Genomic DNA, 55512 nt, shown 5'->3' with positions numbered 1-55512 from the left:
GGGGCGGGGGCGTTCCGTTCGGCCACCACGGCGATCTTGGCCTGCCAGTCGAACGTCGGCGGGCCCGGCGGCGGCTCGGGGACCTCCTGCGGCGGGTCGGCCGGGACCGGCGGGGCGGGCTCCTCCAGGATCAGGCGGGAGACCAGGTCCGGGCGGTGGGCGGCCAGCAGGAGGGCGGCGGTGGCTCCCGCGGAGTGGCCGATGAGGGTGGCGGGGCCGAGGCCGAGCGTCTCGACGAAGCCGATCGCGTCGTCCCGCCAGCGCTCGAAGCCGTACTCCCCCGGCCAGTCGCTGCGGCCGTGTCCGCGCTGGTCGAGGGCGAGGACCCGGTGCGTGGTGGCCAGTCGCCCGACCACGCCGCGCCAGTCCTCGCCGTCCTCCCCGAGGCAGTGCAGCAGGACCGCCGGCGGCGCGTCCGCCGCGCCCCACCCGCGGTATGCCAGCCGGACGTCGCCCACCTGCACCTTCCGTATGTCACCCATGCGCCCGACGCTACCCGTGGGCCTTCCTCGGCACGCCCCTTGACGTGTTCGCCGCGCGCTGATTACTTGGACCCGCACGCAGCTACCGAATGATCGGTAGGGAGACGAGGCGGTGAGATCCATGCCGGAGACGGCGACGGACAGCGGGGCGAACCTCGGGACCTGCGGGACCGACTGGTGCGACGACGCGGAGCGGCTCTCGACGGACGCCCTGCACACGCTCCAAGTCACCCGGCTACAGACCACGTTGCGGCACGCCTACGAACACGTCCCCTTCTACCGCGAGGCGTTCGACCGGGCGGGGGTGCGGCCCGAGGACTGCCGCTCGACGGCGGACCTGGCCCGCTTCCCGTTCACCGTCAAGGACGATCTGCGGGCGCACTACCCGTTCGGGATGTTCGCCGTCCCCAAGGAGCGGGTGCGGCGGCTGCACGCCTCCAGCGGCACCACCGGGCGGCCGACGGTCGTGGGCTACACCGAGCGGGACCTCTCGGACTGGGCGGACCTGGTGGCCCGTTCGATCCGCGCGGCGGGCGGCCGACCGGGGCACACCGTCCACATCGCCTACGGCTACGGGCTGTTCACCGGCGGACTCGGGGCGCACTACGGCGCGGAGCGGCTCGGCTGCACGGTCGTACCGGCGTCCGGCGGGATGACCAGCCGTCAGGTGCGGCTCATCCAGGACTTCCGCCCCGAGATCATCATGGTCACGCCGTCCTACATGCTCACCCTGCTCGACGAGTTCGAGCGGCAGGGCGTGGACCCCCGTTCGACCTCGCTGAAGGTCGGCATCTTCGGTGCCGAGCCCTGGACCCAGGAGATGCGCCGGGAGATCGAGGAGCGGTTCGCCATCGACGCCGTCGACATCTACGGCCTGTCGGAGGTGATGGGCCCCGGCGTGGCACAGGAGTGCGTGGAGACCAAGGACGGACCGCACATCTGGGAGGACCACTTCTATCCCGAGGTGGTCGATCCGATCACCGGGGAGGTGCTGCCGGACGGCGAGCACGGCGAACTGGTCCTCACCTCCCTGACCAGGGAGGCGATGCCGGTCATCCGCTACCGCACCCGGGATCTGACCCGACTGCTGCCCGGCACCGCCCGCCCGGCCTTCCGCCGCATGGAGAAGGTCACCGGGCGCAGCGACGACATGATCATCCTGCGCGGGGTCAATCTCTTCCCGGCGCAGATCGAGGAGATCGTGCTGCGCACCCCGGGGGTCGCCCCGCACTTCCAGCTCCGGCTGACCCGCGAGGGCCGGCTGGACGAGCTGACCGTCCGCGCCGAGGCCCGGCCGGGCGCCACGGCGGACGACCGGACGGCCGCCGCCGACCGGATCGCCCGCGGCGTGAAGGACGGCATCGGCGTCACGGTCGCCGTCGAGATCGTCGATCCGGAGACGCTGGAGCGCTCGGTCGGGAAGTTCAAGCGCATCGTGGACGCGCGCCGGAGCGGGTGACGTCAGGTCATCGACGGGTCCCCCTTGATCAGCGCGAAGGGGGCGCCCGCCGGATCCATCAGCATCGCCAGCCGGCCGACGCCGGGCACGTCCATCGGGGCGATGAGCGGCGTGCCGCCGTGCTGGACGGCGGCGTTGAAGGTGGCGTCGCAGTCGGTCACGCCGAAGTACGGGTGCCACTCGGGCGTCGAGCCGGCGTCCAGATTCTCCTGCGGGAGCTGCATGATGCCGCCGTGCGCGGTGTCCTCGCCCTGTCCGGCGCCGGGGGCGGAGGCGATGCTGTAGACGGGGCCGCCGCCCATCGGCATGTCCTGGTAGGTCCATGAGAACACCGAGCCGTAGAACTCCTTGGCCGCGGCGGCGTCGGTGGTGTAGAGCTCCGTCCAACACAGGGTGTCGGGCTCCATCACCGCCTCCAGGCCCTTGACCTCGCCGGGCTGCCAGACGGCGAAGTCGGCGCCGGTCGGATCGGTGAGCATGGCCAGCCGGCCGGCGGTGAAGACGTCCATCGGCGCGACCCGGACCCGGCCGCCGGCCTGCTCCACCGCCTTGCAGGTGGCGTCCGCGTCCGCGGTGTGGAAGTACGGCGTCCAGGACGGGCTCGCGCCCTCCTCCGTCAGCGGACCGACCGCGCCGACCGTTCTGCCGTCGAGCTGGAAGAAGCCGTAGCCGCCGCTCTCCGGGCCGGCCGACTGGAAGGTCCAGCCGAACACCGCGGAGTAGAAGGCCGCGGCGGCGTCGACGTCGGGCGCGCCGAGGTCGAGCCAGTTCGGCGAGCCCGGGACGAAGTGGGTCGTCAGCATCAGAGGAACTCCCATCACGCGCTGGTCAGTACCGATTCCCAGCATGGCAGCGGGCACTGACAGCCGCCCTCAGCGCGCCGCCCGGCGGGTGTCGAACCGCTCGCGCAGCGCACGCTTGAGGACCTTGCCGGAGGCGTTGCGCGGCAGCGCGTCCACGAACTCCACCCGCTTGGGCACCTTGAACGGCGCCAGCCGGGCCCGCGCCGCCGCGATCAGCTCCGCCTCCCCGACCACGCCGTTCTCCTCCGTGCCGTCGGTCCGCCGGACCACCACCGCGGTCACCGCCTCGATCCACCGCTCGTCCGGCAGCCCGATGACCGCGACCTCGGCGACCTGCGGATGTGCGTAGAGCACGTCCTCCACCTGGCGCGAGGCGACCAGGACGCCACCGGAGTTGATGACGTCCTTGACCCGGTCCACCACCGTGAAATAGCCCGCCGCGTCCCGGACGGCCAGGTCCCCCGAGTGGAACCAGCCGTCCCGGAACGCCTCCGCGGTCTCGCCCGGCTTGTCCCAGTAGCCGGTGCACAGCTGCGGCGAGCGGTAGACGATCTCGCCGCGGGTGCCGTCCGGCACCTCCCGGCCGTCCTCGTCGACCACCCGGGCCTCGACGAACAGCACCGGACGGCCGCAGGACTCCATCCGGCCCTCGTGCTCGTCCGGGCCCAGGACGGTGGCCAGCGGGCCGATCTCGCTCTGGCCGAAGCAGTTGTAGAAGGCGAGGTGCGGCAGCCGGGCGCGCAGCCGTTCCAGTACGGGCACCGGCATGATCGAGGCGCCGTAGTACGCCTTGCGCAGCCCGCCGAGGTCCCGGGTGTCGAAACCGGTGTGGTGGGCCAACGCGATCCACACCGTGGGCGGGGCGAACAGGCTGTCCGCCTCGCCCGCTTCCACCAGCGCGAAGATCCGCTCCGGATCGGGCCCGTCCAGGAGGATGTTCTCCGCCCCCACCGCCAGATAGGGCAGCAGGAAGACGTGCATCTGCGCGGAGTGGTAGAGCGGCAGCGAGTGGACGGGGCGGTCGCTCTCCTTGAGGTCGAGGGCGACGATGGCGCTGGTGTACTCGTGCACCAGCGCCCGGTGGGTCATCATCGCGCCCTTGGGGAGCGCGGTGGTGCCCGAGGTGTAGAGCAGCTGGACCAGGGTGTCCTCGGACGCCTCGGGCAGCGCACCGGCGCCGGCCGCCCCGTCCTCCGCCGGCCGCTCCGCCAGCCGCTCCAGCAGCCCGTCGGGCGCGCCGTGCAGGGGGACGGCCCGGGTCCCGGCCGGCAACCGGGACGCCAGCGCGACGTCCGTGAGCACCAGGGCGCTGCCGGACTGGTCCAGGAGGTACGCCAGTTCCTCGCCGGTGAGGCCGTGGTTGACCGGTACGTGCACCAGCCCGGCGCGGGCGCAGGCCAGGAAGCCGATCAGATAGGCGTCGGAGTTGTGCCCGTAGGACGCCACCCGGTCGCCGGGGCGCAGTCCCTCGGAGCGCAACACCCGCGCGGCGGCGGTCACCGCGTCGTCCAGTGCGCGGTAGCTCCAGCTCCGCCCCGCGTACCTGATCGCGGTCCGCTCCGGCACCCGGCGCGCGCTGCGCCGCAGGACCCCGTCGACCGTGTTGCCGCGCGCTCCGGGCGCGTCCGTCGCATCCGTCATGCGGCGATCCTGCGGTGCGCCCGGGGGCCGGTCAAGGTACGGGACGGGGGCGGGTCACGGCACGTCGTCGGCGGGTGCCGCGCCGTGCCGCAGGACGGCGAGCCGGTCCGTCAGGGCCCGGGTGGTGGCGTCGTCCGCCCCCAGGACCCGCACGCAGTCCGCGAGGGCGTGCGCGTACACCTCCCGGGTGCGGTGCGCGTCCTGCCCGGCGGACTCCTCCCACACGGCGAGGGAGGAGGCGACGTTCTTCTTCACCCGGGCCTCGCCGGACGCGTCGCCGAGGGTCCGGAACTCGGCCAGGGCCTGCCAGGACGCCGCCAGCGCCCGCTCGATCCGGCCGTCCTGGGCCAGCGCCCCGGCGAGGTTGGTGAGCGTGCGGGCCCGGCCGTGCCGGTTGCCCGCCGCCGCGAACCGTTCGACCGCCTGCTCGTACGCGCGCACGGCGTCCGCGGACAGCCCCGCCGCCAGCAGGGAACTGCCGAGGTTGGAGAGCACCGCGCCCTGCCGCGGGTGGTCCGCGGGCAGGTCCGCGCTGGCCTGCCGGCCCAGGTCGATGGCCTCCGTCAGGTCGCCTTCGTAGCCGGCGCGCTCGTAGCGGATGCGCAGGGCGCTGCTGAGGCTGGCGAGGGCGGCGGAGCGCTGGGGCAGACCGGGCGGGATGCGGACCGCCGCCTCGCGCCCCAGGACGATCGCCTCGTCGAGGTCGTCCCAGTTGCCGGTGTACTCGGCCCGGGCGTGCAGGGCGCCGATCAGGTTGGGGATGGTGGCGGTCAGCTCGGGGTGGCTGCCCTCGGGCAGTTGGGCGGTGTGTGCCGTCTGCGCCTCCCGGAAGCAGTGGATGGCGGCGTCCAGATCGGCTACGGAGGAGGTGAGTTGGAAGCGGACCATCCGGATCAGGCCCAGGTTGGACAGGATGGTGATGCGCAGCGGTCCCGGAGGGGTGGCGGTGAGCACCTTGTCCAGGGTGGCGATGGCGTCGTCCGTCTCCTCCAGCCCCCGGTGCAGCCGGCGCGGGGATTCCAGGATCTCCGCGGCCCGCAGTGCCGTCGCCGGATCGACCCCGTGGTCAGTGCTCATCGTTGCGCTTCCCGTCTTCGGCATGCCGCTGGTCGAGTACCGCGGTGATCCAGATGCGCGCCAGCCCCTCGTCGTAGAACTCGATGGTCTCGGTGCCCCGTTGTACCCGGATGACGACCCGGGGGTCCCGTTGCGACGGTACGCCGGGGGGCTGCGACGGGGGCGGCGCGCCGCCCGGGTCGGCCGGCGGATGGACGTGCACACCGCCGTTGATGGCCCCGGCCTGCACCGTGGGGCCGAGGAGGCGGGCGTGTCCCTCGACGAGGTTGCCGCCCCCCGTCCCCGTGGCCGGGGCGTCCGCCGGTGGCCGCTTGGTGCGGTACCACAGCAGCTCCCACCACTGGGCGGAGCGCGGCAGATGGGCACCGTCGCTGGCCTGTCGGGCGAAGCCGTCCAGCAGTTCGACGAAGGCCAGCAGGACGGCGCACGAGGCGGGCACCGCGCCGGCGTGGAACCAGCCGTGGACGGCCGACGGGGTCGGCCACTGGCTGACCGGCAGCTGCCCCTGGGACAGCTCGACGAGCTTGTCCACGGCCGGACTTCCGGCCGCGCGGTACAGCTGCCGCAGCTCGTCCCCGAGGTCTTCCGCCGGTTGTTCCACCTGTTCGACTTCCCCCTGAGGACCGTGTGCGCACTCCGATGAGTTTCCTCGGCACGAGCCGTGTCAGGGGTCCAGGTTAGGGCCTGTCCGATGGGTCAGGGTCGGCGGACCCGGCCATGACCCATCGGACAGGCCCTAGCCGTTGCGGCCGGAGCGGCTCGCGTCGCCTCGGGGGTGGGGCGTGCGGTGCGGCCGTCGGTTCACACGGCGCGCTCCCGGCCCTCCCAGTACGGGTCGCGCAGCCGTCGCTTGTAGAGCTTGCCGTTGGGGTCGCGGGGCAGGGCGGCGGTGAAGTCGACGGAGCGGGGGCGCTTGTAGCCGGCCAGTCGGCGGGCGCAGTGGTCGAGGATCTCGGCGGCCAACTCCGGGCCGGGCAGGTGGCCTTCGGCGGGCTCGACGACCGCCTTGACCTCCTCGCCCCAGTCGTCGTGCGGGATGCCGAAGGCGGCGGCGTCGGCGACGGCCGGATGGGCCAGGAGCGCCGACTCGATCTCGGCGGGGTAGATGTTCACCCCGCCGGAGATGATCATGTCGATCTTGCGGTCGCGGAGGAAGAGGTAGCCGTCCTCGTCGAGGTAGCCCAGGTCGCCGACGGTGAAGAAGTCGCCGATGCGGTTCTTCCGCGTCTTGCCCTCGTCCTTGTGGTACGTGAAGCCGCCGGTGGTCATCTTCATGTAGACGGTGCCGAGTTGACCGGCCGGCAGCCGGTTGCCGTCGTCGTCGAAGACCGCGAGCTCGCTGATCGGCCAGGCCCGGCCGACCGTGCCGGGCTTCTTCAGCCAGTCCTCTGCGGTGGCGAAGGCGCCGCCGCCCTCACTGGCCGCGTAGTACTCCTCGACGCAGCCGCCCCACCAGTCGATCATGGCGCGTTTGACGTGGTCGGGGCAGGGCGCGGCGCCGTGGATGGCATGCCGCATCGACGAGACGTCGTAGCCGCGGCGGACCTCCTCGGGGAGCGCGAGGAGACGGTGGAACTGGGTGGGGACCATATGGGTGTGGGTGCAGCGGTGCCGGGCCATCAGGCGCAGCATCTCCTTCGGCGTCCACTTGTCCATGAGGACGACGCGGTGCCCGATGTGCAGGGAGGCGCCGGCGAATTGCAGGACGGCGGTGTGGTAGAGCGGCGAGCAGACCAGGTGGACGTTGTCGTCGAACGGCCGGATGCCGAAGATGCCGAGGAAGCCGCCGAGGAAGGTTTCCTCGGGGGGCTTGCCGGGCAGCGGGCGGCGGATGCCGCGGGGGCGACCGGTGGTGCCGGAGGTGTAGTTCATCACCCAGCCCAGGGTCCGGTCGGCGGGCGCGGACTCGGGCTCGCCGTCCAGGAGTCGGGCGTACGGGCGGAAGCCGGGGACGGCGCCGACGGCGTAGCGCCGCCCGGCCGCCAGGCCCGCCTCGTCGGCCGCCTGCCGGGCCGCGTCGCCGAACCGCTCGTGGGCGATCAGCACCTTGGCGCCGGAGTCGGCCACGATCCAGGCGATCTCCGGGCCGACCAGGTGGTGGTTGACCGGGACGAGGTAGAAGCCGGCCTGGGAGGCGGCGAGGTAGGCGGTGAAGAACTCCACGCCGTTGGGGAGGACCACGGCGAAGGCGTCGCCGCGCTCCAGGCCGGCCGCGCGCAGCCCGTGGACCAGCCGGTTGGCGGCGGCGTGCAGGCGGCCGGCGGTCCACTCCTCGCCGTCCGGCGCGATCAGGACCGTCCGGCCGGGGTCGGCGGTGGCCTGCGCCCAGAAGCCGTTGGGGGTGTCGGTCATGGTCGGGTCCTCCTCGGGCAGTGACGAATCGGCGGATCGGTGGATCGTCGGATCGCCTGACGGCGGATCGGTGGATCAGGCGCGTCCGGCGATGCGGTTGATGCGGTCGATGGCCCGCTCGAAGCCGCGGGTGAGGTCGTCGAACACCGCCTGGACGCTGCGCTCGCTGGTCATCCGGCCGACGATCTGGCCGACCGGGGTGCCCAGCAGCGGCTCGACCTCATGGCGCTGGATGCGGGAGTTGGCCTCGGCGACCAGCAGCCCCTGGAGCGGCATCGGGAGGGCGCCGGGGCCGTCCGGGTCGTCCCAGGCGTCGGTCCAGGCGGTGCGCAGCTGGCGGGCGGGCTTGCCGGTCAGGGCGCGGGAGCGGACGGTGTCGCCGGGGCCGGCGGCGAGCAGCTTCGCGGTCAGTCGCCGGGAGTGCAGATCGGCCTCCTCGGTGGTGAGCCAGATCGAGCCGAGCCAGACGCCCTGGGCGCCCAGGGCGAGTCCGGCGGCGATCTGCTCGCCGGTGCCGATCCCGCCGGCGGCGAGCACCGGCAGCGGATCGACGGCGGCCACCACTTCCGGGGTGAGCACCATGGTGGCGATCTCCCCGGTGTGGCCGCCGGCCTCGTAGCCCTGGGCCACGACGACGTCGATCCCGGCGGCCTTGTGGTGCAGCGCGTGGCGCGGGCTGCCGGCCAGGGCGGCGACCCGGACGCCGTGCCGGTGGGCGCGCTCGACGACGTCGGCGGGCGGGGAGCCGAGGGCGTTGGCGAGCAGTTTGACGGGGTAGTCGAAGGCGACGTCGAGCTGGGTGCGGGCGACCTGCTCCATCCAGCCGGTGATCCGCCAGCCGGACGCCTCGCCGGGGGCGAGCGGCGGCACGTCGTACGTGTCCAGGAGCGCCGCGACGTACGCGCGGTGCTCCTGCGGGATCATCGCCTCGACGTCGTCCTCGCTCAGTGTCTGGCCGTTCGGGGCCTCGACCTTCTTGGCGGGCATCACCACGTCGAGGCCGTACGGCAGTCCGTCGGTGTGCTCCTGCATCCAGTCCAGGTCGCGGGCCAGTTCACCGGGTGCGGTGTAGCGGACCGCGCCGAGCACCCCGAACCCGCCGGCCCGGGTGATCGCGGCGGCCACCGCGGGGAACGGCGTGAACCCGAAGACGGCGTGCTCGACTCCCAGCGCGTTGCTCAGCTCCGTCTGCATGGGCGCAGGATGCCGCAGCGGGCCGCACGAGGGAAGAGAGTTTCTGATGCTACGTCAGAAACTGGTCGCCCTCACCGCACCCCCGGCTCCTCCAGCACCGCCATCGCCGCGTTGTGGCCGGGGATGCCGCTCACCCCGCCGCCGCGGAGCGCGCCCGCGCCGCACAGCAGGACGTTGGCGTGGCCGGTGGCGACGCCCCAGCGGGCGGCGGCGGTACCGAGGTCGTCCGCGTCGTCGGCGTAGGGGAAGGCCAGCTCGCGGTGGAAGATGTTGCCGCCGGGCAGGCCCAGTTCGCGGTCGAGGTCGAGGGGACTGCGCGCCTCGACGCACGGGCGGCCGTCGGCGTCCTCGGCCAGGCAGTCGGCGAGCGGTTCGGCCAGCTGCGCGTCGAGTTGGGCGAGGGTGGCGGCCAGCAGCTTGTCGCGGGTGGCCGGTTCCTCGGCCGTGTCGGCGGCGAACAGTCGGGCCGGGGTGTGCAGTCCGAACAGGGTGAGGGTGTGGTGGCCCCGACGGATCAGGTCGGCGCCCAGGATGGAGGGGTCGGTCAGGGAGTGGCAGTAGATCTCCGAAGGCGGCGTGCTGGGCAGCCGGCCGGCCGCGGCCTCCCCGTGGGCGGTCTCCAACTGGTCGTACCCCTCGGCGATGTGGAAGGTGCCGGAGAACGCCTCGCGCGGGTCGGTGCGCGAGTCGCGGAGCCGGGGCAGCCGGGTGAGCAGCATGTTCACCTTGAGCTGGGCGCCCTCGACGGGCGGCGGCGCGGGCTCGCCGAGCAGCCGGGCCAGCTCCCGGGGCGCGGCGTTGACCAGGACGTGGCGGGCGCCGATCGTGCCGCACCCCTCACCGGTGACCTCCGCGGTGCGGCCGTCGGTGGCGAGGGCGGTGACCGGGCAGCCGGTGACGATCTCGGCGCCGGCCCGGCGGGCGGCGTCGGCGAGCGCGTCGGTGAGGGCGCCCATCCCGCCGAGGGGGACGTCCCAGTCGCCGGTGCCGCCGCCGACGACGTGGTAGAGGAAGCAGCGGTTCTGACGGAGCGTCGGGTCGTGGGCGGTGGCGAAGGTGCCGATCAGCCCGTCGGTGAGGACCACGCCGCGCACCAGGTCGTCGCGGAAGGTCTTCTCGATCAGCTCGCCCAGGGGCCGCTCGAAGAGGGCGTGCCAGGTGGCGTCGTCGTCGATCCGGGCACGGAGCCCGGCGCGGGTGGGCAGCGGTTCGGTGAGCGTGGGGAAGACCCGCTCGGCGAGCCGGCGGGTGGTGGCATAGAAGTCCTGCCAGGCGTCGAACTCCCGGTCGGAACCGGTGAGTTCGGCGAACGAGGCCCGGGTGCGCGCGGCCCCTCCGCCGACCAGCAGGCCGGTGGGTCGACCGGCGCGCACGACCGGGGTGTACGAGGAGACGGTGCGCTTGCGGACCGCGAAGCGGAGCCCGAGGTCCCGCACGATCTTCGGCGGCAGCAGGCTGACGAGGTAGGAGTAGCGGGACAGTCGGGCGTCGATCCCGGTGAAGGCCCGGGTGGAGACGGCGGCGCCGCCGGTGTGGTCCAGCCGCTCCAGCACCAGCACGCTCCGCCCGGCGCGGGCGAGATAGGCGGCGGCCACCAGTCCGTTGTGCCCGCCGCCGACGATGACGACGTCGTACGAAGTCCGTTCCGGCATGCCTCTTGGTAGCACGGAGGTCCGGCAACCACCAGGGAGGAAACGCGCGGCGCCGGCCGAATGAATCGTTTGTTCCGGGCGGTGCGGCTTCTTGACCGCTCGTCGGTCCGCTTCTAGCGTCCGGCCGTGCGCGCCCTGGAACCGCCCCCGTCGGCCGTTCTCACCGGCCGGCCCACCCGCCACGTGAGGTGACCTGTGTCCCATCCGTCGGTATCCCGCATCGGCCGCACCCTCCTCGGACTCACCACCGTCGCCGCCTGTTCGGCGGGGCTGCTGGCGACCACCGCGCCGGCCTCCGCCGCCCGCGCCCCCGGCACCGCCCACGCGTCCGACTACCCCAACCTCGCCCCCACGCCCCCGATGGGCTGGAACAACTGGTCGTACTACCAGTGCGGCGGCCTCAACGAGCAGGTGGTCCTGGACAACGCGCGGGCGCTGGTCCGCAGCGGGCTGGCGCACAAGGGCTACCGCACCGTCACCGTCGACGACTGCTGGATGGCCAAGGAGCGCGGCCCCCAGGGCGAGCTGGTCGTCGACACGGCGAAGTTCCCGCACGGCATGGCGTACGTCGGGCAGCAACTCCACCGGATGGGGCTGAAGTTCGGCATCTACGAGGACGTCGGCAAGCTGACCTGCGGGAAGTACCCGGGCAGCCTCGGGCACTTCGAGCAGGACGCCAAGCTCTTCGCGAGCTGGGGCGTGGACTACCTCAAGGCCGACGGCTGCAACGTCCCGGTGCCCTCGGGACAGAGCAAGGAGAAGGTGTTCCACGAGCTGTACACGCAGCAGAGCCGGGCGCTGCGGGCCACCGGGCGGCCCATCACCTTCTCGATCTCCGCGCCCGCCTACTTCCAGTTCGCCGGGGACGCGGTCTGGCACCGGGTCATCACGTGGTCCGGGCAGCTGGGCAACCTGTGGCGGGGCGGCGCGGACATCGCGCTGCGGCAGAGCACCCCGGCCGCGAAGTGGGCGTCCATCAGCGGCAACTTCCGCTACAACGCCAACCTCGCCGACCTCCAGCGCCCCGGGCGCTGGAACGACCCCGACTTCCTGCTGGTCGGCGACTCCGGTCTGAGCCGCGACGAGATGCAGAGCCAGATGTCACTGTGGGCGATGATGGCCGCGCCGCTGATCTCCAGCACCGACCTGGGCAAGCTCTCCCCGGCGGCGCTGGCGGTCCTCGGTAACCGCGAGGTGATCGCGGTGGACCAGGACCCGCTGGGCGTCCAGGGCCACATCGTCCAGCAGGACGGTGACGCGGCGGTGCTGTCCAAGCCGCTGCGGAACGGCGACCGGGCGATCGCGCTGTTCAACGGCGGCAGCACCGCCCGCACGCTGTCGATCACGGCGGGCGCGGCCGGGCTGCCGGCGGCGCAGTCCTACCGGCTGCGCGATCTGGTCACCGGGCGCAGCGTGCGGACCGCCCGGACGATCATCGCCCGAAAGGTTCCGCCGCACGCCACCGTGCTCTACCGGGTCCGACCGGAGCACTGATCCTGCGGCCCCTGCGAGCCCCTGTGTCGTCCGCAAGGGCCCGCAGGGGCGTCCGCTACCGCCGGTGTCCGGCGCGCTCCCGGCGCAGTGCCGCGACCCGGCGGTGCAGCGCGTCCGCCTCGTCCGTCCGCCCCAGCCGCGCCAGGCACTGGGCCTGCTCGCCGCGGCTGGCCAGCGCGTCGAGGTGGGCCGGGCCCAGGGTCCGGGCACGGGCGTCGGCGACCTGGCGGTAGACGTCCAGCGCCTCGGCCCAGCGCGCGAGCCGGCCCAGCGCCACGGCGACCTCCCGGCGGCTGGCCAGGGTGTCGGGATGGTCGGCGCCGAGCACCCGGGAGCGGGCCGCGGCGACCTCGCGGGCCTCGGCCAGCGCCTCGTGCCAGCGGTCCTGGCGGCCGTAGTTGACGCCCAGGCCGTGCCGGGCGCGGAGGGTCTCCGGGTCGTCGGGGCCCTGGGCGCGGGTACGGGCCGCCACCAGGTCGCGGTAGTGGGCCAGCGCCTCCGCGCTGCGGCCCAGCCGGCCCAGGGCGACACCGGTCTCGTAGCGGGCGGCGAGGGTGTCCGGGTGGTCCGGGCCGAGCGCCGCCGCGCGCCCCGCGGCCACCCCGTGATAGGCCGCGAGCGCCTCCGGCCAGCGCCCCAACTGCCCTGACACGAAGGCATGTTGCCAGCGCGAGGCGAGGGTGTCGGGGTGGTGGGCGCCGAGCACCCGGGCGCGCGCCTCGGCGATCTCCCGGGCGGCGGTCCGGCACTCCTCCAGGCGGCCCAGCCGGCCGAGGCCGACCGCGAGGTGGTGACGGCAGCCCAGGGTGTCGGGGTGGTCCGGGCCGAGCAGCCGCTCGCGCCCGGCCAGCACCTCGGTGAAGAGCTCCTGCGCCTCGAAGTGCCGGCTGGCCCGGGCCAGGGTGTGGGCGTGCGCCAGCCGGCCGGCCAGGGTGGCGAGGAGGGCGTGGTGGTCGCCGGGCGGGCTCGACCGGTCGGGGCCGAGGGCCGGGGACGCCTCGCCGCGCTGCGGGTCGCGGGCCGAGGTCCAGACGTCGGTGAGGACCGCGACCGCCGGGTCCGTCCAGGGGCGGTGCGGCCCCCGGGTGCCGACGGCCGGGGCACCGGCGGTGATCCCGCGGGTCCAGGAGGGCAGCCGCGGGGTGGGCAGCGTCAGGTCGTCCGGCGCGGGGCCGGCGCCGCGCGGGGGGCGCCGGTGGCGGGCGTCCGCCAGCCGCTTGGCGAGCTCGTCGGCGTCCCGCGGGCGCTCGTCCGGGTCCTTGGCGAGCAGGTCGAGGACGATCCGCTCGTACGCCTCGGGCAGATCGGGGCGGACCGCGCGCGGCGGTTCCGGGGGCGTGTCGCGGTGGCCGACCAGCACCGCCCAGGCGTCGCCCTGGGCGAACGGCGGGGCGCCGGTGGCGATCTCGTACAGCACGCACCCGAGGGAGTACAGGTCGCTGCGGTGGTCGACGGTGCCGCCGCCGATCTGCTCGGGCGACATGTAGTGCGGGCTGCCCATGGCGACGCCGGTGCCGGTGAGCCGGGCGGTGAAGCCGATGTCGTGGCCGAGCCGGGCGATGCCGAAGTCGCAGATCTTGACCGTGCCGTCGGTGGTCCGGACGATGTTGGCCGGTTTCAGGTCGCGGTGCACCACGGCCTGTTCGTGGGTGTAGGCGAGGGCGGCGGCGATCTGCTCGGCGACCTCGATGACGTCCGGGACGGGCAGCGGCTGGCGCCGGTTGTCGTCCAACAGCTGACTGAGGTTACGGCCGTTCAGCAGCTCCATGACGATGAAGAGGATGCCGTCGTCCTCGCCGAAGTCGTGCACGACGGTGATCCCGCGGTGCTGCAGTGCGGCCGCGACCCGGGCCTCGCGCCGGAAGCGCTCCCGCAACACCCGTAGGAATCCGGGCTCCTGGCGCTGCCCCATCGGCTTGAGGCACTTGACGGCGACCAGCCGGCCCAGCGCCTCGTCGCGGGCCCGCCACACCTCCCCCATGCCGCCGCGCCCGATGGTGTCGAGCAGCCGGTACCGCCCCTGGATCAGCCTGTGCTCCGCCATCCCTGTCGCCGCCCCCGCTCCCGCGTTCAGCCGCGTGGATCCCCCTGTGTGTCGTGCCCGTCCAGTATGGCGGCGGAGTCCAGGAGCTTGAAGGGACCCGGCCGCGCGCCGGGGCCGAGCCGGGCCACCGCCCGCAGGACGTGCCGCGGCGGCAGCTGCCAGCGGACCGTGGCCGGTACCGCGCGCAGCAGCCGGCCGGTGGTGCGCAGCCGGCGGGTGGCGACGGCGGGCGGGGGTGCCGGCCGACCGTAGAGCCGCTGCGCGTGGCCCGGCAGCGCCGCGTACGCGAGCTCGGCCACCGGCCGCCAGAGCAGCTCGCGGGCCGGGACGAGTGCGGGCGGCACCGGCGGGCGCCGCAGGAAGGCGTCGACCTGGCGGGCTTCGGGGGTGAGCGCGAGCTCGGGGCGGGTCCGGGCGAAGTAGGCGGCGAGCGCGGCCCGGTCGCCGGGGACGGTGTCCGGGTCCAGGCCGACGAGCCGGGCGCCGGTGCGCTGTTCGGCGAGGTAGCGGTCGGCCTGCCGGTCGGTGAGCGGGTGACCGGAGCGGCGCAGCACCTGGAGGTAGGAGTCCACCTCGGCGCAGTGCACCCACCGCAGCAGTTCCGGTTCGTCGATCCGGTAGCGCTCGCCGGTGGCCGGGTCGGTGGCGGTCAGTCGGCGGTGCAGACCGCGGACCGCGGCACCGGCCCGTTCGGCGGCGTCGGTGGTGCCGTAGGTGAGGGTGCCGACGAAGTCGGCGGTGCGCATCAGTCGGCCCCAGGCATCGCGCCGGCCCCGGTCGTCCATCCGGAAGGCCGCCGAGTTCTGCCGCACACCGCGCACCGCGCGCGGGTGCAGCGCCTGGAGGTAGAGGGCCCGGACGCCGGCGATCCACATCATCGGGTCGGCATGCAGCTGCCAGGTCACCGAGCGGGGCCCGAAGAGCCCGGGGTCGCCGGCCGTCACCGCGCCGCCCGCCGGCCGGTCAGCGCCGCACCCGGGGCATGCCGAGGCCGATCCACGAGATGATCTCGCGCTGGATCTCGTTGTTGCCGCCGCCGAACGTGAAGATGACCGCGGAGCGGTAGCCGCGTTCCAGTTCGCCGTGGAGCACCGCGCCCGCCGAGCCCTCGGTCAGCGCTCCGGCCGCGCCGGCCACCTCCATCAGCCAGGCGTAGGCGTCCCGGCGGGCCTCGGAGCCGTAGACCTTGACCGCGGAGGCGTCCTGGGGGGTCAGCGTGCCCTGCTGGAGCGCGTCGACCATCCGCCAGTTCAGCAGCTTCATGGCCTCCAGTCGGGTGTGGGTGCGGGCCAGTCGCCCGCGTACCCAGCCCAGGTCGATGACCCGGCGGCCGTCGGCGAGCTTGGTGCCGGCCGCCCAGCGCTGGACGTCGTGGAGGGCGCGGATGGCCATGGTGCCGTGGGCGGCGAGGGTGACCCGCTCGTGGTTGAGCTGGTTGGTGATGATCCGCCAGCCCTTGTTCTCCTGGCCGACCCGGCGGGTGGCGGGGACGGTGATGTTCTCGTAGTAGCTGGCGGTGGTGTCGTGCGAGGCGAGGGTGTTGATCAGGGTGCAGGAGTAGCCGGGGTCGCTGGTGGGGACCAGGAGCATGGTGATGCCCTTGTGGGGCGGGGCGTCCGGGTCGGTGCGGACGGCGAGCCAGACCCAGTCGGCGGTGTCCCCGTTAGTGGTCCAGATCTTCTGGCCGTCGACGACGTAGTGGCCGGTCTCCTCGTCGCCCTCGCGCACCGCGCGGGTCTTCAGGGCGGCCAGGTCGGTGCCGGCGTCGGGTTCGCTGTAGCCGATGGCGAAGTCGATCTCGCCGGAGAGGATCCGGGGCAGGAAGTACGCCTTCTGCTCCTCGGTCCCGAACCGCATGAGGGTGGGGCCGACGGTGTTCAGCGCCATCAGCGGCAGCGGCACCCCGGCCTGGGCCGCCTCGTCGAAGAAGATGAACTGCTCCATGGGCGTCATCCCGCGCCCGCCGTACTCCCTGGGCCAGCCGACGCCCAGCCAGCCGTCGGAGCCGAGCCGGCGCACCGTGGCGCGGTAGAAGCGCTTCTGGGCGGCCGGGTCGGCGTACCGGGCGTAGGCGTTGTCCGGTACCAGTTCGCCGAAGTACGTGCGCAGTTCGGCGCGCAGTCGCTGCTGTTCCGGGGTGTAGTCCAGGTGCACGGCCCCTCCACCAGTCGTCCGGTCCACTCGTCCCGTCGCCCGGTGGCCGTCCGGGTGCTGACGGCCCGTCGGATTCCGGGGTCGGGGGCACAGTAGAACGCGTTCCAGTAATACGGAAGGGCGGTGACCGGTCGGACGCGGGCGCACACCGGGCCCGGCGCGACACCCGGAGGGGTGCCGGGCCGGGCCCGTTCCGGAGCCCGCCGCGCGGGGCGGCCTCAGCCGGCGTGCCTGGCGGCCTCGTTCGACTGGACGCGGTCGCGGCGCCCGTCGTTGCAGTACTTGACGGCGCCGGTGTTCGTCACGTGCTTGGCCGCGATCCAGGTCCGCCGGGTGCCTCGGACCAGGTACCAGACCTCGTTGCCGCGGATGTTCTGGGCGCGGACCTTGCAGACCAGGTAGACCCGGGCGCCGTTGCGGAGGTAGCCGCGGGACGCGGAGTCGGTGCTGGGGTACTCGCGCTCGTTCATCCCGCGGCCGGCGGTGACGGTGCCGTACGTGTAGTCCGGGCCGGTCAGCTCCTGGGGAAAGGGCTGCGATTGGGGACTGGGCAGGGGGTGGGGCGTCGCCTGGGCCGGAGTCGCTGCGAACAGCGTCGCCCCCAGGGCGACGGCCGTGGTCAGTGCGCCCGCGCCGGCTGCGAGCTTCTTGCCTCGGGCCACGAGGACGTCGGTCGTGGACATAGGGGTCTCCTGTTCTCGACGCGCGATGCGTTGCCGCGCAGTGCCACCCATCGGTGCGTTGCGGACATTACGCGCAAACATCCCAAACAGTGTGGTGAAACGACGACCACGCGGCCGACCGTGTGACGTCGTATGGGCCCGTCGGCCGAAGGAATTCACTCGCCCCCCGGCGCGCCGGTGCGCGCGGTCAGCCCTCCGTACCCGCCTGGTGGATCCCGAAGACGGCGCCCTGCGGATCCCGCACCACCGCGATCCGCGGCCCGTCCGGGACGTCCGTCGGCGCCATCAGCACCATCCCCCCGGACTCGGCGGCCCGCGCCTCGGTCCCGTCGACCGACTCGACCGCGAAGTACGGCAACCAGTGCGGCCGGACGTCCTCCCGGTCGCGCGCCTCCACGGTGCTCATCCCCCCGAAGTCGGCGCCGCCGATCCCCCACTGGGTGTACGTGCCATGGGCCCTGACGGTCCATCCGAGGACCCGGGAGTAGAACGCCACCGCGGACTCGGGGTCGCCGGTGGCGAGTTCGACCCAGCCGAGCGCGCCGGGCGCGTTCAGCAGCTCGGCGCCGGTGAAGCCGCGGGCCTGCCAGACCGCGAAGGCCGCGCCCGCCGGATCGGCCAGCACCGCGAACCGGCCCAGGTCGAAGACGTCCCGCGGACCCACCAGCACGCTGCCGCCGGCCTCGGTCGCGGCCGCGGCCAGCGCCTCGGCGTCGCCGGTTGCGAAGGTGACGGTCCAGGCGGTCGGCTGGCCCGGCGCGTACAGCGGGGTCGCCGCGGCGACCCGGGCGTCGCCCACCGAGAAGAGCGTGTAGCCGCCGGCCGCCGCCCGCCGGTCGGTCTCGGCGTGCCAGCCGAAGACCTCGCGGTAGTAGACCGCGGCCGCGGCCAGGTCCGAGGTGCCCAGCTCGACCCAGCAGGGCGCGCCCGGCGTGATCTCGGTGATCTTCACGCGCTGCTCCGTCCCTCGGTGCCACGGGCCGGACGGGCGGAGCGCGCGGACGCGCCGCCCCCGGCGTCCCTCCGCTGCCGATCGTCCGACGGGCGGTGCGGGCCCGCAAGCCGGCACGACGCGGCCGGGTCAGGGGCGGTGCGGGTGCAGGTGCCGGCGGCGGAGCAGGTGGTGCGCGCGGCGCGGGGCGTCCGGCGCGAGGGCGGCCTCCAGGCCGCGGGCGGCCCCCTCCGCGGCCGCGGTCGAGCGGGGGAAGAGCGCCGCCTCGTACACCCGCACCGCACGGTCCGGATCGGTCTGCCAGGTGTGCGCCTCGGCGAGGTGCTGGGCGAGCTCGCAGCCGTCCTGGAGGGCCAGGTCCGCGCCCGGACCGGCGAGCGGGGTCATCAGGTGCGCGGCGTCGCCCAGCAGCGTCAGGCCCGGGGTGTGCGGCCAGGTGTGCGGCACCGGCAGCGCGAACAGCGGGCGGTTGGCGAACCCCTCGTCGCCGTCCCGCAGCAGCGCCAGCAGTCGGTCGTGCCACCCGGCGAACGCGGTCAGCAGCGCGCCGCGGACCGCCTCGGGGTCCGCGGTGTTCACCCCGGCCTCCCGCGCCCAGTCCTCGGAGCCGCGGAGGGCCGCGTAGACCCGGACCCGGCCGCGGCCGTCGCGCCGGGCGATCAGCCCCTTCCCTCCGGACAGCGCCATCATCGTGCCGCGGCCGACCAGCCGGGCGAGCGCCGGGTGGCGGGCGTCGACGTCGTCGAGGCCGGTCTCGACGAAGGTCACGCCGGAGTAGTGCGGGGTCGCCTCGGACAGCAGCGGGCGGACCCGGGACCACGTCCCGTCGGCGCCGACGACCAGGTCGAAGGTGGCCGACCCGCCGTCGTCGAAGACCGCCTGGTGCCGGCCGCCGCCGCGCGGGTGCAGCGTCCGCAGGTAGGAGCCCCAGCGGACCGTGCCGGGGGCGAGCGAGTCCACCAGCAGCCGGCACAGCTCGCGCCGGCCGATCTCCGGGCGCTCGGCGGGCGCGCCGGGTTCGGGCAGGTCCCGGTGGAGCACCGCGCCGGTGTGGTCGAGCAGCCGGAACTCCTGGCCGACGGGCCGGGCCGCGGCGCGGAACTCCCGCTCCAGCCCGGCCACGCGCAGCGCCGCCTGCCCGGTCGCCGGCCGCAGCTCCAGGGGGCCGCCGGGCGCGACGCCCACCGGGCCGAGGGCCCGCTCGAAGACCGTCACCGGGACCCCGTACCGCTGGAGCACCCGGGCGCAGACCAGCCCGCCGGGGCCGGCCCCGATGATCGCGATGCGGAAGGTGGTGGGGGGCATGGCGCGGCGCTCCTCGGTGCTCCTCGGCCCGCGGTCCGACGCCCGCACCGGGACCGTCCTCGCTACCAGAGGAGCACAGCCGCCCCGAAAGTGCGATCGGTGCCGGCCGGCGGGCCCGCGCGGGTCAGTCCGGGAGGGCCCTGAGCAGGACCAACGAACCCTCCAGGAAGCGTTGTTCGCGCAGGGCGCCGTGGCGGGCGTCCCAGGTGCCGTCGGCCAGGTCGCGGCGGAGCGCGTCGGCGAAGCGGGTGCGGGCCGGCTCGTCGACGAAGCTCCAGGCGGAGCACGCCCGGCGGGCGCCGGGGTCCAGGAGGCGCTCGGGGCGCCCGTAGTACGCCTCGTTGAAGCCGTCGGAGCAGTCCAGGGGGATCGGGACCGGCTCGACGGCGACGGTGCCGCCGAGGGCGGACGCCAGCGCGTCGATCCCGGGGTAGCGGCGGGCCTCGGTGTCCAGGACCTCGGGGCAGTAGGCGTACAGCCAGAAGTCCCGGACCCGCCGCGGGTCGCAGGTCAGCACGACGACCGGGCCGCGGGCCACCCGGCGCAGCTCGCGCAGCCCGGCCGCCGGGTCGCTCCACTGGTGGACGCTGAAGGTGGTCATCGCGGCGTCGAAGGAGTCGTCGGCGAACGGGAGTTGTTCGGCTACCGCGTCGACCGCCGGGGCGAGGCGGGGCGGCCGCTGGGCGCGCATCGCCGCGGACGGCTCGACGGCGGTGACCTCGCGGGAGGTCGCTTCGTAGGAGCCGGCGCCGGCGCCGACGTTCACCACCGTGCGCGCGGTGCCCAGGGCCCGGTCGATCCGGGCGGCGATCCGCGGGTCGGGGCGGCGGTGCTCGGCGTAGCCCCCGCCCACGGCGCCGTAGTCCACATCGCCGGCACTGCCGTCGCACGCACGCTCATCCATGACGTGAACATATCAACGGGTCGGTGCCGAGGCGGGCGGATTCCGTGAAAGGGCGGCGGGCGGCGGACCGGCGCACGATGGAACCACCCAGGAGCGAGTACCACCAGCATGAGCAGGGCAACGACGGGTGACGGGCCGGGGCCCGTGCCCAGTGGACCGCGGCCGGTGCCGCACGACCCGGGGACGCCCGAGCCGGCCGAGGAGCCCGCGGAGGACCCCCGTACGGCCCCCGAGGAGCCGCCCGGCGCCCGCCCCGGCGAGGACCCGGCGCCCGAGCCGCCCGACTGAGGCCGGGCGGCCGGCGGTGGGCCCGTCCGGTTGCAGCGACCGCCCGCCCGGCGCAAGGTGGGAGCCACTCCGGTCCGGGCGCACCTTCGACGCGCCCGCCAGCCGCCCCGGGCACGCACGCCGGGCCGATGTCGGGAGAAGAAGACGGCATGCTGCTGCCGGACAAGTCCGTACTCGCCTCGCTGCTGCGGCGCTACCGCGTCTGGGAGCGGGTGGTGCTCGCCGACCCGCACGACCCGGTGGCCCGGCGTCGGCTGGAGGACCTCGCGTACACGCTGTGCGTGCTGATGGGCCGGCGCACCGTCCACGAGGCGATCATCGAGGCGGAGCAGTACCTCGCGACGGACCGGGCGGCGCCCCGGACCGTCGAACGACGCAACCGATAGGGCACGCAGCCGACGCGCCGGGCCGAGCCGCCGCACGCACCGCGCGAACCGAGGAGCCGAGCGTGGGACACCCCGGAAACCCGACGACCACCGCGCCGCCGCCCTCGGCGGCCGGCGCGGCCGACCCCGCCGCCCCGCTCGACCCGAGGGAGCTGAACGCCCTCGACGCGCACTGGCGGGCCGCCAACTACCTCTCCGCCGGGCAGATCTACCTGATGGCCAACCCGCTGCTGTCCGAGCAACTGCGCCCGGAGCACATCAAACCCCGGCTGCTGGGCCACTGGGGCACCTCCCCCGGTCTGAACCTGGTGCACACCCACCTCAACCGGGTGATCAAGGCCCGGGAACTGGACGCACTGTGCGTCTGGGGGCCGGGGCACGGCGGGCCGGCGGTCCTGGCCAACTCCTGGCTGGACGGGACGTACACCGAGACGTACCCGGACGTCACCCGGGACGCGGCGGGGATGGCGCGGCTGTTCCGGCAGTTCTCGTTCCCCGGCGGGGTGCCGAGCCATGTCGCGCCCGAGACCCCGGGCTCCATCCACGAGGGCGGCGAACTGGGCTACTCCCTCACCCATGCCTACGGCGCGGCCTTCGACAACCCGGAACTGCTGGTCGCCTGCGTGATCGGCGACGGCGAGGCCGAGACCGGACCGCTCGCCGCGTCCTGGCACGCCACCAAGTTCCTGGACCCGGTGCACGACGGCGCGGTGCTGCCGATCCTGCACCTCAACGGCTACAAGATCGCCAATCCGACGGTGCTGGCCCGCATCCCCGAGGACGAGTTGGACGCCCTGCTGCGCGGCTACGGCCACGACCCGCTGCACGTCACCGGCGACGACCCGGCCGCGGTGCACCAGGCGATGGCCGCCGCCCTGGACCGGGCGCTGGACCGGATCGCGGCGATCCAGCGGCGGGCCCGCGCGGACGGCGACGCCGGGCGCCCCCGGTGGCCGGCGATCGTGCTGCGCACGCCCAAGGGCTGGACCGGTCCGCGGGAGGTGGACGGGCAGCCCGTGGAGGGCACCTGGCGCGCCCATCAGGTCCCGCTGGCCGGGGTGCGCGACCACGCCGACCACCGGCACCAACTGGAGCAGTGGCTGCGCTCGTACCGGCCGGAGGAACTGTTCGACGAGGCGGGGCGGCCCCGGCCGGCGGTGCTGGCGTGCCTGCCCGAGGGCCGGCGCCGGCTGGGCGCCTCCCCGCACGCCAACGGCGGCCTGCTGCTGCGCGAGCTGCCGCTGCCGCCGCTGGAACGGCACGCGGTCGAGGTGGCCAAGCCCGGCACCGCGCTGCACGAGCCGACCCGGGTGCTCGGCACCCTGTTGGCCGACGTCATGGCGGCGACCGCCGGGCGCCGCGACTTCCGGCTCGTCGGCCCGGACGAGACCGCCTCGAACCGGCTGGACGCCGTCTACGGCGCCACCGGCAAGGCGTGGCAGGCGGCCACGCTCCCCACCGACGAGCACCTCGCGCGCGACGGCCGGGTGATGGAGGTGCTCTCCGAACACCTCTGCCAGGGCTGGCTGGAGGGCTATCTGCTCACCGGGCGGCACGGGTTGTTCTCCAGCTACGAGGCGTTCGCGCACATCGTCGACTCGATGGTCAACCAGCACGTCAAGTGGCTGCGGACGGCGCGCCGGCTGCCCTGGCGGCGGCCCGTCGCCTCCCTGAACTACCTCCTCACCTCGCACGTCTGGCGGCAGGACCACAACGGCTTCTCCCACCAGGACCCCGGCTTCGTCGACCACGTCCTCAACAAGAGCCCCGAGGTCGTCCGGGTCTATCTGCCGCCGGACGCCAACACCCTGCTGGTGGTGGCCGACCACGCGCTGCGCAGCCGCGACCACGTCAATGTGATCGTGGCCGGCAAGCAGCCCTGCTTCGACTGGCTCACCCTCGACCAGGCCCGGGTGCACTGCGCCCGCGGCGCCGGCGTCTGGGAGTGGGCGGGCACCGAGAACGGCGGGCTCGCGCGCGGTCTCGCCCCCGCGCGCAGCACGGACGCCTCGCCCCCGGACGTGGTGCTGGCCTGCGCCGGGGACGTCCCGACGCAGGAGACGCTGGCCGCCGCCGACCTGCTGCGCCGCCATCTGCCGGAGCTGGCCGTGCGGGTGGTCAACGTCGTCGACATGACCCGGTTGCTGCCGGCCGACGTCCATCCGCACGGGATGCCGGACTCCGAGTTCGACGCCCTGTTCACCCCCGACAAACCGATCATCTTCGCCTATCACGGCTACCCCTGGCTGATCCACCGGCTCTGCTACCGCCGGACCGGCCACCGGCACCTGCACGTCCGCGGCTACAAGGAGCAGGGCACCACCACCACGCCGTTCGACATGGTCGTCCTCAACGACCTCGACCGGTTCCGGCTGGTGATGGACGTGGTGGACCGGGTGCCGGGGCTGGGCGCCCACGCGGTGGCGCTGCGGCAGGCGATGGCGGACGTCCGGACCCGGCACCACGCCTGGATCCGGGAGCACGGCACGGACCTGCCGGACGTCGCGGAGTGGACCTGGACGGGGTGACCGCCGCTCCTTCGCCGAGACCGGCCGCCACCGTCCGCTTCCGGCCGCCCCCCGCCGACCGTTCTCGCCTGCCCCGCCCGCTTCTTGACGGTCCGTCAGGCGAACTGCCCGGCCCGTTCCCGCACCTCCTCGGCCACCGACGGGTCCAGCGCCGCGCGCACCAGCGCCGAGGCCAGCGCGGCGGTCCCGGCCGCGGGCACCAGCCGGCGCAGCCGGTCCGGGTCCTCCGGCAGCCCCAACCGCCGGGCGCCCTGGAGGGCCTTGGCGTCGAGGTACGGGGCGAACTCCGGCCATACGCCCTGCACTTCGCGGACGAAGATGCCGGATCCGGCCGGCCCGACGCCCGGCAGTTCCTGGAGCGCGCCGCGCAGCGCCCCGAGGTCGCCGTCGGCCGCCTCCCGCATCCGCCGCAGATCGCCGCCGTAGCGGTCCAGCAGGAGCCGCGCCCCGTCGCCGAGGCGGGTGGCGGTGCTCTCGTCGTAGCGGCGGTAGCCGCCCGCGCCGAGCGCCTCGACCCGCTGCCGCCAGGGCGCGTCGGCCATCCGCCGGGGCGTGCCCAGCCCGGCGTGGAACAGGGCGCGGGCCGCCGCCACCGCAACCGAGGCGCGGATCCGCGCACCGAGCAGGTCGGCGAGGACCAGGAGCTGGTAGAGCGGTTGCGGGGTGTCGCGCAGACGGATCCCGGCCTCGGCGGCGTAGGTCCGTCCGTGGCGGTCCAGCAGGGCCCGGACGAGGTCCTGGTGGGCGGGGCGCGGGCTCATCGGGTGCCTCCGGGGTTCGGGCGGGGGGCGGGTCGGCGCGGCGTCCGGGCGCTCGGGGCGGCGCGGAACGAGCGACCGCGCAGCGGCACGGCCGACCACTGCGTGCGGGGTACCCGGTCGGCCCGGCCGGAATGCTCGGGCGTCCGGGTGGTCGGCGCCCGACGGTCCGGCGTACGGGTGGTCGGGCGTCCGGGTGGTCGGCGTCGGCCGGCAGGCGGGACGTCGCGGACCCGACCTAGGCTGGTACGGCACCGAACCGCACCACGAAGGCGGCTCCCATGCGCCCCACCGCGAAGTTCTCCCTCAGCTTCGGCCTGGTCACGATCCCGGTGGCCGCCTACAACGCCACCGACGCCGCCGCCTCGGTCAGCTTCGTGCGGATCCACACGGCGGACGGCGGACGGGTCCGCAACCAGCCGGTCTGCTCCCTCGAAGGCACCGAGGTCTCCCCCGACGAGATCGGCCGCGGCTACCGGACCGACGACGACACCATCGTCCCGCTGACCGACGACGACCTGGACGCGCTGCCGCTGCCGACCGCCAGGACCCTGACCATCCTGGCCTTCGTCGCCGGCGGCGACATCGATCCGCTCCAGATCGGCAAGGGCTACTACCTGGGCGCCGACGGCCCCGCGGCGGCCAAGCCCTACGCCCTGCTGCGGGACGCGATGGAGCGGCACCGGCGGGTGGGCCTGGGCAAGATCGCGCTGCACGGCCGGGAGACCCTGGCCATGATCCGGCCGGTGGAGGACGTGCTGGTCATGCAGGTGCTGCTGTGGCCGCACCAGATCCGTCCGATGACCGGTGTCCTCCCGGACCGGGAGGTCAAGGTCGCCGCCGCCGAGGTACGGGCGGCGGAGACGCTGATGGACTCCTTCGGCGGGCTGTCCGAGGAGGACGTGCACGACCACTACCGGGAGGCCCTGGAGGAGATCGTCGCGGCCAAGCTCGCGCACCGCGAGCCCGAGTTCGAGGCCGGCGAGGAGCCGCCGGCGGGCCGGGTGATGGACCTGATGGCGGCGCTCCAGGACAGCGTGCGGGCCGCGAAGCGGGCCCGCGGCGAGCTCGACGAGGCGGCGGAGGCGGACGGCAGCGGCGACGGGCGCCCGACCGGCCGTACGGCGACGAGGACGGCGGCCCGCAAGACCGCTTCCCGGAAGACCGCCGCCGCGGGCAAGACCGCGGCGGCTGGCAGGACCGCGCAGCGCAAGCCCGCCAAGGCCACGGCGGCGGGCACGGGGACGGGGACAGGGACGGGGACGGCGAAGGCCGGTTCCCCGGCCGGGAAGAAGACGACCGCGGCGGCCAGGGGCAGCGGCGCGCAGAAGGCCGCGGGCACGGCCCGGAAGACCGCGGGAACCGCCCGGAAGACCGCGGCGGCCAAGCGGGCCACCGGCCGCGGCCGGAAGGCGGGATGAGGCCCACGCCGGGCCGGGCGTACGGGCCGGGCGCCGCGGGCGGCGACCGGGCGACCGTGGCCGGTCAGCGACAGCCCGTGCCGCCCACCGGCAGCACCCCGTCCATCAGGAACGCGTCCACCTTCTGCCGCACGCACGGGTTGCCGGAGGGGTACGCGGCGTGTCCCTCGCCGTGGTACGTCAGCACCACGCTGCCGTTGCCCAGCGCCCGGGCCATGTGCGCGGCGCCCTCGTACGGTGTGGCCGGGTCGTCGGTGGTGGCGACGAGCAGGGCCGGCGGTGCGTCGTGGGCGGCCACGTCGCGGGAGGAGTCGTCGCCCGGGACGGGCCAGCCGTAGCAGTCCAGCAGTGTCGGGGCGATGTCCGGGCCGAAGAGCGGGGACGCCTGGGTGAGTTCGCGCTGGGCGCGCGGGAAGTCGGCGGGGCCGTAGCGCTCGGAGGTGTCCCGGCAGCTGATCGCCCGGAGGGCCAGTTGGTCCTGGGAGGGCATCGCCGCGGTCGCGGCGAGCCCGGGGCGACGGGCGGCGGTGCCGGTGCTGCCGCCCCCGTTGCCGCTCAGCTGGAGGATCCCGGACCCGTCCCCGTCGCGCAGCTGCGCCAGGGCGTCCCGCAGGGCGGGCCAGCTGTCCCGGCTGTAGAGGGACTGCCGCAGCGCGTAGACATAGGCCGTGCCGTCGACCTGCGTGCCCCGCACCTTCAGCGGATGGTCCGTCAACTTCTGGTACCAATCGGTGAGTTGCCGTCGTACGGTCGCGTCTTCGGAGCCCATCGGGCAGTGGCCGGTGTGCACGCAGTCGGTGGCGAAGTCGTCGAGCACCCGCTGGAAGCCGCGGGCCTGGGCGACCGCGGTCTGCCAGGTGTTCTTGGTCGGATCCTCGACGCTGTCCAGCACCAACCGGCCGGCGGTGCGGGGGAAGGTGTGAGCGTAGACCGAGCCGAGCCGGGTGCCGTAGGAGAAGCCCAGGTAGTTGAGCTTGCGGTCGCCGACGGCGGACCGCAGGACGTCCATGTCCCGGGCGACGTCGGGGGTGCCGACCCAGGGCAGCAGCTCGCCGGAGTACCGGCCGCAGGCTTCGTTGATGCGCTTCTCGTTGGCGCCGAGGCTGTCCGCGCCGGTGCCGCCGGCCGGGGTGTAGCCGGTGCCGCAGGAGATCGGTTCGGTGTGGCCGGTGCCGCGCGGGTCGAAGCTCACCAGGTCGTAGCGCTGGCCGAGGTGAGCGAAGCCGTCGCTGTTGCCGACGAGGTAGTTCACGCCCGAGTCGCCGGGGCCGCCGGGGTTGATGACCAGCGAACCGAGCCGCTTGCCGGGCCCGGTCGCCGGCAGCCGGACCAGTTGCACGCGCAGCGTGCCGCGCTCGGGGTGGGCGTAGTCGCGCGGGACCTCCAGCCGGGCGCACTGGAAGCGGCGCGCGCCGGCGGACGGCGGCGCGGCGCCGGTCGGTGGCGGCGAGCCGTGCGAGGACGGGGACGGTCCGGTGCCGGGGAAGCCCGCCGGACAGGGCTGCCAGGCCGGCCGCTGCGCGTAGAAGCGGGTGAGGTCCGGGCCGGCGGCGGCCGGGTCCGGGCCGGGGGACGCCACCGCGGCCGGAATCCCGGCCAGGGCGCCGGACAGCGCACCCGCCGCCAGCACCGCGAGGGATCCGCGAAGACCCGGCATACCCCGAGGGTAGGGCCGGGGAACCGAACGGGCATCCGGACGCGGTCCCGGGCCGGCCCGGCGGCCAGCACCGGGATGCCGGGCAGCCGCCCGGTCGGCGGGATGCGGGGCAGCGGCCCTCTTCCACACGGCGGCCCAGGGTCTGCCCGCCCCCGACCCGCCGGACGGACGCCAGGGCCGGGACCGCCCGCGGTGAGCGCGGCAGCGGCAGGGGCGTCGGCAGCAGCGCCCCGGCGCGTTTCTACGGTGCGGATGACCGGGGCGGCCTCCAACGTCCTCACCGAACGACTCACTTGAACAGTCCGTTCACAACATCTCATTGACAACGAGGTGCGCGAGAGGGCACTCTGACGGCATGTCATCGACATCGGAGCAGCAGCCCGCATCCGCCCGTCCGGCCGACCCGTTCACTCCCCCCGATCCCGGCCAGGCCCGCGCGCACCGCGCCCACGCCGCCCTCTTCCGCATCGCCGAACGCCATGCGGCCACCGACGAGCAGCGCCGCCGCCAGGTCCACCCCTCGCTCATCGGCCCCCACGAAGCCGTCCGGATCGTCTCGTTCCTGCTCAGCGGCGCCGCCGAACTCCACGACGGCGAAGCGGAGGTGGACCGCGCCGACATCACCGCCGCGCTGAGCCTGGTGCCCATGGCGCGCGGCGACATGGACGAACTGGAAACCGGACTCCTCCAGATGGCGCGCGGCCGCGGCATGACCTGGCAGGAGATCTCCTTCGGCCTCGGCCTGGGCACCCCGCAGGCCGCCCGGCAGCGTTACGAACGACTGGCCGGCCGCACCGCCGCCGACTCCGACGTCACCAGCAGCTCCGACTCCATCAGCAGTTCCGACTCCATCAGCGGCTCCGGCACCGGCGCCGGCCCCGAAGCGGAGTGATGCCATGGCGGGCCCGTTCGCATCGGCAGTAGTCTCCGCGGATGCCTGAACCCACGCCGGCGCTGCCGGCCGGCTACCAGGGGCGGCCGGCGACCGCCGACGACGTGCCGGCCATCCACCGCCTGGTCGCGGAGTGCGAGCGCGCACTGCACGGCCGGGCGCAGACCGACCCCGGCGGCATCGCCGCGGACTTCAACAGGCCGGGCCTGGTGCCGGAGTCGGACACCCTGCTGGTCCATGACGGGGTGGGCCGGTTGGCCGCCCGGGCCTGGGTGAACCGGCGTTCCGAGGTGGACGTCCACCCCGTGCACCGGGGTCGCGGCCTGGGGGCCGCGCTGCTGGACTGGGCCGAGGCCCGGGCCCGCCGGGCCGGGAGCGAGGGGATCGTCCAGACCGTGCCGGACGACGACGCGCACGCCGTCGCACTGCTGCGGTCGCGCGGGTACGCGCCGCTGGTGACCGCCTGGCTGCTGGAGTTCACGATGCCCGACGAGCCGGAGGCGCCCGAGCTGCCCGAGCCGCCCCCGGGCGTCACGATCCGGCCGTTCCGCGCCGGCGACGAGCACGCCGCGCACCGGCTCGTCGAGGACGCCTTCGCCGCATGGCAACCGCGCCGCATGCCGTACGAGGAATGGGCCCGGCACACCGTCGACCGGCCCACCTTCGCGCCCGCCATGTCGCCGCTCGCCTTCGTCGACGGCCAACTCGTCGGCGCCGTCATGTCGTTGGACCTGCACGACACGGGCGAGGGCCTTCTGGAGCAGGTCGCGGTCCACCGCGACCACCGCAACCGGGGCGTGGCCCGCCTCCTGCTGCGCCACGCCTTCCGCGCCTTCCACCGACAGGGCCGGCGGACCTGCACCCTGTGGACCCACTCGGACACCGGCGCGCTCACCCTGTACCTGCGGGTGGGCATGACGGTCAGGCGCAGTTCCACGGTCTTCCGCAAGGGGCTGACGGCAGGCGTCTGAATCGGGCAGCCCCCCGCCCCCGCGGGCGCGCCGACGCCCTCCCCCCTCTGCCGCCCTCCCCCACTCACGTCCTCTCTCCGCTCACGCGTCGAGGCCGCCGCGCTTGACCAGCTGGCCGGCGATCACATTGCGCTGGATCTCGTTGGTGCCCTCACCCACGATCATCAGCGGCGCGTCACGGAAGTACCGCTCCACGTCGAACTCGGCGGAATAGCCGTAACCGCCGTGGATCCGCACCGCGTTGAGGGCGATCTGCAGGGCGGTCTCGGACGCGAAGAGCTTGGCCATGCCGGCCTCCATGTCCACCCTTCGGCCGGCGTCCGCCTCGCGCGCCGCGTACAGGGTGAGCTGACGGGCCGCGGTGAGCGACGTGGCCATGTCCGCGAGGTAGTTGCCGATGGACTGGTGCTGCCAGATCGGCTTGCCGAACGCCTCGCGCTGCCGGGCGTAGGCGAGGGCGTCCTCCAGGGCCGCGCGTCCGACGCCGAGGGCCCGGGCGGCGACCTGGAGCCGGCCGGTCTCCAGGCCCTTCATCATCTGGCCGAAACCCTTGCCCTCGACGCCGCCCAGCAGGGCGTCGTCCGGCGCCCGGCAGTCCTCGAACGACAGCTCGCAGCTCTCCACGCCCTTGTAGCCGAGCTTGGGCAGGTCCCGGGAGACGGTGAGCCCGGGGCCGTGCTCGACAAGGAGGAGGGAGATGCCCCGGTGCGCGGGGGCGGCGGTCGGGTCGGTCTTGCACAGCAGCGCGATCAGTTGCGAGCGGCGGGAGTTGGTGATCCAGGTCTTCGTCCCGTTGATCAGGTAGCCCCCGCCGCGCGCGTCCTTGCGGGCGACCGTGCGCAGGGCCTGGAGGTCGGAGCCCCCGCCCGGTTCGGTCAGCGCCATGGTGGCCCGGATCTCGCCGGTGGCCATCTTCGGCAGATAGCGGCGCTTCTGCTCCTCGGTGCCGTAGCGCACCAGCAGCTTGGCGACGACGGTGTGGCCGCCCATCGCCCCGGCCAGGCTCATCCAGCCGCGCGCCAACTCCTCGGTGACCAGGACGTAGCACGGGGTGGAGACGGGCGTTCCGCCGTACTCCTCGGGGACGGCGAGACCGAAGACGCCGAGCCGCTTCATCCGCTCGATCAGCGCCTCGGGGTAGATGTCGCCGTGCTCCAGTTCCCGGACGACGGGTTTGACGTCCTTGTCGACGAAGTCGTGCACCGTGCCGACGACGCTCTGCTCGTCCTCCGAGAGGACATCGAGGGTGCTCATCCGTGACACTCCTTGTCTCCACCGGGGCCTCGACTGCGGCCGGAACGCGCCCCGTTCGACCGGATACCCTCGTGCATGCTCACGCGAGCAGCGAGGAGCGGGCAACGGGGGATGCCGCCATGCGGGGGACGGACGGCCGGGGCGGACGGTGTTCGACGACCGCGCGCGTGGCCCGGCCCGCCCGGCCGGCCGGCCCGCCGGCGCCCGGCCGCCCTCGCCGGACCCGGAGAAAGGCCCATGACCGACAACGCCCCGCACGTTCCCGACCTCGCCCGCGCCGCCGACGGCACCCGGCTCGCCTACCAGCGCCGGGGCACGGGACACCCCCTCGTCCTGCTGTCCGGGCAGGCCAACAACCACCACTGGTGGGACCCGGTGCGGGCGGACTTCCACGGCACGCACACCACGATCACCCTCGACTACCGCGGCACCGGTGACAGCGAAGCACCGCAGGACGGCTACTCCACACGGCAGTTCGCGGACGACGTCATCGCGGTGCTCGACGCCTCGGGTGTCGAGCGGGCCGACGTCTACGGGACCTCCATGGGCGGCCGGGTCGCCCAGTGGGTCGCCGCACGGTACCCCGAGCGGGTCCGGCGGCTCGTCCTGGGCTGCACCTCCCCGGGCGGCCCGTACGCCGTGGAACGCGACGCTTCCGTGCGGCGCGCCCTGGCCCACCCCGACCCGGAGACCGCGCGCCGGACCCTGGTGGACCTGATGTACTCCCCCGCCTGGCGCGCCGACCACCCCGGCCCCTACCCGACCCTCGGCGACCCCCACATGCCCCCGCACGCCCGCCGCGGACACCTGGTGGCCAGCAACGCGCACGATGCCTGGGACGCGCTCCCCGACATCGGCGCGCCCACCCTGATCCTCCACGGCGACCAGGACCAGCTCACCCCGCCGGACAACGTCCCGCTGCTCGCCGCCCGCATCCCGGACGCCAGGACACACCTCTTCCGCGGTGCCCGGCACGCCTACTTCCACGAGCGCCGCGCGGAGGCCGGCGGCCTGGTCGCGGCGTTCCTGGGCGGCTAGGGCGCGTGCCAGGCGCCGCGGAGATCCGTCCGATGCGCCCTAGGACCGGTCCCCCGCCGGCGGCGCCGCGCCCGGGTGCGTCGCCCGGCCCGCGGTGGTCAGTGTGCACCGACCGTCCTCGCAGGAGCGCTGGAGACGGCCCCTACGCCCCGCTGGCGCCGCGCGCCCTGCGCGACCTCGTCCCGGACCTGCCGGAGCACGATGTGTATCTGTGCGGACCCCCCCGGTATGGCACGGGCCGCAACCTCCGCACTGGCGAGATGTTTAGTGATCGTTTATTGCGGCTCGGCAGGATGTGGAGCGTCGAGAAGGAACCTGCGCAGGGGACGGTATGGCCAAGCTGTATCTGGAGAAGCTCAAGTGCGTCACGACCGAGGGCTGGAGCGGCTTCGATGAACCGAGGCTCGTCGTCCAGGACCGCGGCACCGTGTGGAACGGAACGGTGCTGGGAGATCGGATGTACACCGTCAAGTACGACTGCGACTTCACGGGGACGATCGCCGTCTCGCTCGGGGAGGCCGGCACCTCGGGCGGGGACGGCAAGCTCGGGGAGCAGTGGATCACGGACACGCCGGGCGAGCGCACTCTGCGCTTCAGGGCGGACGGCGCCGAGTACAGGCTGCTGTACGCGGTGGAGTAGGCGGCTCGGCGAGACGGTGCCCTTCGTTGCGGTGTCGGCGATCAACCAGCATTCACGTATGCGGTGTTGGGCAGTGCGCCACAATGCCCCCATGACCGATGACCAGTCCCGAATTCCCGCCCGTGCGCTGCTGCGTCGCCCCGGGGACGGTGAGCTCATAGACGTCGCCGGTGTCGCGCACTTCTTCCGGTTGACCGGCGAACACACGGGCGGGCACTTCGCCTTCGAGGAGTTCAGCCTCGCCCCTGGAGCGATCGGCGCCAGACCGCATGTGCACGAGGGGCACGACGAGTACTTCTACGTCCTGGAGGGCGAGTTGACGCTGCACACCGGGGACGGCGAGGTGACGGCCGGTCCCGGGCATCTGCTCGCCGCGACCCGCGGCACCCCGCACGGCTTCCGCAATGCGGGCCCGACCCTCGCACGCGCCCTGTGTCTCTACACTCCCGCCGGCTACGAGGACTACTTCCGCGACGTCCACGCCGCGGTGAGCGCCGGGGCCGAAGCGACCGATGAACTGCTGGCCGAATTCCGCAGCCGCTACCGGACCACTTCCTACCAGGTTCCCCCGGCATCGTTGCCCGCCTCAGCTCACGAGGACGCGCCCCGGTCGAACCATTAGCCTGCGCCGCAGCGCTTCACCGCGTCCGGCCTCAGTCGAGACAGAACTCGTTGCCCTCGATGTCCTGCATCACGATGCAGGACTCATCGACGCCATCGGCAGGCAGCAGTTGCACGCGGACCGCACCGAGCGCGACCAGTCGTGTGCACTCGGCCTCAAGCGCGGCCAGGCGCTCTTCGCCCACCAGTCCGGTGCCGACCCGCACGTCGAGATGCACCCGGTTCTTGACGACCTTTCCCTCGGGAACGCGCTGAAAGAACAGTCGCGGGCCCACACCTGAGGGATCCTTGCAGGCGAACGCTGAACCCTGACGCTCAGGCGGCAGCGAACGATCGTAGGCGTCCCACGTGGCGAACCCCTCCGGTGGCGGCGGTACGACGTACCCCAACACCTCGCACCAGAAACGAGCGACGCGCTCAGGTTCAGCGCAGTCGAAAGTGACTTGGACCTGCCTGATCGATGACATCGGCGCACCATAGCAGGGGGCCCGCGAGAGCGGCACGGCCCAGGCGGAGTGGCCCAGCGTCGGAACGTCGCCTGGAAGCGGGTCAGAGCTCCACGTGCACCGCACCTGTGTGCCGGCCCTCCACCAGCTCCCGCAGTGCGCGCGGTGCCTGGTCGAGCCCGTTCAGCACGGTGCGGGGGAAGGTGAGCGTGCCGTCCCGCAGTGCGCGGGCGAAGAAGTCGGTCCACTCAGGGATGATGTCGAGGTGATCGAAGAGCGCCGCGCCCCGCAACGTGACGCCGCCCGAGATGAGGGCATGGGGGTCGATCTCCGTGACGGCCGAGTCGCCCAACTGCCCGGCCAGCGCGCCGATCAACGCGATGCGCGCCCCGCGTCGGGCCAACGCCATCGCCGACTTCAGCTGCTCGCCACCCACGTTGTCGACGACCACGTCGAGCCCGTCCGGCGCGGCGGCCCGCAGTTGTTCGTCGAGGGAGCCGGCGTTGCGCAGCACCACGGCGTCGTAGCCCAGTTCCTTCGTCAGGATGTCGGCCTTGCGCGGTGAGCTGGTGGAGCCGATGACCCGGGCCGCGCCGCGCAGCCTGGCGATCTGCCCGGCCAGGGAGCCCACACCACCGGCCGCGCTGGTCACGAACACCGTGTCGCCCTGGCGGACTTCACCGGCACGCACGACACCCAGGTAGGCCGCGGCGCCTTGCGAGAGGTGCGCGGCCGGGTAGGGCATCGCACCTGGGTCCAGGCGCTGGACGGCCTGGGCGTCCAGCGCCGCGTACTCCCGCCAGCCACCGGTCTGACTGGCAACCAGATCCCCCACCCGCAGACCGCTGTCGCCCGCGTCCACGACCTCTCCGATACCGGGCCCCGGCACGCAGGCGCCGACGTCGAACGGCCGCATCGGCAACTCGCCGCGGCCACGGATCAGTTCGCTCATGATGGTGAGGACGGCCAGTGTGGTCGTGCGGACGAGCACCTGGCCCGGCCCCGGCACGGGCACCGGGGCCTCCACGACGGCGAAGTGCTCCTCGGACGGCACACCCGTGGGACGGGTGAGGAGGTGAACCTCTCGATGGGTCGCCGGGACGGCGAATGCTGCGGACATGCGCTGACTCCTGATCTCGTCCGGTCAATACCGCGGGAACCCGGTCCTGCCGGCAGGACCGTGGCACCCTGCCCCAAAAAACTCCCCCTCCACGTCCCAAGATCCCGGTTCTGCTGTCGGCGAAGCAGCCCAGCCCACGCGCTGCACTGGGGGCGTGCAGCGGTGCCGCCACCGCCAAGTCGTCGTGCCGCTTTGGCGACGCGCCGCCGCGGCATACCGGTGCAGTGCGGCACCGAGCCCCGCCGCCCGACGTTCCGGTCGTCCGGTTGGTGCGGCGACCGGCCACCGAACGCCGGGGCAGCGGGCCGACGTTGTTGGGGATCGAACCCGTCGGGCTCGACCGCCTGGCCGGCGCCGCAACGCCTCGACGGATTACGCCTGTTGGCCACGTCGGGTGGCAAGATGGGCGGCGTGACGTCGTTCGATGGGGCTGCTCGCATTTCACCGTCGTCCGGTAGCGCGATCGAGTTCCGGCGCGTGGGGGACGGGGTGCCGGTCGCTGCACATGAACGGGCCGTCCTGGACGTGTCCAGTGGCGCGCTGGGGTGGCGTGGGATCGCGGTGGAGGGCGGCCGGATGCCCGGCTGGGAGGTGACGGACCTGGTCGTCGAGCAGCATATGGTGGCGTTGAATCTGGACGCCGAGCCGTTGGTGTTCGAGCGGGTGGTGGGTGGCCGGCCCCGGATCGTCACCATGCCACCCGGGTCGGTCTGGGTGAATCCGGCAGGTCACCCCATCACGCATCGGATCCGGGCGCACTCGCACTACCTGAACCTGACCCTGGACGACCAGCGGCTCGCGCTGCTGACCGGACGGGACGACCTGGTGCTGCGCGGTGCGGTCGGGGAAAGCAGCCCGCAGCTCGCTGCCCTGATGACCGCGGTGTCGGCTGAAGCGCGTCAAGGCGGACGTCACGGCACCACGCTGCTCGACACGCTGGCGCTGGCGGTGGCGTCCCTGCTGCATCAGGACTTCTCCGTCCGGCCTGCCGTGCGGGAACCGTCCGGCGCGCTCAGCGCCCGACAAGTGTCCGCCGCGACGGAGTTGATGCGCTCGCGACTGGCGGAGGGGGTATCGGTGGTCGAACTCGCCGCGTCGGCCGGGTACAGCCCGGACCATTTCACTCGCTGCTTCCGACGGGCGACCGGAGACACCCCGCACCGGTATCTGACGCGTCTGCGGGTGGAGGAGGCGCGGTGTCTGCTGCTGGGCACCGCCCGCACTGTGGCAGACATCGCGGCCGCCACCGGCTTTGCCGACCACGCACACCTGACACGCACCCTGCGACGTGCCTTGAACGTGACGCCCAGCGAACTCCGAAGGTCCTGACCCTCGCGACGGACGGCTTTCCGCGGTATCCGGGCGAGAGTGTCCGTCGGTTTCGTTCACCACAGGGGCGCGGTCGGGTTCAAGCACCGGCGGGCCGAGTGGCAGCAGGCTGATCTCCGAAGCGGAAGAGCCCAAGGCTGAAGGAGACACGGACATGAGCGAGTTCGCGAACAAGGTCGCGGTGATCACTGGCGCTGCGACCGGGGTGGGCCGGGCCACCGCCCTGGCGCTGGCCGAACGAGGCGTCCAGGTCGCGCTCGCGGACATCAACGTCGAGGAAGGCCACAAGACGCTGGCGATGGTGGAGGAAACCGGTGGTGGGGGCATCTTCGTCGCCACCGATGTCCGCCGCGAGGACCAGGTGCAGGCGATGGTCCGGCAGACGCTCAAGGAGTTCGGAGCACTGCACTACGGCGTCAACAACGCCGGGGTCACCCAACAGGCGGCCCCCCTCACACGACAGTCCGAGGCCGTTTTCCACGAGGTGATGGACACCAACGTCAAGGGCGTGTGGCTGGGGATGAAGCACACCCTGCCGCACATCGTCGCCGCGGGCGGTGGGGCCGTGGTCAACACCGCGTCGGGCTTCAGTACCACCGCCGCGGCCGGAGTGGCCTTCTACGTGGCTTCCAAACACGCGGTCCTCGGACTGACCCGGTCCGCCGCGCTGGAGTTCATCGATCAAGGGGTGCGGGTCAACGCGGTGCTGCCGGGAGGCATCGACACCCCGATGGTGCAGCGGTTCTCGGCGCTCAATCCCGATCTGATGGATCAGACCGCGGCCGCCCATCCCATCGGCCGCATCGCCCGGCCCGAGGAGATCGCCAACGCGATCGTCTGGTTGCTGTCGGACGCCGCAAGCTTCGCCGTGGGCTCTCCGCTGGTCATCGACGGGGGCTACACCACGCGGTGAGACCGAGGCACGGGACGGCGTCCAACTCGTGGGAGCGCATGCGCCCCTGGCTTCCGACGCTGAGTGCACTGGCGGCGAACTCGCCCTACTGGGCCGGCCAGGACACGGGATAGGCCAGCTGGCGCGCCATGGTGTGCGGCCGCCTGCCCGTAGCCGGACCGCCACCGTGCTTCGAGTCCTCGGCGCACTTCGAAGAACTCGTCCAAGGGCTCATCGCGGTGGGAGCCGTGACGGATCGAGCCGGCTCGTTCTGGGGCGTGCGCCCCTCGCACCACGTACCCGCCCTGGAGGTGCGTGTCCGCGACGCGTTGCTGGTTCCCGAGGACACCATCCTGCTCGCTGCCGTTGGCCGGGCCCCGGCGGCAACCGCCCTGCATGCTGTCCGTTCAGGTGTTCCGGCTCCCCGCCCGGCAGCGGAGATGCTCCGCGCGGCCGGCCGGTGCGCGGCTCGTGACGGACTGGCCGGACAGGGCATCGACCTGGCCACCGGCACGCTCGTGCTCGCCGGCCGGGCGGGGGACGCGGATGCGGTCCAGGACCGGGATCAGCCGCGGGGCATCGCCTGCGCCGTTCGGGTGGCCGGGCGCCGGTTCTCGTCGAGCGGCGCACGACCGGCGGGGTGTCGGCGGATCGCTTGGGGCCACGGAGCGCGCGGTCGTCGGGAGGGGCGGGCGTCGGTCGGCGGGCGCCCGTTGCGGTGGAGAAACCTTGTGGACGACGGTGCAGCCGGCTGCTCGCGGCCCGATACTTGATCCGCCGGAGCAGTCCGACGGAAAGGTCACCCGATTGGCTGATCGCCCATCAGGAAATGCAGCATGAGGTCGGCATCAGTCCCGCCGAAAGCCGCCGTTCGGCGCCCTGGGACGCCGAGACCGAGAGCCTGCGAAACCACATCTGACCTGTAAAAAGCCAGGTCATGGCCGTGCTTGTCGAGGATCCCTGGAAGGTACCCATGAGGATGTTGATCAACGTCGCCGAGACCGTGGTGGCGGACGCCCTGCGCGGGATGGCCGCGGCGCATCCGGAGCTGGTGGTGGACGTGGCGAACCGGGTGATCGTGCGGCGGGACGCGCCGGTGGCCGGGAAGGTGGCGCTGCTCTCCGGCGGGGGGAGCGGGCACGAGCCGTTGCACGGGGGGTTCGTGGGGCCGGGGATGTTGGACGCGGCGTGTCCGGGGGAGGTGTTCACCTCGCCGGTGCCGGATCAGATGGTGCGGGCCGCGACGGCGGTGGACGCCGGGCGCGGGGTGTTGTTCGTGGTGAAGAACTACACCGGCGACGTGCTGAATTTCCGGATGGCTGCGGAGCTGGCGGAGGACGAGGGGGTGCAGGTCGCCAGCGTGCTGGTCGACGACGACGTCGCGGTGCGCGACTCGACCTTCACCGCCGGGCGGCGCGGGACCGGGGCGACGCTGTTCGTGGAGAAGATCGCGGGGGCGGCGGCGGAGGAGGGAATGCCGCTGGAGCGGGTGGAGGCGGTGGCCCGGAAGGTCGTGGCGTCGTCGCGGAGTCTGGGGGTGGCGCTGAGCGCCTGCTCGACGCCGGCCAAGGGCGGCCCGACGTTCGACCTTCCGCCGGGCGAGCTGGAGTTGGGGGTGGGGATCCACGGCGAGCCGGGGCGGGAACGGCGGGCGATGATGACCTCGCACGAGATCGCGGACTTCGCGGTGGACGCGATCCTGGAGGATCTGCGACCGCGGCTGCCGGTGCTGGTGCTGGTGAACGGGATGGGGGCGACGCCGCTGCTGGAGCTGTACGGCTTCGGCGCGGAGGTGCACCGGGTGCTCGACGAGCGCGGGGTCACGGTCGCCCGTACGTTGGTGGGGAACTATGTGACGTCGCTGGACATGGCCGGCTGCTCGGTGACGTTGTGTCAGGTCGACGAGGAGTTGCTGCGGTTGTGGGACGCGCCGGTGGCGACGGCCGGGCTGCGGTGGGGGCGCTAGCGCGAGCGGCAGGAGGGGTGCGCCGGGGGCGGAGTGGGGTGTCGTGGGCGGCGGTGGGTCGCCGTTGGCGGTACGTGGGTGTCGCAAAAGGCGGCAGTCACTTGGGAGTCGGGTGTGCAGAGGGGTGATGGTGTGGTGGACACCGGGTTTGACGCCGGGTTCTTCGTGCGGTGGATGGTGGCGGCGGCCGGTCTGGTCGAGCGGGAGGCCGGGCGGCTCACGGAGCTGGACTCGGCCATCGGCGACGCCGATCACGGAGCCAATATGCAGCGGGGGTTCGCCGCGGTGGTGAAGACGCTGGAGAGCGAGCCGCCCGCCACGCCCGGGGCGGTGCTGGTCACCGTGGGGCGGCAGCTGATCTCCACAGTGGGGGGTGCTTCGGGGCCGCTGTACGGGACGCTGCTGCGGCGGGCCGGGAAGAGCCTGGGCGAGGCGTCGGAGGTGACGGTGCCGGAGTTGCAGGCGGGGCTGCGGGCCGGGGTCGAGTCGGTGCGGGAGCTCGGGGGTGCCGCGCCCGGCGACAAGACCATGGTCGACGCCCTGCTGCCGGGCGTGGAGGCGCTGGGGACCTCGCTCGACGCGGCGGCCGGGGCGGCCGAGGAGGGGGCGTTGGCGACGGTGCCGATGCGCGCGCAGAAGGGGCGGGCCAGCTATCTCGGGGAGCGCAGCATCGGGCATCAGGACCCGGGGGCGACGTCCTCGGCGCTGCTGTTCGCGGCCCTCGCGGAGGTGGCGCGATGAGCGGCGAGGACCGCGTGGTGGGTGTGGTGCTGGTGTCGCACAGCAAGGCGGTCGCGGAGGCGGTCGCGGAGCTGGCGGTCGGGCTGACCGGGGACGGCCCGAAGGTGCCGGTGGCCGCGGCCGGCGGCACGCCGGACGGGGGGCTGGGGACGAGCGCCGAGCTGATCGCGTCGGCGGCGCGGAAGGTGGACCGCGGCGCGGGGGTCGCGCTGCTGGTCGACCTCGGCAGCGCGGTGCTGACGGTGAAGGCGCTGATCGCGGAGGGCGACGAACTCCCGGCGGACGCCCGGCTGGTGGACGCACCGTTCGTCGAGGGGACGGTGGCCGCCGTGGTCAGCGCGTCGGCCGGGGCGGACCTGGCGGCGGTCGTGGCGGCGGCCGAGGAGGCGTACGGCTACCGCAAGCGGTGAGCGCCCGGCCCCGCGGGCGTGCGCTCAGGGTTTGCGGGCGACCGCGGCGTAGCAGGCGGCCTCGGCGTCGGTGACGTGGGTGGCGTCCTCGGGGCGGTCGGGGCGCCACTGGTGGGAGAGGGTGACGCCGGGGTCGAGGAGTTCCCAGCCGTCGAAGAAGCGGAGGAACTCGGCGCGGGTGCGGAACTGGAGCTCGGTGCCCGCCTCGCGGTAGATCCCGAGGATCCGGTTCATGGTGTCGGGGCTGTAGTCCGCGGTGGCGTGGGTCATCGCCAGCGTGCTGCCGCTGGGGAGGGCGGCCTTGAGGGTTTCCACCACGGTGTGCGCGCGGTCCCGGCCGTCGTCGGTGACGAAGTGCATCAGGGCGTTGAGGCTCAGGGCGACCGGCCGGGTCAGGTCGAGCGTGTCGAGGAACTGCGGGGCGCTCAGGATGCCGGCGGGCTCGGTGACGTCGGCGGGCACGTAGGCGGTGCGTCCCTGGGGGGTGCCGCGGAGCAGGGCCGCGGCATGGGCGAGGACGATGGGGTCGTTGTCGGTGTAGACGACGCGGGCGTCGGGGGCGGTGCGCTGGGCGATCTCGTGGAGGTTGGGCGGGGTGGGGATGCCGGTGCCGATGTCCAGGAACTGGCGCAGGCCGGCGCCGGCGAGGTGCCGGGTGGCCCGGTGCATGAACTCGCGGTTGATCCGGGCGGCCACCAGGGCCGCGGGGAAGACGCCCAGGACGCTGCCGGCGGCCATCCGGTCGGCCAGGAAGTTGGTCTTGCCGCCCAGCATGTAGTCGTAGATGCGGGCCGAGTGCGCCCGGTCCAACTGCAGGTCCACCACGGGCTCGTGCTCGGTCATCGCGCGCTGCCTCCCCGCCTTCGGATGGTCGCCGGCCGGGCACCGCCCGCGCGAGCGGCGTCCGACGGGGAGAGCACTGCCCGGTGGGTGGGCGTTCATGCGCCGGAGCACCACCCGGGCGCGGGCACCTGCCGTCCGCGCCGGGCCCGGTGGTCGCGGGTGGGCGGCGGCGCGCGGGATCTGGTCGTTCTCGGTCACGAGTAGTCATATGAATACGGAGCGCAGGAATATTTGTCGCCGGGTGCCACAAATCGGCTTGGTTTCCTGTTGATTGGAAGGTGAGGGCAAACCGTCCTCCCGACGCGGCCGCCGTCCTCGGTGGCGCCGCGCCGGTGCACGGCAAACGGAACGAGGACGGCGCGTGAGCACACACCGGAACCGACTTCTGCCGGCCAGACGGCCGGACCGTGCCGTCCTGCCGGAGATAGTCGCCCCGCAGGAAGCGGGCCGGCGGCTGGCGCTCACCTTCCAGGCGTTCCTGGCGACCCACGCCCGGAAGTGGCTGGCCTACGCCTATCTGCACACCGGCAGCGAGGACGCGGCCCACGAGGTGACCCGGGCCGCGTACGAACAACTCGGCCGGGTGTGGCCGCACGCGCTGCGGCAGGCGTCGGTGGAGGCGTACGCCTGGGCGGTGCTCAAGGAACGGGTCATGGAGTGGCTCTACGACCGTCGGCAGCCGACCGCGCTCACCGAGACCGCCGCCTTCGCCGTCGTCACCCACGCCCTGCTGCGCGAGTGCCAGCAGCAATTCGCGATGCTGGAGAGCCAGTTGGGGCTCTATGCGGCGATCTCGCGGCTGCCGGAGCGGCAGTGCGACGTGATCGTGCTCCGGCACGTCATCGGCTACGGCGACGCGCAGATCGCCGCGCTGCTGGGGGTGGACGAGGTCACCGTGCGCTCGTACGCGAGCCGGGGCAAGCGGAAGCTGGCCGCCGCGCTCGGCATCGATCAGGGATAGCCGGCCCGGGAACGGCCGGACGGTTCAGCGGGAGTCGAACATGGGGGAACGGAAGATGACGAGAGCGCACCGGTATCCGGGCGGGCGGCGGGAGACCGTCGAGTCGCTGCTCAGCGCCGCGGCGGCGGTGGCCGGGATCGACGGGCTGGCCGACTTCAGCGCGCTGGACGACGCGGGGGCGCTCGACGGGCTGGGCTGTCTGGCGCCCGCGCCCGCGGCGGCGGGGCGGGGCGCGGAGCCGCCGCCCGCGGTGGTGCCGCCGCCGGTGGGGCCGGGGCGGGCCGCCCCCAGCGGGTATCCCACCGCGCGGGACGAGGCCGTCCACGAACTCCAGTTGGCCTGCGCGCTGGTGGTGAACGCGGCGGCGGCCGCGGCGAGCCTGGAGCGGCTGGTGAACGACCACCACATCGATCCGGAGGGGGCGCTGGTCTTCGGCTGCCTGCTGCACATCACCGGGCGGTCCGCGGCGGCGCGCTTCTGGTGGCTGTTCGGCGCCGGGGCCGGCAGCCGGACCGCCGCGTACTGCCTGTATCTGGCGCACCGCGGGGACGGCGAGTTCCGTGACGCGACCTACTGGCGCGAGCAGGCCGCGCACACGCCCGACGAGGGGCCCCGGGCGGTGGCGGCGTTCGACGAGAAGCAGCTGCTGCCGGACGAGGCCCGGCACAACCTCCTCGTCCAGTGGCACAGCGGGTTGGCGCCGACCCTGCCGACCGCGCTGGAGAACGTGATCAACCGGCTGGTGGTGGAGGGGGACGACGAGGACTTCGGCGCCATCCCCCGGCCGTCGCCGACGCTGGTGGAGGACCTGGGGCGGGCCCTCCACTGACGTCGACGGCGGTACGCTCAGACGAAGTTGACGCCTTGGGCGAGCGGGAGGTCCGCGGAGTAGTTGACGGTGTTGGTGGCCCGGCGCATGTAGGCGCGCCAGGCGTCGGAACCGGACTCCCGGCCGCCGCCGGTCTCCTTCTCGCCGCCGAAGGCGCCGCCGATCTCCGCCCCCGAGGTGCCGATGTTGACGTTGGCGATGCCGCAGTCGGAGCCGTCGGCGGCCAGGAACCGCTCGGCCTCCCGCTGGTCGCGGGTGAAGATGCTGGAGGACAGGCCCTGCGGTACGCCGTTCTGCAGGGCGATGGCCTCGTCGAGGGTGCGGTAGGTCAGGACGTAGAGGATCGGCGCGAAGGTCTCGGTGGCGACGATCCCGGTCTGGGCGGGCATCCGGACGAGGGCGGGGCGGACGTAGGCGGCGTCCGGCGCCTCGTCGGCGAAGTGGCGGTCGCCGCCGACGAGCACGGTGCCGCCGGCGCGCCGCGCCTGCGCCAGCGCCTCGGTCATCGCGGTGTGCGCGGCGGTGCCGATCAGCGGTCCGACGAGGGTGTCCGGGTGGTAGGGGTCGCCGATCGGCAGCTGCGCGTAGGCGTGCGCGATGCGCTCGACGAGGCGGTCGGCGAGGTCCTCGTGGACGATCAGCCGGCGCAGGGTGGTGCAGCGCTGGCCCGCGGTGCCGGCGGCGGCGAAGACCACGCCGCGGACGGTGAGGTCGAGGTCGGCGGAGGGGGTGACGACGGCGGCGTTGTTGCCGCCGAGCTCCAGCAGACAGCGACCGAAGCGGGCGGCGACCCGGGGTGCCACCTGCCGTCCCATCCGCACCGAGCCGGTGGCGCTGACCAGGGCCACGCGGGGGTCGTCGGCGAGCAGTTCGCCGTGTTCCGGTCCGCCGAGCAGCAGGTGGTGGACGCCGGGCGGGGCGCCGGTGTCGGAGGCGGCGCGGGCGAGCAGGGCGGTGCAGGCGAGCGCGGTGAGCGGGGTCAGCTCGGACGGCTTCCAGACCACCGGGTCGCCGCAGACCAGGGCGACGGCGGTGTTCCAGGACCACACGGCGACGGGGAAGTTGAAGGCGGAGATCACGCCGGCGACGCCGAGCGGGTGCCAGCTCTCGGAGAGGCGGTGGCCGGGGCGTTCGCCGGCGATGGTGCGGCCGTAGAGCTGGCGGGAGAGGCCGACCGCGAAGTCGCAGATGTCGATCATCTCCCGGACCTCGCCGAGCGCCTCGGAGCGGATCTTGCCGGCTTCGAGGGTGACGAGGTCGGCCAGGTCCTCCTGGTGGGTGGTGAGGAGTTCGCCGAGCCGCTTGACCAGGGCCCCGCGGACCGGGGCGGGGACGGTGCGCCAGGCGAGGAAGGTGCGGTGGGCGTCGGCGAGGGCGGCCTCGGCCTGTTCGGGGGTGGTGGCGGGCAGACGGGCGAGGACGGCGCCGGTGAGCGGGGTGCGGGCGGCGATCGTGGCGCCGGTTCCGGGGTCCTGCTCCGGGTACCCGTCGAGTCCGGCGGCGCCGCAGTGGCGCAGCGCGGTGCTGGCGCGGGCCCGCAGGGCGTCGGTGCCGGGGAGGCCGAGGGTGGCGGGGTGCGCGCTGACGGTCATCGATATCTCCCTTGACTGCGAGGGGCGCTAGGGGGTGGCGGTGGTCGGGGTGTCCAGGGTGCGGAGGGCGGCGTCGGCGTGCAGGGCGGACAGGGCCCGGCGCAGGGAGCGGTCCTGCTGTTCGGCGTAGAGCGCGAACGGGTCGAGGACCGGGCGGTCCAGGGCCGCGGAGAGGCGGTGGGCGTCGAAGGGGGTGCCGTCGCGGCGCGGGTCGCGGGTGCCGTCGCCGGTGAGGTTGGAGTGGAAGATGCCGGCGGCGGAGCGGGGCAGGAAGTCCTCGTAGACGAGGGGGTGGGCGGTCAGCCAGCCGTCGGCGAGCAGGTCGGCGAGGGCGGCGGGCGGGCGGCGGCCGTCGCGGGGGCGGTCGGTCACCGGGCGGTAGGTGAAGAACGCCAGCCGTTCGGCGGCGAGTTCGGTCTCGGTGCGGGGGAAGTCGCGCTCCCACAGGGCGCGGGCGGTGGCCTGCCGGTCGGCGTCGGGCCGGTCGGCGGTCCGGCGGTCGGTCTCGGCCATGAGGGCGTCGTAGCGGGCCCGGCCGCCGGGGGTGAGGGCGATGCCGCGGGCCTCGACCTCGCCGAAGCGCACGCGCAGGGCGCCGCGGGTGAGCCGGCCGTCGGGGTCGCGGAAGGTCCGGGGTTCGGCCAGGGCCCGGAAGGAGGTCTGGCGCAGCAGCACGTCCGGGCCGGCCCAGCGCGGGGGTCCCTGGATGCGGTCGATCATGGTGATGCCGCGCTCCCCCATCCGCCGGTAGAGGGCGTCGATGTCCAGGACGCGCGGGGTGAGGTGGTTGACGTGGGTGGTGGTGACCCCGCCGATGTCGGCGGCGACCGCGGAGATCCGTTCCAGTTCTGCGTACCAGGCGCGGTCGACGGGCTCGGTGGAGAGGGTGAACGCGCCGACGGCGAGGGCGAGGAAGCGTTCCGCCGCGGGGTCGTCCAGGCCGTGGTCGCGTTCCGCGCGCGCGGCGAGGTCCAGGAGTTCGGGCGGGAAGAGGCGACGGCGGGCGAGGAAGGAGTCCAGGCGGGCTTCCAGGTCCGGGTCGAAGAAGCGGCGGTCGCCGGTGGTGAGGAGGGAGGTGAAGACGCGGAAGGGGTTGCGGTCGAGTTCGTCGGGGTCGATGGGGCGGAAGGCGGTGGAGACGACGGGGACCGCGCCGATGTCGCCGTCCCTGAGGTCGTAGAAGCCGACCGGGCGCATGCCGAGTGCGGCGAAGACCTGGGCGGCCTGGCGGAGTTCGGCGGGGGTGCCGACGCGGATGGCGCCGTGCCGCTCGGCGGTGACCCGGTCGATGCTGCCGAGCCGGCCGGCCTCCGGGTCGCGGTCGGCGACCTCGTCGTTGATCTGCCCGGCGACCTCCAGGAGGGTGGTGTAGGCGGGGACTTCGGTGCCGTACATGTCGGACAGCCGGCGGGCGAACGCGGCGCGCAGCCGCCAGGTGGGGATCAGGGCCATGGGGAATCCTTTCCCGGGTCCGGCGGGGTGCGGGCCTGCCCGGTGGGTCGTGGTCGGACACCGCCTAGATGATGTGGGCTTCGGGGCGGGTGGCGGGCCGGCCGTCGAAGCGGGTGGCGGCGAGCGGTCCGACGTCGAGGAAGGGTTCGCGGCGCAGGTAGAGATCGCGGACGATCTCGCCGACGGCGGGGGCCTGGAGGAAGCCGTGGCCGGAGAAGCCGGTGGCGTAGAGGAAGCGGCCGGGATGCGGGGCCTCCCCGATGAGGGCGTTGCGGTCGGGGGTCATCTCGTAGAGGCCGGCCCAGCCGCCGGTGACCGGCAGGTCGGCCAGTGCCGGGGCCCGGCGAGCCGCGGCGGCACGGAACGGGGTGAGCCACTCGCGACTGAACTCCCGTGCATATCCCGACTGTTGGGCCGGGTCGGAGAGGCCGACGAGCAGTCCGTCGGCGCCGTCGTTGTGGAAGTAGAGGGTGGAGGCGTAGTCGAGGGTGAAGGGGATGCGGGGCGGGCGGGGGCTCAGCGGCCCGGTGAAGGCGATCTGGCGGCGCAGCGGGGTGACCGGCAGGGTGACCCCGGCCAGGGCGCCGACCTCGGCGGACCAGGCGCCGGCGCAGCAGATCACGGTGGGGGTGCCGACGGTGCCGTGCGGGGTGCGGACGGCCTGGAGGTGGCCGTCGGCGGTGTCGATGGCGGTGACCGGGCAGCGGGTGCGGACGGTGGCGCCGAGCCGGCGGGCCGCGCGGAGGTAGCCGGCGACGGCGGCCTGGGGGGTGGCGTAGCCGTCGGTGGGCGAGTAGGCGGCAGCGACCAGGGTGCCGGGGTCGACGTAGGGGCAGAGGTCGCGGGCGGCGCGGGGGGTGATCAGGCGGCTGGGCACGCCGTGGGCGTTCTGGATCTCGACGCCCCGGGCGAAGGTGTCCCGTTCGGCCTCGTCGCCGAGGAGGAAGAGGTAGCCGACGGAGTCCAGGCCGATGTCGGCGCCGGGGCGGCGGGCGAAGTCCCGCCAGGCGGCCAGGCTGCGCACGCCGAGCCGGATGTTGAGCGGGTCGGAGAACTGCGCGCGGACCCCGCCGAGGGGTTTGCCGGACGAGCCGGAGGCGGGCAGGTCGCGCTCCAGCAGCAGCACCCGGCCGGCGCCGGCCTCGGCCAGGTGGAAGGCGATGCTCGCGCCGATCACCCCGCCGCCGATGATCACGACGTCGGCGGTGGCGGGGAGCGGGGCGGAGTGCGGGTCGGGATCCGAGGGAGCCGAAGCCGTGGGGTGGGCCATCCGGGCCGCCTTCCCGTCGTCGCGTGGGCGCGTGGGTGCTCCGGTCGCCGACACAGCGGCGGGGCCGGTGCCCTTCGATGGTGACCGGCCGGTGGTCGGCCGTCCATGCAGAGTCGTTGGAAGTGATCTGTGAGGAGGTGTGGGGCCCCGGGGGTTTGCGGCCCGTCCGGTGGATCAGGGCCCGGCGGGGCGCGGGTGGCACCGGTGGCCGCTGGGTAGGGTCCCGCCGTGGAATTGCCGGGGGTGCAGCTGCGGACGCTGCTGGAGCTGACCCGGAGCCGCACGATGACCGCGGCGGCCGCGGCGCTGGGGTACACGCCGGGCGCGGTCTCCCAGCACATCGCCGCGTTGGAGCGGAGCACCGGCAGCGAGCTGGTGCGGCGGGTCGGGCGCCGGGTGGAGCTGACGGACGCCGGGCGGACGCTGGCCGAGCACGCCGAGCGGATCCTGGGCGCGCAGGCGGAGGCGGTGGCGGCCCTGGAGCGGGCCCGCGGGGAGGTGGGCGGGCGGCTGCGGCTGGGGGTCTTCGGGACCGCGGCGGCGGTGCTGCTGCCGCCGGCCCTGCGCCGGCTGGCGGCCCGGCATCCCGCGGTGCGGGTGGCCAGCCGCGAGGTGGACGTGGACCAGGCGTACGGGGAGGTGCTGGCCGGGCGGGTGGATCTGGCGCTCGGCCTGGACTATCCGGACGCGCCGCTGGCCCGGGACGGCGCGGTGGAGCTGGTGCGGCTGCGGACGGAGCGGTTCTCGTTGGCGGTGCCGGCCGGGGCGGCGGGGGTGGGCCGGGCGCCGCTGGCGCTGGCGGAGGCCGGGGCGTACGACTGGATCCTGCCGGCGGCCGGCTCGTACTACGGGCGGGCGATCCGGACGGCCTGCCGCCGGGCCGGCTGCGAGCCGCGGGTGGTCCACGAGGTGACGGACACCGCGACGTCGCTGGCGATGGTCGGGGCGGGGCTGGGGGTGGCGCCGCTGACCGGGCTGATGCTGCGGCTGCGGTCGGAGGGGATCGCGGTGGTGCCGCTGCGGGAGACCGTCGAGCGGCACATCGTGGTGGCGGTGGGGACGGCGGCCCGGGCCCGGCCCTCGGTCGCGGCGCTGATCGCGGCGCTGCGGACGGACGCGGAGTCGGGGGCGGGATCAGGGGTGGGTTCGGGGATGGGCCCGGAGGGGGTGGGACCAGAGGGGATGGGCCCGGAGGGGATGGGCCCGGAGGGGATGGGCCCGGAGACGGAGCGGGCGGCGGGAACGGCCCAGGGGGCGGTGCCGGGGACGGTGCCGGGCGGCGGTCCGGTGCCGGCTGGCGGGAACGTCACACGCAGGGGTCAGCACGGCCCGGCGGCGGTGCTTCGCCCGCAGGCGTGAGTGCTCCCCCACACGGCGCAGTGGCTCCGGGCCGCGGTCAGTCCGCCGCGGGCGGCGGCCAGGTCGGGCGGCTGGCGTCGGGGACGGCGGCCAGCGCGTGGCCGACCGTCGGGTAGCAGGAGAAGACCCCGAGGGACTGCGTGCCCACCAGCAGCTTGAGCATCCGCACGCCCAGGGACGCCAGCAGCAGCCGGCCCTCCAGGCGGCGGCACAGCCATTCCAGGGCGAGCAGGCAGCTCAGGCCCCGGGAGTCGCAGAACCGCAGGGCGGTCAGATCGAGCACGAGGAAGCGGTGGCCGGCCGAGACGATGGACCGGGCCTCGGCGAGGAACGCCTGCTCGGTGCGGAGGTCCAGCTCCCCGCTGACCCGCAGCACCGCGCACTCGTCCTCCTGGACGAGTGCGGTGACCGCCAACGACCGCATCTCCGAGCTCATGGCGTCCAGCCTAAGCGCCCCCGTGCACCGCACCACCGGCGTCCCACCGGCGTGCGCGGGCGGGCGGGGGCGGCGCCCGCGGGCACGCAGACAGGGTGAAACGGGCCGTTCGGTGGGGCACGGGCCCGAAGAATGGCGCTCGGAGGCGGGCAGAAACGGGCAGGTTTGGTTCCGTTGCGGACCCCAGCGGGCAGTCCAACTGTTGCTATAAACCTGGCTGCGGGCAGAAGCGGGCACCGTCGAGACCGAACGGAAAGCGATCCACACGGAACGTGACCGAACGGAAGACGGCGGTCGGAAGCGGGCGGGCGGGTCCCGCCCGGAGTGGGGAGAGAGCCATGAGGGCCGAGGAACGCCAGAGCCGCCTCCTCGTGCTCGCCCGCCAGTCCGGACGCGTCGAGGTCGCCGAGGCGGCCGCGGAGTTCGGGGTGGCCCGCGAGACCGTGCGGCGCGATCTGCGGGACCTGGAGCGCCGGGGGCTGGTGCGGCGGACGCACGGCGCGGCGTACCCGGTCGAGAGTGCGGGGTACGAGACCACGCTGGCGCGGCGGGAGACCCAGCAGGTGCCGGAGAAGCGGCGGATCGCGGCGGCCGCGGCGCAGTTGGTCGGCGAGGCGGAGACCGTCTTCGTCGACGAGGGGTACACGCCCGAGCTGGTCGCGATGCTGCTGCCGACGGACCGGCCGCTGACCGTGCTGACCGCGTCGCTGCGCACCGCGTCGCTGGTCTCGGCGTCCGACTCGACGACCGTCCTCCTGGCCGGCGGGCGGGTGCGGGCCGGGACCCAGGCGACGGTCGGACCGTGGTGCCGGGACATGCTCGCCGGCTTCGTGGTCGACCTGGCGTTCCTGGGGGCCAACGGGATCTCCCGGGAGTACGGGTTGACCACGCCCGATCCCGCGGTCGCCGACGTGAAGGCGCAGGCGGTGCGCTCCTCGCGGCGGCGGGTGCTGGTCGGGGTGCACAGCAAGTTCGGGGCCAGCAGTTTCTGCCGGTTCGCCGGCATCGACGAGGTGGACATGATCGTCACCGACACGGGGCTCTCCGCGCCGGAAGCACACCGGTACTCGCTCCTGGGGCCGCAGGTGCTCCGGGTCTGACCTCCCCTCCCCCCTCACCGCCGTCGGCCGGGCCGGCGGCCCGTCCGGCATGCCCATGCCCGTCCCCCTCGGGCCGAATCATCATGGAAAGGCAGGCGCCGTGCGCGCACGATCCCCCGGAGCTGTCGGCGGCGCGGGCCGCCGGGCGGGCCGGCTGGCCGCCCTCGCGGCCACCCTCTCCCTGGCGGTCACCGGCTGCTACCGCGGCGCCGGTGACACCGGCCACGACGGGCTGCACACCCTCAACGTGCTGATGGTGAACAACCCGCAGATGGTGGACCTCCAACGGCTCACCGCCGAGCACTTCACCAAGGAGACCGGCATCCGGGTCAACTTCACCGTGCTGCCGGAGGACGACCTCCGCGACAAGATGAGCCAGGACTTCTCCAGCCAGGCCGGGCAGTACGACGTGGCCAGCCTCAGCAACTACGAGACGCCCATCTACGCCCGCAACGGCTGGCTCACCCCGCTGGGGCAACTGGCCGACAAGGACCGCGAGTTCGACCAGAACGACATTCTCGCGCCGGTGCGGTCCTCGCTCACCGCGGCCGACGGCGAGGTCTACGCGGAACCGTTCTACGGCGAGTCGTCGTTCCTGATGTACCGCAAGGACCTGCTCAAGGCGGCCGGACTGACCATGCCCGCCCGGCCGACCTGGACCCAAGTCGCCGCCATGGCCGCCAAGTTGGACGGCTTCCGCAAGAGCCAGAAGGGCATCTGCCTGCGCGGCCAGCCCGGCTGGGGCCAGCTGACGGCGCCCCTGACGACCGTGGTCAACACCTTCGGCGGGACCTGGTTCGACAAGGACTGGCGGGCGCGGCTGGACGCCCCGGAGTTCGCCCGGGCGACCCGGTTCTACGTCGGTCTGGTCCGCGCGCACGGCGAGCCCGGCGCGCCGCAGGCCGGGTACACCGAGTGCCTCAACGACATGCAGCAGGGCAAGGTCGCGATGTGGTACGACGCGACCGCCGGCGCCGGGTCGCTGGAGAGCGCCGACTCCCCGGTCGCCGGCCGGATCGGGTACGCCCCGGCACCGGTCGAGCGGACCGCCGGCGCGGGCTGGCTCTACACCTGGGCGTGGGGCATCCAGAAGGCCAGCACGCACCAGAAGGCCGCCTGGGAGTTCGTCCGCTGGGCGTCCGGGAAGTCCTACGAGCGGCTGGCGGGCCGGGAACTGGGCTGGTCCCGGGCGCCGGCCGGGAAGCGGGCCTCGACCTACCGCGACCCCGACTACCTCAAGGAGGCCGGGGCGTTCGCGGGGGCGACCGAGAAGGCGATCACCTCGGCGCGGCCGGACGACCCGGGGGTGCAGCCGCGCCCGGCGCCCGGGATCCAGTTCGTGGGCATACCGGAGTTCTCGGACCTGGGGACCAAGGTGTCGCAGGAGATCAGCTCCGCGATCGCCGGCAAGCAGAGCGTGGCCGACGCGCTGCGGGCGGGCCAGCGACTGGCGCGGGAGGTGTCCGATGCGTACACCGGTCGCTGAGCGGGCCAAGGGCTGGGCCCGGCGCGCCCCGCTGCTGCCCGCCCTGGTCTTCCTGATCGTGGTCACCCAACTCCCGTTCGTGGCAACGGTGGTGATCTCGTTCATGCGCTGGAACGCGCTGGCCCCCGACCACCGCGGGTTCGCCGCCCTCGACAACTACCGGGCGGTGGTCACCGATCCGGCACTGCGGTCGTCGGTGGGCACGACGGTGCTGCTGACGGCGTCGGTGGTGCTGGTCAGCCTGGGGCTGGGGCTGGGGCTGGCACTGCTGCTGGACCGGAGCTTCCGCGGCCGGGGCATCGTCCGCACCCTGCTGATCACCCCGTTCCTCGTGGTGCCGGTGGCCGCCGCGCTGCTGTGGAAGCACGCGCTCTACAACGCCTCGTACGGGCTGTTCAACGGGGCGCTGACGTGGCTGTGGCAGCTGTTCGGCGCCGGCGACCCGCCGCAGCCGGACTGGATGACCGACTCCCCGCTGCTGTCCGTGGAGCTGTCGCTGATCTGGCAGTGGACGCCGTTCATGATGCTGATCCTGCTGGCGGGGTTGCAGAGCCGACCGGCGGACGCGGTGGAGGCGGCCCGGATGGACGGGGCCGGCGCCTTCGACGTCTTCCGCCACCTCACCCTGCCGCACCTGCGGCGCTACCTCGAACTGGCGGCGCTGCTGGGGACGGTGTACATCGTGCAGAACTTCGACGCGGTGTTCACCCTCACCTCCGGCGGGCTGGGCACCGCCAACCTGCCGTACACCATCTACCAGACCTTCTACCAGGCCCACGACTACGGCCGGGCGTCCGCGCAGGGCGTCGTGGTGGTGCTGTGCTCACTGCTGGTGGCGAACTTCGCCCTGCGCACCGTGTCGTCCCTGCTGCGCGAGGAGATCACCCGATGACGCGAGGAGACCGCAGGGGCGGACGGCGGGTGCGCGGGGCGGCGTTGGGCCTGGTGGCCTGGCTGTGCGGGATCGCCTTCTTCCTGCCGGTGGCATGGATGGTGCTGACCTCCTTCCACCGCGAGACGGACGCCGCGACCGATCCGCCGAGCCTCGCCGCGCCGCTCACCCTGCACGGCTACCGGGAGTTCTTCGGCGTCGGCGGCGCCGGCGTGAGCCCCTGGCCGCCGCTGCTCAACTCCCTGACCGCGTCGGTGGCCTCGACGCTGCTGGTGCTGGTGCTGGCGGTGCCGGCGGCGTACGCGCTCTCCCTCCGGCCGGTGCGCTCATGGCGCGATGTGCTGTTCTTCTTCCTCTCCACGAAGATGCTGCCGCTGGTGGCGGGACTGCTGCCGATCTACCTGGTCGCCCAGAACACCCGGATGCTGGACGACATCTGGCTGCTGGTCATCCTCTACACCTCGATGAACCTGCCGATCGCGGTGTGGATGATGCGGTCCTTCCTGGCCGAGGTGCCGGTGGAGATCCTGGAGGCCGCCTCGATCGACGGGGCGGGGCTGCCCACCACGCTGGTGCGGATCGTGGCGCCGGTCGCCCTGCCGGGCATCGCCGCGACCGCGCTTATCTCCTTCATCTTCAGCTGGAACGAGCTGCTGTTCGCGCGGGTGCTGACCGGCATCGTGGCCGGCACCTCCCCGGTGTTCCTGACCGGGCTGGTGACCAGCCAGGGGCTGTTCCTGGCGAAGGTGTGCGCGGCGGCCACCGTGGTGTCGCTGCCGGTGCTGGTCGCCGGGTTCGCCGCCCAGGACAAGCTGGTGCAGGGTCTGTCGCTGGGCGCGGTGAAGTGACCGGGACCGGGCCGCCCGCCGGAGTGGCGCGGGCGGTCAGCCGGCGTCGGCGCGCCCGGCGGCGAGCGCCCGTGCCAGCCGGTCCAGGAATTCCCGCTGGGCCGTGACGAGCCGGGCGCGCGCCTGCTCCGGGGTGCACCACGCGACCCGGTCGATCTCCGGGAAGCTGCGGATCACCCCCGAGCCGCGCGGCCACTCCAGCTCGAACGTGCCCGGCTCGATCCGGTCCGGGTCCAGGTCGCCCGCGACCGCCCAGACGGTCACCACCTTGCCGCCGGACTGGCGGACGTCCCCCAGGGGTACGTACCGCCCGTCCGGCGGCGGCATGCCCAGTTCCTCGGCGAACTCCCGGCGGGCCGCGGCCAGCGGCTCCTCCGGCGGTGCGTACTCGCCCTTGGGCACCGACCAGGCGCCGGCGTCCCGGCGCGCCCACAGCGGGCCGCCCATGTGCGCCAGCAGCACCTCGGTGCCGCCGTCGGCGCCGCTGCGGTGCAGCAGCAGTCCGGCGCTCCGCTTCCCGGCCATCGTCCGTGGCGCTCCCTTCGTCCCGTTCTCCGCTGCCGACGCGTCATCCGTGCGCGGCGAGCACGGTGTCGAGGGTGTCGGCCTCCGCGGCCGTCTTGTCCTCGCGGTAGCGCACCACGCGGGCGAACCGCAGGGTGACGCCGGCCGGGTAGCGGGGCGAGGTCTGGAGCCCGTCGTAGGCGATCTCCACGACGAGTTCCGGACGGACCGTCACCACGTGGCCGTCGTCCGCCACCGCCAGTCGCCCGAGCCGCTCGGTCTGCCAGCCGAGGGTGGCGTCGGTGAGCCCCTTGAAGGTCTTGCCGAGCATGACGAAGCCGCCGTCCGCGGCCCGCGCCCCGAGGTGCAGGTTGGAGAGCCTGCCGGTGCGGCGGCCGTGGCCCCACTCCGCCGCCAGGACCACCAGGTCCAGGGTGTGCACGGGCTTCACCTTCAGCCAGGCGGCGCCCCGGCGGCCGGCGCTGTAGGGCGCGTCGAGGGCCTTGACCACGACGCCCTCGTGGCCGCGGCGCAGGGTGCGGTCGAAGAAGTCCTCGGCGGCCGCGCGCGCTCCGGGGTCGTCCGGGTCCTCGACGACGCAGCGCCGCACCCGGGTCGACTCCGGTACCAGGGCGGCGAGTTCGGCGTGCCGACGGTCGCCGGGGAGGTCCAGCAGCGCGCGGTCGCCGAGCGCGAGGAGGTCGAAGAAGACCGGGGTCAGCGGGAGGGCGGCGCGGGCCGCGGCGACGTCCGTCCGGGAGCCGAACCGGCCGGCGACCCGCTGGAACGGCACCGGGCGCCCGTCCGCGCCCAGCGCGATCACCTCGCCGTCGAGGACGAGGCGCTCGGCGGGCAACTCCCGGACCAGGGCGGTGACCTCGGGCAGCCGGTCGGTGACCTCGTCCAGGGTGCGGGTGTGGATGCGCACGCGCGAGCCGTCCCGGTGCACCTGCACCCGGATGCCGTCGAGCTTCTCCTCCACCGCGCAGCGGCCGAGCCGGTCGATCGCCTCGGCCACGGAGGCGGCGGTCCGCGCGAGCATCGGCCCGACCGGCCGGCCGACGGTGAGCCGGAATCCGGCCAGCGCCGGCGGGCCGTCGGAGAGCAGGGCCCGGGCCACGTCGGGCAGTGAGCCGGCGAGCATCACGGCGCGCCGCACCGCGTCCGGGGGCGCGCCGGTGGCGGCGGCGAGCCCTTCGACGGCGAGCGCGTCCAGCGCGCCCTGCCGGACCTCGCCGGTCAGCAGCCCGTGCAGGAACCGCTGCTCCTGGTCGGTGGCGGCGGCGAGCAGGCCGCCGACCAGCCGCCGCCGCTCGGCCTGGGCGCCGGGGCCGGCGACCCCGGCCAGCGCGGTCAGCGCGGCGTCCACGTCGCGGACGGTGAGGGTGGGCCGGTCGGCGGGCGGCGGCGGGTCGCGCAGCGCGCTCCAGCCGACGCCGATCCGGCCCTGCGGCAGCCGCCCGGCCAGGTAGGGGATGACCAGCGGGGCGTCCACCGGGTCCGCGGCCGAGAACAGCTCGGCCAGCAGCGCGGTCTTCCGCGACCGGGCCGAGGTGGCGGCGACCTCCGCCGACACCCGGGCGAGAGCGGCGAGCAACATACGGTCATCGTGCCCCCGCGGCGCCGCCACCGCTCCCGCAACGGACTGGCCCTCGCACCCGCACCCGACCGCCCCGGCCCGAGCGGCCGCGCCGGCCGGCCCGCCGGGGCGCTACCGTGAGGAGGTGACCGCGCCCCGTGTCCCGGAACCCTCCGACGCCGCCGGGAACGCCTCCCGCCCGGGCCCGGTCGCCCACGTCTGGTACGCCGCGTACGGCTCCAACACCCACCCGGAACGGCTCCACTGCTACCTCGCCGGGGGCCGCCCGCCGGGCGGGCGGCGGGATGTCCCGGGGTGCCGCGATCCCCGCCGGCCGCGGCGCAGCGCGCCGGTGCTGCTGCGCGGGCGGCTGTACTTCGCCACCGAGTCCGCGGTGTGGACCGGCGGCCGGGCCTTCTACGACCCCGAGGCGGACGGCGAACTCCCCGCCCATGCCTATCTTCTGACGGTTTCTCAGTTCTCCGACATCGCGGCGCAGGAGATGTACCGGGAGCCGGACCGGGACCTGGACCTGACGCGGGTCCTGGCCCGCGGGCGCGACCGGCTGGGCCCCGGCCGCTACGAGACGCTGGTCTGCGCCGGTCTCCTCGACGGCCACCCGGTGCTGACCTTCACGGCCCCCTGGCGCAGCACCGAGGTCCCGCCCAACCCGCCCGCCGCCGCCTATCTGCGCCATATCGCGGCGGGCATCGGCACCGCGCACGGCTGGCCCCCGCACCGGACCGCGGCATATCTCGCCACGTGCCCGGGGGTGCACCCTCGGTGGTCGGCACCGCAGATCGCGGC

The 55512-nt window shown here is 74.1% G+C and carries 50 protein-coding genes and 2 pseudogenes (2 of these 52 running past the window's edge); 25 read left to right on the top strand and 27 right to left on the bottom strand.

Annotation, left to right across the window (positions count from 1 at the left end):
- Window positions 1-482: the 5' portion of an alpha/beta fold hydrolase gene (locus tag SNOUR_RS32795; protein WP_067354302.1), read on the bottom strand. 217 nt of this gene lie to the left of the window's left edge; only the first 482 of its 699 coding nucleotides appear in the window; it begins with the start codon at window positions 480-482; its stop codon lies beyond the left edge, outside the window.
- A 121-nt stretch (window positions 483-603) separates the two neighbouring features.
- Here SNOUR_RS32795 and paaK point away from each other — a divergent pair, with 121 nt between their 5' ends.
- Window positions 604-1941, top strand: coding sequence for a phenylacetate--CoA ligase PaaK (gene paaK / locus SNOUR_RS32790; RefSeq protein WP_067354299.1), 1338 nt, complete (start codon window positions 604-606; stop codon window positions 1939-1941).
- 2 nt (window positions 1942-1943) lie between these two features.
- On the opposite strand, the gene SNOUR_RS32785 is transcribed toward paaK, so the two are convergent.
- The 7 genes from SNOUR_RS32785 to SNOUR_RS32755 form a co-directional block, all read right to left on the bottom strand.
- Window positions 1944-2744 carry a VOC family protein gene (locus SNOUR_RS32785; protein ID WP_067354296.1) on the bottom strand — a complete coding sequence of 267 codons (801 nt, stop codon included), beginning with the start codon at window positions 2742-2744 and terminating at the stop codon, window positions 1944-1946.
- 69 nt (window positions 2745-2813) lie between these two features.
- On the bottom strand, window positions 2814-4385 hold the full coding sequence (locus tag SNOUR_RS32780; RefSeq protein ID WP_067354295.1) for a fatty acyl-CoA synthetase: 1572 nt from the start codon (window positions 4383-4385) through the stop codon (window positions 2814-2816).
- A gap of 54 nt (window positions 4386-4439) precedes the next feature.
- Window positions 4440-5462 carry a tetratricopeptide repeat protein gene (locus tag SNOUR_RS32775; RefSeq protein ID WP_067354292.1) on the bottom strand — a complete coding sequence of 341 codons (1023 nt, stop codon included), beginning with the start codon at window positions 5460-5462 and terminating at the stop codon, window positions 4440-4442.
- Window positions 5452-6063: a hypothetical protein gene (locus SNOUR_RS32770; RefSeq protein ID WP_067354290.1), complete on the bottom strand. Its 612-nt coding sequence runs from the start codon at window positions 6061-6063 to the stop codon at window positions 5452-5454. The genes SNOUR_RS32775 and SNOUR_RS32770 overlap by 11 nt, the downstream gene beginning before the upstream one ends.
- A 200-nt stretch (window positions 6064-6263) precedes the next feature.
- A complete protein-coding gene (locus tag SNOUR_RS32765) occupies window positions 6264-7814 on the bottom strand; it encodes an acyl-CoA synthetase (RefSeq protein WP_067354288.1) in 1551 nt (516 codons plus the stop codon).
- Window positions 7815-7889: 75 nt separating this feature from the next.
- On the bottom strand, window positions 7890-9008 hold the full coding sequence (locus tag SNOUR_RS32760; RefSeq protein ID WP_067354285.1) for an NAD(P)H-dependent flavin oxidoreductase: 1119 nt from the start codon (window positions 9006-9008) through the stop codon (window positions 7890-7892).
- Between the two features lie 71 nt (window positions 9009-9079).
- Window positions 9080-10660, bottom strand: a complete 1581-nt coding sequence (locus SNOUR_RS32755) for a phytoene desaturase family protein (RefSeq protein ID WP_067354283.1) — start codon at window positions 10658-10660, stop codon at window positions 9080-9082.
- A 195-nt stretch (window positions 10661-10855) separates the two neighbouring features.
- Here SNOUR_RS32755 and SNOUR_RS32750 point away from each other — a divergent pair, with 195 nt between their 5' ends.
- Complete coding sequence (locus SNOUR_RS32750) at window positions 10856-12154, top strand: glycoside hydrolase family 27 protein (protein WP_067354281.1); 1299 nt, start codon at window positions 10856-10858, stop codon at window positions 12152-12154.
- A gap of 55 nt (window positions 12155-12209) precedes the next feature.
- On the opposite strand, the gene SNOUR_RS32745 is transcribed toward SNOUR_RS32750, so the two are convergent.
- The 7 genes from SNOUR_RS32745 to SNOUR_RS32715 form a co-directional block, all read right to left on the bottom strand.
- A complete protein-coding gene (locus SNOUR_RS32745) occupies window positions 12210-14198 on the bottom strand; it encodes a serine/threonine-protein kinase (protein WP_067354279.1) in 1989 nt (662 codons plus the stop codon).
- Between the two features lie 26 nt (window positions 14199-14224).
- On the bottom strand, window positions 14225-15142 hold the full coding sequence (locus SNOUR_RS32740) for an oxygenase MpaB family protein (RefSeq protein ID WP_067354276.1): 918 nt from the start codon (window positions 15140-15142) through the stop codon (window positions 14225-14227).
- A gap of 19 nt (window positions 15143-15161) precedes the next feature.
- Window positions 15162-16352, bottom strand: a complete 1191-nt coding sequence (locus SNOUR_RS32735) for an acyl-CoA dehydrogenase family protein (RefSeq protein ID WP_067354274.1) — start codon at window positions 16350-16352, stop codon at window positions 15162-15164.
- Between the two features lie 218 nt (window positions 16353-16570).
- The gene (locus tag SNOUR_RS32730) at window positions 16571-17035 is read right to left on the bottom strand and encodes a hypothetical protein (protein WP_067354272.1); all 465 of its coding nucleotides are present in this window, start codon (window positions 17033-17035) and stop codon (window positions 16571-16573) included.
- A 187-nt stretch (window positions 17036-17222) separates the two neighbouring features.
- The gene (locus SNOUR_RS32725; RefSeq protein WP_067354269.1) at window positions 17223-17987 is read right to left on the bottom strand and encodes a VOC family protein; all 765 of its coding nucleotides are present in this window, start codon (window positions 17985-17987) and stop codon (window positions 17223-17225) included.
- Window positions 17988-18116: 129 nt separating this feature from the next.
- Entirely contained in the window at window positions 18117-19292 is a 1176-nt protein-coding gene (locus tag SNOUR_RS32720; RefSeq protein ID WP_067354266.1) for an FAD-dependent oxidoreductase, read from the bottom strand.
- A 124-nt stretch (window positions 19293-19416) separates the two neighbouring features.
- Window positions 19417-20196, bottom strand: coding sequence for a class I SAM-dependent methyltransferase (locus tag SNOUR_RS32715; protein ID WP_067354264.1), 780 nt, complete (start codon window positions 20194-20196; stop codon window positions 19417-19419).
- A gap of 108 nt (window positions 20197-20304) precedes the next feature.
- On the opposite strand from SNOUR_RS32715, the gene SNOUR_RS32710 reads away from it, so the two are divergent.
- From SNOUR_RS32710 to SNOUR_RS32700, 3 genes are all read left to right on the top strand, one after another.
- On the top strand, window positions 20305-20484 hold the full coding sequence (locus tag SNOUR_RS32710) for a hypothetical protein (RefSeq protein WP_067354262.1): 180 nt from the start codon (window positions 20305-20307) through the stop codon (window positions 20482-20484).
- A gap of 128 nt (window positions 20485-20612) precedes the next feature.
- Window positions 20613-20870 carry a DUF5133 domain-containing protein gene (locus tag SNOUR_RS32705; RefSeq protein ID WP_229921435.1) on the top strand — a complete coding sequence of 86 codons (258 nt, stop codon included), beginning with the start codon at window positions 20613-20615 and terminating at the stop codon, window positions 20868-20870.
- 62 nt (window positions 20871-20932) lie between these two features.
- On the top strand, window positions 20933-23398 hold the full coding sequence (locus tag SNOUR_RS32700; RefSeq protein WP_079143003.1) for a phosphoketolase family protein: 2466 nt from the start codon (window positions 20933-20935) through the stop codon (window positions 23396-23398).
- A gap of 95 nt (window positions 23399-23493) precedes the next feature.
- Here the strand turns inward: SNOUR_RS32700 and SNOUR_RS32695 are convergent, their stop codons facing one another.
- Window positions 23494-24159, bottom strand: coding sequence for an HhH-GDP family DNA glycosylase (locus SNOUR_RS32695; RefSeq protein WP_067354257.1), 666 nt, complete (start codon window positions 24157-24159; stop codon window positions 23494-23496).
- Between the two features lie 278 nt (window positions 24160-24437).
- On the opposite strand from SNOUR_RS32695, the gene ku reads away from it, so the two are divergent.
- Window positions 24438-25577 carry a non-homologous end joining protein Ku gene (ku, locus tag SNOUR_RS32690; protein ID WP_067354254.1) on the top strand — a complete coding sequence of 380 codons (1140 nt, stop codon included), beginning with the start codon at window positions 24438-24440 and terminating at the stop codon, window positions 25575-25577.
- A 64-nt stretch (window positions 25578-25641) separates the two neighbouring features.
- Here the strand turns inward: ku and SNOUR_RS32685 are convergent, their stop codons facing one another.
- Window positions 25642-27234: an alpha/beta hydrolase gene (locus SNOUR_RS32685; protein WP_067354252.1), complete on the bottom strand. Its 1593-nt coding sequence runs from the start codon at window positions 27232-27234 to the stop codon at window positions 25642-25644.
- A 355-nt stretch (window positions 27235-27589) separates the two neighbouring features.
- Between SNOUR_RS32685 and SNOUR_RS32680 the strand changes: the two are divergent.
- Together SNOUR_RS32680 and SNOUR_RS32675 are read left to right on the top strand one after the other, a co-directional pair.
- A pseudogene (locus SNOUR_RS32680) lies at window positions 27590-28045 on the top strand (DNA-binding protein); the annotation flags it as partial.
- A gap of 122 nt (window positions 28046-28167) precedes the next feature.
- The gene (locus SNOUR_RS32675) at window positions 28168-29097 is read left to right on the top strand and encodes a GNAT family N-acetyltransferase (RefSeq protein ID WP_067354250.1); all 930 of its coding nucleotides are present in this window, start codon (window positions 28168-28170) and stop codon (window positions 29095-29097) included.
- A gap of 81 nt (window positions 29098-29178) precedes the next feature.
- Here SNOUR_RS32675 and SNOUR_RS32670 read toward each other — a convergent pair whose 3' ends face one another.
- Window positions 29179-30351 carry an acyl-CoA dehydrogenase family protein gene (locus SNOUR_RS32670; RefSeq protein ID WP_067354247.1) on the bottom strand — a complete coding sequence of 391 codons (1173 nt, stop codon included), beginning with the start codon at window positions 30349-30351 and terminating at the stop codon, window positions 29179-29181.
- 237 nt (window positions 30352-30588) lie between these two features.
- Between SNOUR_RS32670 and SNOUR_RS32665 the strand changes: the two genes are divergently transcribed.
- The 3 genes from SNOUR_RS32665 to SNOUR_RS32655 all read left to right on the top strand — a co-directional run bounded on the left by SNOUR_RS32665 (window position 30589) and on the right by SNOUR_RS32655 (window position 32651).
- Window positions 30589-31389, top strand: coding sequence for an alpha/beta fold hydrolase (locus tag SNOUR_RS32665; protein ID WP_067354244.1), 801 nt, complete (start codon window positions 30589-30591; stop codon window positions 31387-31389).
- Window positions 31390-31720: 331 nt separating this feature from the next.
- On the top strand, window positions 31721-32029 hold the full coding sequence (locus SNOUR_RS32660; protein WP_067354242.1) for a hypothetical protein: 309 nt from the start codon (window positions 31721-31723) through the stop codon (window positions 32027-32029).
- Between the two features lie 91 nt (window positions 32030-32120).
- The gene (locus SNOUR_RS32655) at window positions 32121-32651 is read left to right on the top strand and encodes a cupin domain-containing protein (RefSeq protein ID WP_067354240.1); all 531 of its coding nucleotides are present in this window, start codon (window positions 32121-32123) and stop codon (window positions 32649-32651) included.
- A gap of 31 nt (window positions 32652-32682) precedes the next feature.
- Here the strand turns inward: SNOUR_RS32655 and SNOUR_RS32650 are convergent, their stop codons facing one another.
- Together SNOUR_RS32650 and SNOUR_RS32645 are read right to left on the bottom strand one after the other, a co-directional pair.
- Window positions 32683-33117, bottom strand: a complete 435-nt coding sequence (locus SNOUR_RS32650) for a VOC family protein (RefSeq protein WP_067354237.1) — start codon at window positions 33115-33117, stop codon at window positions 32683-32685.
- Window positions 33118-33199: 82 nt separating this feature from the next.
- Complete coding sequence (locus SNOUR_RS32645) at window positions 33200-34216, bottom strand: MDR family NADP-dependent oxidoreductase (protein WP_067354235.1); 1017 nt, start codon at window positions 34214-34216, stop codon at window positions 33200-33202.
- 402 nt (window positions 34217-34618) lie between these two features.
- Here SNOUR_RS32645 and SNOUR_RS44830 point away from each other — a divergent pair, with 402 nt between their 5' ends.
- The 6 genes and pseudogenes from SNOUR_RS44830 (at window position 34619) to dhaM (ending at window position 39554) form a co-directional block, all read left to right on the top strand.
- A complete protein-coding gene (locus tag SNOUR_RS44830) occupies window positions 34619-35545 on the top strand; it encodes a helix-turn-helix domain-containing protein (protein WP_159425949.1) in 927 nt (308 codons plus the stop codon).
- Between the two features lie 154 nt (window positions 35546-35699).
- Window positions 35700-36458: a glucose 1-dehydrogenase gene (locus tag SNOUR_RS32635; RefSeq protein ID WP_067354230.1), complete on the top strand. Its 759-nt coding sequence runs from the start codon at window positions 35700-35702 to the stop codon at window positions 36456-36458.
- Window positions 36455-37210 (top strand): annotated as a pseudogene (locus SNOUR_RS43500) (carboxylate-amine ligase). The gene SNOUR_RS32635 and the pseudogene SNOUR_RS43500 overlap by 4 nt, the downstream one beginning before the upstream one ends.
- Window positions 37211-37410: 200 nt before the next feature.
- Window positions 37411-38403: a dihydroxyacetone kinase subunit DhaK gene (gene dhaK / locus SNOUR_RS32630; RefSeq protein ID WP_067354227.1), complete on the top strand. Its 993-nt coding sequence runs from the start codon at window positions 37411-37413 to the stop codon at window positions 38401-38403.
- Between the two features lie 174 nt (window positions 38404-38577).
- On the top strand, window positions 38578-39144 hold the full coding sequence (gene dhaL / locus SNOUR_RS32625; protein WP_067358974.1) for a dihydroxyacetone kinase subunit DhaL: 567 nt from the start codon (window positions 38578-38580) through the stop codon (window positions 39142-39144).
- Window positions 39141-39554, top strand: a complete 414-nt coding sequence (gene dhaM / locus SNOUR_RS32620; RefSeq protein WP_067354225.1) for a dihydroxyacetone kinase phosphoryl donor subunit DhaM — start codon at window positions 39141-39143, stop codon at window positions 39552-39554. Before dhaL ends, dhaM begins: the two co-directional genes overlap by 4 nt.
- Before the next feature lie 24 nt (window positions 39555-39578).
- Here the strand turns inward: dhaM and SNOUR_RS32615 are convergent, their stop codons facing one another.
- The gene (locus SNOUR_RS32615) at window positions 39579-40397 is read right to left on the bottom strand and encodes an SAM-dependent methyltransferase (protein ID WP_067354223.1); all 819 of its coding nucleotides are present in this window, start codon (window positions 40395-40397) and stop codon (window positions 39579-39581) included.
- Window positions 40398-40758: 361 nt separating this feature from the next.
- Here SNOUR_RS32615 and SNOUR_RS32610 point away from each other — a divergent pair, with 361 nt between their 5' ends.
- Window positions 40759-41358 (top strand): RNA polymerase sigma factor, encoded by a 600-nt coding sequence (locus tag SNOUR_RS32610; protein ID WP_067354220.1) that lies wholly within the window; start codon window positions 40759-40761, stop codon window positions 41356-41358.
- A gap of 55 nt (window positions 41359-41413) precedes the next feature.
- On the top strand, window positions 41414-42187 hold the full coding sequence (locus tag SNOUR_RS32605; RefSeq protein WP_312634185.1) for a hypothetical protein: 774 nt from the start codon (window positions 41414-41416) through the stop codon (window positions 42185-42187).
- Window positions 42188-42204: 17 nt separating this feature from the next.
- On the opposite strand, the gene amaB is transcribed toward SNOUR_RS32605, so the two are convergent.
- The 3 genes from amaB to SNOUR_RS32590 form a co-directional block, all read right to left on the bottom strand.
- The gene (gene amaB / locus SNOUR_RS32600) at window positions 42205-43779 is read right to left on the bottom strand and encodes an L-piperidine-6-carboxylate dehydrogenase (RefSeq protein WP_067354214.1); all 1575 of its coding nucleotides are present in this window, start codon (window positions 43777-43779) and stop codon (window positions 42205-42207) included.
- 27 nt (window positions 43780-43806) lie between these two features.
- Window positions 43807-45225 (bottom strand): 2-oxoadipate dioxygenase/decarboxylase, encoded by a 1419-nt coding sequence (hglS, locus tag SNOUR_RS32595; protein WP_067358973.1) that lies wholly within the window; start codon window positions 45223-45225, stop codon window positions 43807-43809.
- Window positions 45226-45295: 70 nt separating this feature from the next.
- Window positions 45296-46501: an NAD(P)/FAD-dependent oxidoreductase gene (locus SNOUR_RS32590; protein ID WP_067354212.1), complete on the bottom strand. Its 1206-nt coding sequence runs from the start codon at window positions 46499-46501 to the stop codon at window positions 45296-45298.
- 228 nt (window positions 46502-46729) lie between these two features.
- Between SNOUR_RS32590 and SNOUR_RS32585 the strand changes: the two genes are divergently transcribed.
- On the top strand, window positions 46730-47860 hold the full coding sequence (locus SNOUR_RS32585; RefSeq protein WP_312634184.1) for a LysR family transcriptional regulator: 1131 nt from the start codon (window positions 46730-46732) through the stop codon (window positions 47858-47860).
- A 37-nt stretch (window positions 47861-47897) separates the two neighbouring features.
- Here the strand turns inward: SNOUR_RS32585 and SNOUR_RS32580 are convergent, their stop codons facing one another.
- Complete coding sequence (locus SNOUR_RS32580; RefSeq protein WP_229921441.1) at window positions 47898-48296, bottom strand: STAS domain-containing protein; 399 nt, start codon at window positions 48294-48296, stop codon at window positions 47898-47900.
- A 338-nt stretch (window positions 48297-48634) separates the two neighbouring features.
- Here SNOUR_RS32580 and SNOUR_RS32575 point away from each other — a divergent pair, with 338 nt between their 5' ends.
- The 4 genes from SNOUR_RS32575 (at window position 48635) to SNOUR_RS32560 (ending at window position 52622) form a co-directional block, all read left to right on the top strand.
- On the top strand, window positions 48635-49396 hold the full coding sequence (locus SNOUR_RS32575) for a DeoR/GlpR family DNA-binding transcription regulator (RefSeq protein WP_067354204.1): 762 nt from the start codon (window positions 48635-48637) through the stop codon (window positions 49394-49396).
- Window positions 49397-49496: 100 nt separating this feature from the next.
- Entirely contained in the window at window positions 49497-50882 is a 1386-nt protein-coding gene (locus tag SNOUR_RS32570; RefSeq protein WP_079143000.1) for an ABC transporter substrate-binding protein, read from the top strand.
- A complete protein-coding gene (locus SNOUR_RS32565; protein ID WP_067354202.1) occupies window positions 50863-51774 on the top strand; it encodes a carbohydrate ABC transporter permease in 912 nt (303 codons plus the stop codon). The genes SNOUR_RS32570 and SNOUR_RS32565 overlap by 20 nt, the downstream gene beginning before the upstream one ends.
- Window positions 51771-52622: a carbohydrate ABC transporter permease gene (locus SNOUR_RS32560; RefSeq protein WP_067354199.1), complete on the top strand. Its 852-nt coding sequence runs from the start codon at window positions 51771-51773 to the stop codon at window positions 52620-52622. The genes SNOUR_RS32565 and SNOUR_RS32560 overlap by 4 nt, the downstream gene beginning before the upstream one ends.
- A 36-nt stretch (window positions 52623-52658) precedes the next feature.
- Here SNOUR_RS32560 and SNOUR_RS32555 read toward each other — a convergent pair whose 3' ends face one another.
- Together SNOUR_RS32555 and SNOUR_RS32550 are read right to left on the bottom strand one after the other, a co-directional pair.
- Window positions 52659-53147, bottom strand: coding sequence for an NUDIX hydrolase (locus SNOUR_RS32555; RefSeq protein ID WP_067354197.1), 489 nt, complete (start codon window positions 53145-53147; stop codon window positions 52659-52661).
- A gap of 43 nt (window positions 53148-53190) precedes the next feature.
- Window positions 53191-54726, bottom strand: coding sequence for an ATP-dependent DNA ligase (locus tag SNOUR_RS32550; protein WP_067354195.1), 1536 nt, complete (start codon window positions 54724-54726; stop codon window positions 53191-53193).
- Window positions 54727-54850: 124 nt separating this feature from the next.
- Here SNOUR_RS32550 and SNOUR_RS32545 point away from each other — a divergent pair, with 124 nt between their 5' ends.
- On the top strand, window positions 54851-55512 hold the 5' portion of the coding sequence (locus SNOUR_RS32545) for a histone deacetylase (RefSeq protein WP_067354192.1). Its footprint extends 70 nt past the window's final position; 662 of the gene's 732 nt are visible here — the first part of the coding sequence; the start codon lies at window positions 54851-54853; its stop codon lies off the right edge, out of view.

It is taken from the genome of Streptomyces noursei ATCC 11455 (assembly GCF_001704275.1).
GTDB lineage: Bacteria > Actinomycetota > Actinomycetes > Streptomycetales > Streptomycetaceae > Streptomyces > Streptomyces noursei.
The sequence above is the reverse complement of the archived record's forward strand: the minus strand, read 5'-3'. Positions and strand labels throughout refer to the sequence as shown.

What these genes read in the sequence shown, in the direction of transcription:
- paaK (WP_067354299.1), top strand. Translation starts at nt 604, where the DNA reads ATGCCGGAGACGGCGACGGACAGCGGGGCGAACCTCGGGACCTGCGGG.
- SNOUR_RS32785 (WP_067354296.1), bottom strand. Translation starts at nt 2,744, where the DNA reads ATGCTGACGACCCACTTCGTCCCGGGCTCGCCGAACTGGCTCGACCTC.
- SNOUR_RS32780 (WP_067354295.1), bottom strand. Translation starts at nt 4,385, where the DNA reads ATGACGGATGCGACGGACGCGCCCGGAGCGCGCGGCAACACGGTCGAC.
- SNOUR_RS32775 (WP_067354292.1), bottom strand. Translation starts at nt 5,462, where the DNA reads ATGAGCACTGACCACGGGGTCGATCCGGCGACGGCACTGCGGGCCGCG.
- SNOUR_RS32765 (WP_067354288.1), bottom strand. Translation starts at nt 7,814, where the DNA reads ATGACCGACACCCCCAACGGCTTCTGGGCGCAGGCCACCGCCGACCCC.
- SNOUR_RS32760 (WP_067354285.1), bottom strand. Translation starts at nt 9,008, where the DNA reads ATGCAGACGGAGCTGAGCAACGCGCTGGGAGTCGAGCACGCCGTCTTC.
- SNOUR_RS32755 (WP_067354283.1), bottom strand. Translation starts at nt 10,660, where the DNA reads ATGCCGGAACGGACTTCGTACGACGTCGTCATCGTCGGCGGCGGGCAC.
- SNOUR_RS32745 (WP_067354279.1), bottom strand. Translation starts at nt 14,198, where the DNA reads ATGGCGGAGCACAGGCTGATCCAGGGGCGGTACCGGCTGCTCGACACC.
- SNOUR_RS32730 (WP_067354272.1), bottom strand. Translation starts at nt 17,035, where the DNA reads ATGTCCACGACCGACGTCCTCGTGGCCCGAGGCAAGAAGCTCGCAGCC.
- SNOUR_RS32720 (WP_067354266.1), bottom strand. Translation starts at nt 19,292, where the DNA reads ATGCCCCCCACCACCTTCCGCATCGCGATCATCGGGGCCGGCCCCGGC.
- SNOUR_RS32715 (WP_067354264.1), bottom strand. Translation starts at nt 20,196, where the DNA reads ATGGATGAGCGTGCGTGCGACGGCAGTGCCGGCGATGTGGACTACGGC.
- SNOUR_RS32710 (WP_067354262.1), top strand. Translation starts at nt 20,305, where the DNA reads ATGAGCAGGGCAACGACGGGTGACGGGCCGGGGCCCGTGCCCAGTGGA.
- SNOUR_RS32705 (WP_229921435.1), top strand. Translation starts at nt 20,613, where the DNA reads ATGTCGGGAGAAGAAGACGGCATGCTGCTGCCGGACAAGTCCGTACTC.
- SNOUR_RS32695 (WP_067354257.1), bottom strand. Translation starts at nt 24,159, where the DNA reads ATGAGCCCGCGCCCCGCCCACCAGGACCTCGTCCGGGCCCTGCTGGAC.
- ku (WP_067354254.1), top strand. Translation starts at nt 24,438, where the DNA reads ATGCGCCCCACCGCGAAGTTCTCCCTCAGCTTCGGCCTGGTCACGATC.
- SNOUR_RS32685 (WP_067354252.1), bottom strand. Translation starts at nt 27,234, where the DNA reads ATGCCGGGTCTTCGCGGATCCCTCGCGGTGCTGGCGGCGGGTGCGCTG.
- SNOUR_RS32675 (WP_067354250.1), top strand. Translation starts at nt 28,168, where the DNA reads ATGCCTGAACCCACGCCGGCGCTGCCGGCCGGCTACCAGGGGCGGCCG.
- SNOUR_RS32670 (WP_067354247.1), bottom strand. Translation starts at nt 30,351, where the DNA reads ATGAGCACCCTCGATGTCCTCTCGGAGGACGAGCAGAGCGTCGTCGGC.
- SNOUR_RS32665 (WP_067354244.1), top strand. Translation starts at nt 30,589, where the DNA reads ATGACCGACAACGCCCCGCACGTTCCCGACCTCGCCCGCGCCGCCGAC.
- SNOUR_RS32660 (WP_067354242.1), top strand. Translation starts at nt 31,721, where the DNA reads ATGGCCAAGCTGTATCTGGAGAAGCTCAAGTGCGTCACGACCGAGGGC.
- SNOUR_RS32655 (WP_067354240.1), top strand. Translation starts at nt 32,121, where the DNA reads ATGACCGATGACCAGTCCCGAATTCCCGCCCGTGCGCTGCTGCGTCGC.
- SNOUR_RS32650 (WP_067354237.1), bottom strand. Translation starts at nt 33,117, where the DNA reads ATGTCATCGATCAGGCAGGTCCAAGTCACTTTCGACTGCGCTGAACCT.
- SNOUR_RS32645 (WP_067354235.1), bottom strand. Translation starts at nt 34,216, where the DNA reads ATGTCCGCAGCATTCGCCGTCCCGGCGACCCATCGAGAGGTTCACCTC.
- SNOUR_RS44830 (WP_159425949.1), top strand. Translation starts at nt 34,619, where the DNA reads ATGGGCGGCGTGACGTCGTTCGATGGGGCTGCTCGCATTTCACCGTCG.
- SNOUR_RS32635 (WP_067354230.1), top strand. Translation starts at nt 35,700, where the DNA reads ATGAGCGAGTTCGCGAACAAGGTCGCGGTGATCACTGGCGCTGCGACC.
- dhaK (WP_067354227.1), top strand. Translation starts at nt 37,411, where the DNA reads ATGAGGATGTTGATCAACGTCGCCGAGACCGTGGTGGCGGACGCCCTG.
- dhaL (WP_067358974.1), top strand. Translation starts at nt 38,578, where the DNA reads ATGGTGGCGGCGGCCGGTCTGGTCGAGCGGGAGGCCGGGCGGCTCACG.
- dhaM (WP_067354225.1), top strand. Translation starts at nt 39,141, where the DNA reads ATGAGCGGCGAGGACCGCGTGGTGGGTGTGGTGCTGGTGTCGCACAGC.
- SNOUR_RS32615 (WP_067354223.1), bottom strand. Translation starts at nt 40,397, where the DNA reads ATGACCGAGCACGAGCCCGTGGTGGACCTGCAGTTGGACCGGGCGCAC.
- SNOUR_RS32605 (WP_312634185.1), top strand. Translation starts at nt 41,414, where the DNA reads ATGACGAGAGCGCACCGGTATCCGGGCGGGCGGCGGGAGACCGTCGAG.
- amaB (WP_067354214.1), bottom strand. Translation starts at nt 43,779, where the DNA reads ATGACCGTCAGCGCGCACCCCGCCACCCTCGGCCTCCCCGGCACCGAC.
- SNOUR_RS32590 (WP_067354212.1), bottom strand. Translation starts at nt 46,501, where the DNA reads ATGGCCCACCCCACGGCTTCGGCTCCCTCGGATCCCGACCCGCACTCC.
- SNOUR_RS32580 (WP_229921441.1), bottom strand. Translation starts at nt 48,296, where the DNA reads ATGAGCTCGGAGATGCGGTCGTTGGCGGTCACCGCACTCGTCCAGGAG.
- SNOUR_RS32575 (WP_067354204.1), top strand. Translation starts at nt 48,635, where the DNA reads ATGAGGGCCGAGGAACGCCAGAGCCGCCTCCTCGTGCTCGCCCGCCAG.
- SNOUR_RS32565 (WP_067354202.1), top strand. Translation starts at nt 50,863, where the DNA reads ATGCGTACACCGGTCGCTGAGCGGGCCAAGGGCTGGGCCCGGCGCGCC.
- SNOUR_RS32560 (WP_067354199.1), top strand. Translation starts at nt 51,771, where the DNA reads ATGACGCGAGGAGACCGCAGGGGCGGACGGCGGGTGCGCGGGGCGGCG.
- SNOUR_RS32555 (WP_067354197.1), bottom strand. Translation starts at nt 53,147, where the DNA reads ATGGCCGGGAAGCGGAGCGCCGGACTGCTGCTGCACCGCAGCGGCGCC.
- SNOUR_RS32550 (WP_067354195.1), bottom strand. Translation starts at nt 54,726, where the DNA reads ATGTTGCTCGCCGCTCTCGCCCGGGTGTCGGCGGAGGTCGCCGCCACC.